Origin of the sequence: Priestia sp. TRN 1309 (assembly GCF_050846875.1) — a bacterium.
Lineage (GTDB): Bacteria > Bacillota > Bacilli > Bacillales > Bacillaceae_H > Priestia > Priestia zanthoxyli.
The window spans coordinates 461,371-519,041 of the sequence record NZ_JBOZGM010000003.1; the positions used below are offsets into that span (position 1 = coordinate 461,371).

Below are 57,671 nucleotides of genomic sequence, written 5' to 3' on the forward strand. Positions count from 1 at the left end.
ACGTTAATTATCGAAGAAAGTATGAAAATGGAGTTTCCACAGCTAGCACCTATGGATGGATATATCAGTTCTATTCATGTAAAACCCGGCGATGAAGTACAAGCTGGACAGCTGATTGCCGGTATAAAAGCCTTTGCTCCAATTACTCATTAAGGACGGTGGATACAATGAAAACAGTGAGCTTGCCTAAAACATTTTCGGTTCAATGGTTACGTGATATGTATATCAAAAAAGAATTAACTCCGGAAGATGTAGTACATCAAATTCTTACGCGTGTAGAAGCTGATAAAGACATGAATATTTGGATTACCCCTCCTACACTCGGTGAGTTAAAACCTTATCTCGATCGCTTAGCTACCCTAAGCCCTGAAGCGTTACCTTTATGGGGAATTCCATTCGCCGTTAAAGATAATATCGATGTAGCCCATGTACCGACGACAGCCGGATGTAAAGAATATACGTATATCCCTTCTGCACATGCTACGGTTGTTCAACGTCTTATTGATGCAGGTGCTATTCCTCTTGGAAAGACCAACTTGGACCAATTTGCTACAGGGCTGGTCGGTACACGAAGCCCTTACGGCGAAACGCACAATGCGTTAAAGTCTGAGCTCATTAGCGGCGGATCGAGCTCAGGGTCAGCTGTATCCGTAGCTCGCGGGCACGCTGCTTTTTCTTTAGGTACCGATACAGCAGGTTCAGGGCGCGTCCCAGCCGGTTTAAACCGTTTAATTGGCTATAAACCTTCTCTCGGAGCGTGGCCATCTGCAGGTGTAGTTCCGGCGTGTAAAAGCTTAGACTGCGTCACTGCTTTTGCTCATGAATGGAGTGACGTACTGCTTGTAGATTCTATTATTAGAGGAGTAGACGATCAAGATCCATGGTCACGCTCTGTTGTTCGGGCTTCTTCGGCTCTCCCTGAAAAAATTTGTATGGTAAAAGAACCGCTCTCATTTTACGGACCGTTTGCTGAGCAGTACGAGGAAGCTTGGAAGCAAGCAGTGAAAAAGATTGAAGGTTTATCTATTCCCATTGAATACATTGACGGCTCGTATTTAAGCGAAGCAGCTGCTTTATTGTATGACGGCCCATACGTAGCGGAGCGCTGGGCTGACTTAGGAGAATTTATTACTTCTCATGAAGAAACAGCATTTCCTGTAACCGAGCAAGTCCTTCGTTCAGGAGCTAAATCAGAATATGATGCTGCTGCTTTATTTCAAGCTTCACATAAGCTTCAATCCTTTAAACATAAAGCATATCATCAGCTTAAAAATGCTGTTCTTGTTATGCCGACAGCAGGCGGAACGTGGACGCGGGAACAAGTAAGAGAAAATCCAATTGAAACAAACAGTGACATGGGGCGTTTTACAAACCATTGTAACTTGCTCGACTTATGCGCTGTCTCTCTTCCATCTCAAGATGCAGATCTTGATTTACCGTTTGGCATTTCATTTTTCTCTACATTTGACGGCGAACAATTCATTTGCGGGCTTAGCGAAGTGTTTTTAAATGGTGAACGAACGGTTGATTCAAGAAAAGATACAACCTTAGTAGCTGTTTGCGGTTTGCATATGCGCGGGTTTCCACTTGAATTTCAAATGCGTGAACACGGAGCTTCATTCGTACGAAAAGACCAAACCGCTCCTTATTACCAGCTTTTTAAACTGCCTACTTCTCCAGCAAAACCGGGGCTGTTGCGAACACATCAACAAGGAGAAAAAATTGAAGTTGAACTTTGGGAAATGCCCTTATCACTACTCGGCTCTTTTGCCGATTCTATCCCTTCTCCTCTTGGACTAGGCAAAATCACTCTCGAAGACGGCAGTGAAGTAGCGGGTTTTCTTTGTGAAGCTCATGCGACAGAAGATGCGGAGGATATTACGTCTTATAGAAGCTGGCGGGCTGTTTATAGTTGAATAAAAGAGCTGCCTCTAAGTCAGGGTTTCGACTTAGAGGCGGCTCTTTTGAGTTATAAAAACCTTACTATAAAAGCGCTCTTATTTTAAGGAATCACTTATTTGGTCCGGTCTTTTTTATGTACTTTTTCTCTTTTTCATCCACCAGCCTGCACCAACTATCACTCCGATTATAAGAATAACAAATATTAAACGGTCTACATCATGCAAATATTTTTGGATTTTTTCAATATCTCCAAGTCCTCCTACATAGAGCAAAAAAACAAACCATGGAAAAATACCTAATGTGCTGTATAAAACAAAGTCCTTAGATTTAATTTTACTAAGGCCTGCCAAATAGGTTATATAGTTTGCGATACTGATGGGCCGAGAAATCGTAATACTCCATTTTCCATACTTATGAAACCACTTTTGGGCACGCTTTATATTTTTTTCACCAAACCAGCGCTTGGTAATAGATTCAAACCTGTATCCCATCACGAACGGAATATAGTTGAATGCGATATAAATAACGGTATTGACAGCTGAAACCATAAGGATTTTCCATATTGAGAGCTGCAGAACCGAGCCAATGAGCAAAATCGATAACGTACACGGAAAAGGAATTGCCGCAGCTTCGATTGCTGTAGCAATAAAGATGCCCACTATGCCTAAGTTTTGTACAAAATCAATAAACCCTTGCACCTTTTTTCTCCTTTCAATCATACAAATTTCACGTTCTTTCATCATAACTCAAACTATTCAAAATTTCACGATTTCAAAGCAATTTTACTAGTAAAAAAAGCTTATACGCACCCGTTTGCTATATTTGATTATCTTCTATCATATGCAGTTCATAAGTGAAGTAACGCAAAAAAAGAAAATAGCAGAAAAAAAACTCTTTTATTAGTTGTAATAAAAGAGTCTTTTCTGTCCTGCTATTTATTTAACTTTAGCAATAATTTTCCCTTTCACATGGCGTTTTGAAAGCTCTTCTAATGCACTTGGCACTTCTTTTAACGAGATGATGCGCTCAATCATCGGAGCTACTTTCTTCTCTGCTACTAATGCTAAAAGCTCATCTCCCATTTTTGCTAAATCCGCTTGCGCCATCATGTCATCAATGTGGTGTGCAGCATTTAAAGCTACTTCATGATAAGAAATCACCTTTGTAAAAGGCTTTACTTTTGTATAATCAGGTGCACCAGCAATATGTGCTAAATGTCCTCTATAGGCAATCATATCTAAAGAATCCGTTGCGTTCTTTGCGCTCACCGTATCAAGCACAGCATCTACGCCGCGACCATTTGTCAGCTCCAATACTTTTTCTACGACGTTTTCCTCGCGATAATCCATTACATAATCAGCTCCTAACGACTTCACATACTCATGATTATGTGCTGAAGCTGTTGAGAAAACGGTTTTTCCAGCGTTTTTAGCAAGCTGCACGCCAAAGCCCCCTACGCCTCCAGCTCCTCCGTGAATTAAGATGGTTTGAATATGGTTCATTGGAAGTTTACGAAATAGTGCTTCATACGCCGTGTAACCTGCCGTAGGCAATGCAGCAGCTTCTTCAAATGTAACAGCATCAGGAATGCGCGAAATTGAATGAGCAGTTGTGACCGCATACTCAGCATATCCGCCTTTTTTCATAAAGTCCCCGTGATAGACAACGCGGTCTCCTTTTTTCCAGTCAACTACTCCTTCTCCAACTTCATCAATTGTCCCAGCTACATCCAAACCTAGAATGTGAGGATATGTCCAATGAGGATTTCCATTAGTAGCCGTTTTATAATCCACTGGATTAAGTCCCACTGCGTGAACTTCAACTACTACTTCTCCTTTATTTGGAAGAGGTTTTTCTATTTCTTCTACTTTCATTTCTGTCCATTTATTTTTATCTTGCAATAATAATGCTTTCACAGTCTAACTCTCCTTTTTAAATCATTTGCTTAGCGTTACTTTTATTATTTTATCTAAAAATGATTTGCTTACTATTTTTATTTTAAAGAGAGCTTGTCTATAATACAAATTAGAAAATAAATAGATATCCATAAATAAATTTATAAGAAAGGATAGCATAAATGATTGATTTTGAATGGTATCGCAGCTTTATTAGCATTTACAAATATCGATCCGTTTCTGAAGCAGCCAGAGCGAGGATCTTAACGCAGCCGGCCATGAGTCAGCACTTAGCTGCTTTAGAAGCTGAAATAGGCGAAGGTTTATTTATCCGTGCACCAAGAAAGATGATTCCAACAGAAAAAGGTAAAGAACTGTACACGCGTATTGTCCCGTTAATTGAAAGTCTAGAAGCTGCTTCAATTGAATTAAAAATGACCGCTTCATCTCCCGACGCGCTGCCGGTCGTAAAAATTGGTTCTCCCGTAGAGTATTTTACCGAACAAGCTTTAGAAAGAATAAAAGATGCAGGTATCCGCTCCTACAGCCAGTTTGGTATTGCTTCTGTTTTACTTGAAAAGATACAAAGCGACGAAATTGATATTGCGATTACAACCCAAAGATTGCAAATACCAGGAGTCGAATATACGGTCATTGAAGAAGAAGAGTTTGTCTTAACCGTCCCTCCTTCTTTTGAAATGACACCCAATGAAGACATAGAGGATTTTTTATACAATCAGCGGTGGATTAGCTATGGCCTTGAACTTCCTATTATCAGGCGTTTTTGGCGACAGCATTTTAAAAAACGGCCTGAAATTCAGCCTCATCATGTGATTCCAAATCTTCAAACGGTGTTAAAAGCCATTCAGCATCACATGGGAATCAGCCTGCTTCCCCGCTATTTGATTCAAGAAGCGCTCCAAGAAAAAAAGGTGAAAATCGAACTTGAACATTTAGCGGTAAAAAATCAGATCTTTCTTGCTTATAAACTTAAGCATCGAGATCATCCAGTCATTCAAAAAACGATACACTCGTTAAAAAAAGAAACGAACCACTAATCAAACATCTTGATTAATGGTTCGTTTTTCACCTCGTCTAAAATCATTTTGTCCCAGTCTCTTCTTTTTTTGACAGTTGCTGTGCTGAATCTACTCCTACGAGATCTAAAAAGAAAATAAAAATAGGAATACCAAGAATCAGCCCCCATACGCCCAAGAAATGTTCACCAAATACTAAAATGATAAACGTAATGAATGTTGGCAAGTTTGTTTTAGATGACATAAGCTTTGGATTTAATACATAGCTTTCAAGTGCGTGAAGTACTACCACCATAATTAACACAGATAGTACTTTTACACCGCCTCCTAAACTGTAAGCGATTGTACAAAGCGGAATGAGTGAAACAAATACCCCAAGAACCGGCACTAGCCCTAGTAGAAAGACCATAACGCCAAGCGCAAGCAAATTAGGAAACCCTAACACCCACAGGGCAATAACGGATAAAATGCTGTTCACAAAAGCGATAATAAACTGAACTTCTATTACCTTGCCGAAGGAATTAACAAATTTTCTCCCCAAATAGCCAGCTTCTTTGAAAAACCAGCCCAGCCTAGATTGTTCCAGTTGGACAAATAATCGGTGAATCCGCGACTTTTCAAGTAAAAAGAATAGGCTTAACAAGAGTGCTAAGAAAACTTGTGCACTTACTTTTCCAATATTAGATAAATAGCTGTATACTAAATCAATATTCTGCTGAATATTTTCTGGTGATTTAAATCTCTTTAGATTATCGATAATATAGGTGACGAATGTATTATCAGGGGGGTGCTTGTAAAAATACATCAGCTTCTGTACAAGCTCAGTAACTTGCGTCATAATAACCGGGATATATACATATCCTACAATACCGAGAGCACCAATCAGTGCGATATAGATGACGATGAGTATAAGCGTTGAATTAAGCGGAAGCTTTCTTCTTAACGTTTGTTGAAGACGACCAATTAAAAAGGTAAAAATAAACGTAAATAACAGCAGCTGAAGCATACTTCTAATGCTGACAAGTAAAACTGTAATAATAATAAGCGTAATGATGCGAACAGTAAGTTTGTTGTGAAGCCAACTTCTTGCAATATTCATGAAACCTTCAATTCTCCTATCTCTCTTTTTCCCAAGTCATTTGTATACATATAAATAAAACGGATACGCTAGACGCTCATATCCGCTTTCGCTATATATAGTGTATCATTTAATATTCAAATTTTACTATATTTCGGTGCTTTTTAGTATGTCTTTATTTTCTCTCCGCTATTCTTTTTCATTTTCCCATACATTATGATAAATTAGCTTGTCTAAATCCCTTCTTTTTTCCCAGTTAGCTTGTTCTAAGATTGGTTTCTCAGGGTATTTATCTGTATAGCCAATTGACATGAGCGCTACAGGATCAATATGAGGAGGAATATGTAAAATGTCACGTACATCATTTTTTTTATAAAAACTTACCCATCCCATTGCCAGTCCTTCTGCATATGAAGCAAGCCACATATTTTGAATCGCACACGCAGTTGACATCATATCAGTTTCTGGAATTGAGTTTCTTCCGAGAACATGAGAGCCCCCTCTTGTTGGATCACACGTTACGCAAATAGTTAACGGCGCTTCTTTTAATCCTTGAATCTTTAGCTCTAAAAAATCTTCTTTCTTTTCACCTTCATAATGAATAGCCAGTGCTCTTCTCTCTTTATCTGCTGCCCAGGCAAGTTTATTTTTCACTTCTGTATCAGATACTAATATAAAATTCCAAGGCTGCATAAACCCGACGGAAGGTCCGCTGTGAGCAGCCTGTAGAATGTTATAAACCGTTTCATTCGGAATCTCATCAGACAAAAATGTGCGTACATCTCTTCTTCCGTAAATCGCTTTGTATACCGCTTGCTTTTCGTCGTTTGTAAACGAATTCATCTTTTTCAACCTCCATTAAACTCTTTTTTTAACTATTTTTCTAAAAAAACATTAAAAAAATGTGATCCAAACTTTATGTTTTCTCGTATTACTATATGAATCTATCATAAAGGAGGTTGCAAACATGTTCAACGACGTTTTAATGAACTTATTTAACGCGGTAAGCAGCATCATTAACACAATTGGATAATTTGATTGTACATATTGAGTAAGAGAGGAGGCATATTACATGCTAAACGAGGTACTTATGAACTTTTTTAACGCAGTAAGCAGCATCATCAACACAATCGGATAAAAAAAGCACAAAGAAAAGGGTAACTGCCATTACCACCGTCTTTATGCTTGACTAGTTCAAAATCATATATTTTACAATAAAAAGAACTCTTTGATTAGGAGTTCTTTTTACTTATCCTAACATGTTCCTTTTTATTTGTATATATGCCTTGCTATTTCAACAGATTCACTTATATGTTGCAAGCATACACGTAGGTCTGCAGCTCGTAGTGCAGTTCTTTTAAGTCTTCAGCTGCTTGAGTCAATAACTTCTTTCGCTGAGCTGTATACACATCTAGAATCGCTCTTTCTACTTTTACCTTTTCTTCATATAAAATATCTAACTTATCTTCATTTCCTTCAAGGGAAATAGGCTTTAACATAGCAAATTGATAAATGGGTTGTCCATAATCCAATTTTGTTAAAATAGAACCTACTAATACATCCTGCGAGCATTCATATACGAAGTTTAACAGCGTACTTAATTCTTCTAGACGAGAAATATCCAGCTCTGCATTTTCATTGATCACAGTCCCTATATATTGAAAGCACTCTTCTTCTAACTCATTGTAAATAGTTGTGATGCGGTGCAGTACTTCATTCAACTTCATAAAGTTCCCCCTTCACACACGCTTCTTGATACAACCATATGACAAAACTTGGTGTTTTATACTAACGAAAAAGCGAGGAATATAAACCTCGCTTTTCCTTTTTATCGATACATACTGGCAATGTCTTCAATAAACATAAGCGGTTCTTCTTCTGTTAGTTGTTTAATTGGAGAATAATCCTCTCCACCAAAACTTTGATCTATGTCTTCAATAAACGAAGAAACTTCTTCTGACTCTTCACGATTAGCCGGCACTTCGTATTTCTGTAATTCTGTACGGTGCACGACGGATAAAATATGGCGAGGAAATTGCTGCTTCGTTTTTCCAAAACAGTATACCGGCTTGTGTTTCAAAAAGCGTTCTACTTCCTCTTGCCGGTTATAAATGCTTCCATGATCACCCCAAGCTACCACAACTAGTTCAGCATCTTCCACAGCCTTTTGAATATATTCACCTGTTCTTGTTCCAACAGCTTCTTCTTTTGAAAGCATGCGTAAAAACGAAACATGATCGGTTTGATAGCTGAATAAATAAACGATTTCTAAAACTCCAAATCCCCACTTTTGCGCCAGGTCTATGCATTTGGATACAGCTGTATCATCGCTGTATTCATACGTATTTTCTGGAAAGGACAAGATAAACGTAAGTTTACGTTCGTTTACTTCACTCCATTTGCATAATAGAGAATATTTGTATGTGCCTGTTTCATCAAAAATAACTTCTTTTTTCACTGCTTCCATCCCCCTGCCTTCTTACAATCTTGTTACTTATCTATTGCAAATGAGCTAAGCAGTAATCGTAACCTTGACTGTTAAAAGTTTTATTTTATATGTATTTCAAAATCATGCCTTCATGACAACTTTTCTGCCATTTTTTCAAAAAGCATTTTTTTCTTCTATACATGCTTTTTACAGCTAGTGAACATTCACATATATATCTTTACTCTTTTCGGACCTCCAGTCAAAATAGATAAAATTAAAAGAATGGTCTATAATAAAGAAATAACCAATGAACTTTTCACTCATGTTTTTGACCGTTACGGATTTTTTCTCAGCAGGCATGTTCAAAACTAGTCCTCTGAGAAAATAGAAGATAAATTTGTGTAAAGAAAGGATTTTGTAAATGGCTACTACACACACATTTACAAGAGGAGAAGAAATTGCAAATGCGATTACACACGGCGTTGGAGCCGTACTCAGCATTGTGGGATTAACGCTTTTAATCGTACTTTCTTCGTTAGAAGGAACGCCTTGGCATGTTATCAGTTTTACTATTTACGGAGTAACCATGCTGCTTCTCTATGTCTCCTCTACGCTTGTCCATAGCTTTCCGGAAGGTAAGGTAAAAGATCTTTTTGAGATATTTGACCACTCTTCTATTTATTTGTTTATTGCCGGTACGTACACTCCATTTTTATTTATCGCAGTAAAAGGAACCACCGGCTGGACACTTTTTGGAATTGTATGGGGCATCGCTCTTGGAGGAATTGTATTCAAAGCTTTTTTTGTGAAGAAATTCCTTTTTATTTCCACCATTCTTTACGTATTTATGGGATGGATGATTGTGTTTGCGTGGGATTCGTTAACTCAAAACATTGCCCATCAAGGAATTGTCCTTCTTGTAGTTGGAGGCGTGTTGTATACAATCGGAGCCGTTTTTTACGTATGGCGAGGATTTCGTTTTCACCATATGATTTGGCATATGTTTGTTCTTGGCGGAACCGTACTTCACTTTTTAGCAATCATTTTATATGTATTGCCTATAACCAATTAAAAAAGGGCCAGAAGGCCCTTTTTTAATTGGTTATAGAATTTCTTACCACAGTTTTGCCATTTGAGTCACAAGCGTATAGACTCCTAGCACAGCCATAATAACGACCACAAAACTGCCAAAAACGGTAAGCCAAGTCGGATGCTTGTAATCCCCTACTACCTTCTTTTTATACGCCGCTATAAGCATTGTACCGAGTGTAATAGGTAAGATTAACCCATTTAACGCTCCAGCTAAAATGAGCAGCGTGACCGGCTGACCAATCGTTAAGAAAACCAGGGTTGAAATCGTAATAAATGCAATGATAATCCAGTTTTCATATTTCTCAATCTTTTTGCTGAAGGATTTAATAAAGGAAACCGATGTATATGCCGAACCAATAACTGAAGTGATAGCCGCTGCTGCCATGACGACACCGAATAATTTATAGCCAATATCCCCTGCGGCTAACTGAAAAACAGAGGCTGGTGGATTATCGGGATTCAGTTTTAACCCTTGACTCAACACACCTAATGTCGCCAAAAATAGAAAAATTCGAATGATCGAAGCGATCGTAATGCCGGATACTGCTCCTCTTGTTACTTCCGGAATCGCGGCTTTTCCCTTGATTCCTGCATCTAATAAACGGTGACCTCCTGCAAATGTAATATATCCTCCTACCGTTCCTCCTACAAGAGTAACAATCGCCATTACGTCAATGTGATCCGGCCAAAATGTTTTAGATACCGCTTCTCCTACTGGCGGAGCGGAAGAAACCGCAACATACACCATTAAAATAATTAATATTCCGCCCATTAATTGAGCAAAACGATCCATTAATTTTCCGGCTTCTTTGACTAAAAAGATGGCAATAGAAATAATGGCTGTAATGACTGCACCAACTTTAGGAGAAATACCAAATAGCGCATTGAAGCCAAGACCCGCTCCTCCTACATTTCCAATATTAAATGCTAAGCCTCCGATTACAATTAAAATAGCAATAAATAAACCGAGACCTGGGAAAACACTGTTAGCAATATCCTGTGCTCTTTTTTCTGAGACGGCAATAATACGCCATACGTTTAGCTGAACGCCAATGTCTAATAAAATCGACAGTAAAATGACAAAACCAAAACTTGCGGCGAGAGCTTGTGTAAAGACCGTTGTTTGAGTTAAAAAACCTGGACCCACTGCTGAAGTAGCCATTAAAAATGCTGCTCCGAGGAGCACGCTCCAGTTGCGTTCTTTTTTCATGATGTCACCTCATTGTGGTTGAATAATGATTTGTTCTTCTTTTAGCTTGTCACAAATAGCTTTGGCAAATTCAACAGCATGTGCACCGTCTCCATGAATACAGACGGTATCTGCCTGAATCGGAATCTCTTCATTTTGCACAGTGAATACTTTCTTTTCTTTGACCATTTTAATTACTTGAGAAATAGCTGCTTCCTCATCTTGAATCACGGCGTTTTCAACGTTTCTCGGCGTCAGCATGCCGTTCTGTTGATAGGTTCGATCTGCAAATACTTCCTGAGACGTAAGCAAGCCGATTTCGTTTCCAGCTTTAATCGATTCACTTCCAGCAAGACCATATAGAATAGCTTCCTCACTAACATTATAAACAGCTTCAGCAATAGCTTTAGCTATATCTCGATCCCCTGCAGCCATATTATATAAAGCGCCATGAGGTTTCACATGATGAAGGGCCCCTCCTTCTGCACGTATAAAAGCTGAAAGAGCCCCCATTTGATACACCATCAAATCATAAGCTTCTCGAGGCGTAATTTTCATATATCTACGTCCAAATCCAGCTAAATCTTGCAATCCGGGGTGCGCGCCGATCGCCACATTTTCACTCAAAGCCAGCTTTACTGTTTCTCTCATAACAGAAGGATCTCCGGCATGAAAGCCACAGGCAATGTTTGCTGACGTTACATAGCGTAAAATTTCTTTATCATTTCCTAAGCTATAGTTCCCAAAGCTCTCCCCTAAGTCACAGTTCAAATCAACGGTAGCCATTTTCTTCCCCCTTATATTTTCATTCGAAGTGCTCTTTTAATATGATTGATTTTCTTTTCCTGCTCCATATATAAATGCTGCGCTTCATCCAGTGAAACGAATTGAAAAGAAACCTTTTGCCCTGGAGAAACTTGTGCCAGCGCCGAAAAATCGGCAGTTGCTACCTGCCCGATTCTAGGGTATCCTCCTGTCGTTTGATGATCTGCTAATAAAACAATGGGCTGTCCTTCTTTTGGTACTTGAATTGTACCAAACGTCACAGCGCTAGAAAGCAGTTCCTTTTCCTGCTGAAGGACTAGTTTCTTCCCTTTTAGCCTATAGCCCATTCGGTCAGATTGCGGCGTAACGTCAAATTCTTGATTAAAGAAATGTTGTTGACTTTCTTTCGTAAACCAATCAAATTCCGCACCTTTCATTGTGCGGATAATAGGCGTCTCGTATGAAGGAAGAAGTTTAGGATGAATGGTCCAAAAAGCCTGCTGAAAAGAGCGGTCCGTTTGCTTTTTCACCAGTTTCTTTATAATTGCTTCCCCTATTTCTGTAGGAGGATGGCTTAATACTTCGTCTCCTGACTGTAATGCTTTACCGTGTAGCCCTCCTATCCGAGCGCGAAGCGAAGTAGATGTACTTCCCATAACTGCAGGAACGTTAAAGGCACCGGAAACCGATAAATAAGAACGGCAACCTAAAGTCGGAACACCAAACTGCAGCACGCTCCCTTTTTTCACATATAAAGGCCGCCACATCTTTACGGCTTCATCATTAACAGTTGGCGATAAATTCCCTCCTGTCAGGGCAATTAAAGCATCTTGCTGAAATTCAATTTTTGGTCCCATTAACGTAATTTCAATAACCGGCTGATTTTCTTGATTTCCTACTAATAAGTTGGCAATCCTTAAAGCAACTTTGTCCATTGCCCCGCTGACAATCATGCCGTCCTTTTGATATCCATGTCTGCCGATATCTTGAATCGTTGTTAATAAACCAGGACGCATCACTTTAATACTCATCTTCATCCACCTCCTTTTGTGCTTCATATTCCGTTTCAGAAATGGAAACAAATCGGATACGATCACCTGCTTGAAGTAAGCTTGGCGAGCCTTTTTCTGGGTTAAATAGTGTAAGAGGAGTACGCCCGATTAACTGCCATCCTCCAGGTGTTTCAATTGGGTACACGCCGGTTTGCATTCCTGCGATGCCAACTGACCCTTTTGGGATGCTGTTTCTCGGTGATTCTTTCCTTGGAGTCGCAATTTTTTCACTCATCCCTCCTAAATAAGGAAAACCAGGAGCAAAGCCTATCATATACACCAAATATTCTCCGTTTGTATGAATGGAGATAACTTCATCAGGCGTTAATGAATGAAAAGCAGCTACTCTCTCTAAGTCCGGGCCGTACTTTCCTCCGTAACACACCGGAATGTCAATTTGTCTAGCGACCGCTTCAGATTTTTCTTCCTGGTGGAAAAGCAGTTCTTCAATATATGTAGATATTGCTGTGTAAGGATTTCTTCTTCCTTTTTCACTCATTATCCAAGGATCATAATAGATTGTAACCGTCGTAAAAGCCGGCACATATTCAATCATTCCCTTACATAATGATTGCTCTAGCACTTCAGTAAATTGCTGAATACGTTTATGTATACCGAAATTAATTTCGTCTCCAAATGAAACGACAATGCCGCTATCACCAAGAGGATAAAGTCGATAATCGTTACTCATTCCGTCTCCTCCTTTTTACTTAGTATTGTTTGAGCAGCTCCCTTTAATGCTGTAGTTAGACAGTTTTATTAGAATTACTAATGAAGTTATCATTTTCAAATAACATTTTCTTATATATCTAATAAAAAAAAGATCAATAAATCTGTATACCGTATGAATAACATTATACAAATATAAAATAATCTTATGTTCTACTAAAACAAACTCTAAATAAAAATTCAACCTTTTTAGAATTTTATCGTCAAAAGGATCACGTTTTTTCAGTTTTCCCCATAAGAAAACTGCTTTGTTTTTTATACCAAAGCAGTTTTTTGTAAACATCTACAAAAAGGAAAAACTCATGGGCAGTGAACCATTATATACCTCTGCGAGCAAAATCCACAAAACGAAACTTATCAAGACGATGACGTGATTCCGTATACTGAAAAAGGCTTGCATCTTCTAGATACACATAGTTTCTTACTACCACAATATGTTCATAATCTTTCAAATCTAAGTAACATTTATCTTCGTCCGTCAGCTCGTCAACGGAAATTTCTTTTTTAGCAAAGCTGATTTTCAGCCCAAGATCTTTTTCTAAGTATTCATAAATAGAGCCTTTGCATATGTCTTTTGTGAGGTGAGGAACATATTTTTTATGAAAAAAATCTTTATCTAAAATAATTTTTTCTCCATCGATTTCACGTGCTCGAACTACTTTCCATATGAGATCTTTTTTCGTTGCGCCAAGCTGTGTGCACAAATCTTGATCAGCCTTGATTAATTCAAACTCTTTTACAATAGTAGTCGACGTATGTCCTAGCTTTTCCGCGACTTCTTTGAAGCTAACAAGTCCTGATACTGGAAAATCAAAGCGTGATACGTCTAATACAAAAGAACCTTTTCCTTTCATTTTTTGAATGTACCCATTTTGCGAGAGTAAATTTAACGCTTTCCGTATCGTTTCACGAGACGTTTGATACTGTTCAACAAGCTCATTTTCAGAAGGAAGTTTTGTATTAGGACGCCAGTCACCGCGTTTAATTTTATCGACTAACTGTTCGTAAATGCTGATAAATTTATTTTCTTTCAATTGCCATCACCTATTTTACTTTCTATATATACCCAATTGTATAAAAAGAACGATAGATTGTCACCCATCGTTCTTTTCACTTTTTCTCTATTTTTTTAAATGATACACGATTGATTCATACGGCCGAAGTAAGACTCGCTTGAATTCCTTTGGTGAATCTTCGTAGTTAGACAGCAATATTTCACTATGATATCCTTCAAAAGTTAGATTTTCTGGCAGTTCAAAGGCTGTTTCGCTGCCGTAGAAATTGTTTATCACGAGCAGCTTTTCATCTGCTCCATTTCGGATATAAGCGAAAATCTGCTCGTCTTCTCCAAGAATCAATTCATAGTTTCCATAGGTGATAATCTCGTACTGCTTGCGCAGTGCAATAAGCTTTTGATAAAAATAAAAGATTGAATCTTTATCCTCTAACGCTTTTTCTACATTAATTTTACGGTAGTTATCGGCCGGATGAATCCATGGCTTTCCTTTTGTAAAACCTGCATTCGGCTTATCGTTCCATTGCACCGGTGTACGGGAATTATCTCTTGATTTATGTTTTAAAATTTCCAAAATTTCATTTTCGTCCATTCCTTGTGCACGTTTTATTTCATACACATTTAATGACTCCACATCTCTATATTCATCAATAGAGGAAAACTTCGGGTTTGTCATACCTATTTCTTCGCCTTGATAGATATAAGGCGTTCCCTGCATCAAATGAATCGTTGTAGCGAGCATTTTAGCAGATTTATTATGATAGAGTTCGTCGTCTCCATAGCGTGAAACAACGCGAGGCTGATCATGGTTGCACCAAAATAATGCATTCCATCCCCCACCTTTATTCATTTCCGTTTGCCAAGTTGATAGAATCTCTTTTAATTTAATAAAATCAAAATCTGCTAGGGCCCACTTTTCTCCATTCGGGTAATCGACTTTCAAATGATGAAAATTAAACGTCATACTAAGCTCGCGTCGGTCCGGATGAGAGTACTGAATACAGTGGTCAACGGTTGTGGACGACATTTCTCCAACGGTCATACTATCATATTTTGAAAAAACTTCTTGATTCATTTCCCGCATATATTCGTGCACGCGAGGACCGTCGGTGTAGAATTTCCGGCCATCTCCTGGTGCAACGGAACCGTCATCATCTAAAAAACGCTGATCTTTTGAAATTAAATTAATAACGTCCAGACGAAATCCATCTACTCCTTTTTCAAACCAAAACGTCATCATATCATACACGCTGCGGCGCACACGCTCGTTTTCCCAGTTCAAATCCGCTTGCGTAACATCAAACAAATGCAGATACGATTGTTCTGTGAGGTTATCATGCTCCCACGCGGATCCCCCAAATTTTGAAACCCAATTCGTCGGAGCACTTCCATCTTCTTTTTGATCTTTCCAAATATAAAAATCTCGGTACGGGTTATCTTTCGATTTTTTAGCTTCTTGAAACCATTCATGTTCAGTTGATGTATGATTAACGACAATATCCATGATGACTTTAAGACCCCGCTTATGCGCTTCTGTTACTAAACGATCAAAATCCTCCATTGTTCCGTATTCTTCTTGAATAACAAAATAATCACTTATATCATATCCATTATCCCGCTGCGGTGATTTATAAATTGGCGTTAGCCACAGAACATCTACCCCGAGCTTTTTCAAATAATCTAGCTTTTCAATAATGCCAGCTATATCACCCACGCCGTTTCCAGTCGTATCATAAAAACTTTTTGGATAAATTTGATAAACAACCGATTTTTTCCACCAAGGTTCTTGCATCTTTAACACCACCATTTAATTCTTAGAATTATGTTGAAATGAGTCTGTACCCGCGACCGTTGATGTAACGGTTGATTTTTTCTGAAGCTTTCCGAGCGTTAACGTTAAAAGAAACGGCACAACGATTACGATGACCATTCCAATAATAAAAGGCGGCCAGCTCTGTGGAACAATTGATAACGGAGCTGGTATACCCCCAATTCCTACCGACGCTGCTTTCACTCCGGCTACAGATATGACAACACCGGCAATAGCTGAACCAATCACTGCAGAAATAAAAGCAAATCTAAAACGCAAATTCACACCAAACATTGCAGGTTCCGTAATGCCAAGCCACGCTGAAACCCCTGATGTTAAAGATAATCCTTTTAATTTCTCATCATCTTTTGAAAGAACCATTATCGCGAAAGCCGCAGAGCCCTGTGCAATATTCGATAATGCTACCATTGGCCATAAGAACGTACTCCCTACGCTTCCAATCAGCTGTAAATCTACGGCCAAAAATGTATGGTGCATCCCTGTAATAACAAGAGGAGCGTATAAACCTCCATATACAAGCCCTCCAATAAATGGAGCCGTTTTAAACAGCCATACAACTGCATCTGTAATAACATTTCCTATTGCAAATGTAATTGGACCAATTACAATAAAAGCGAGAAACCCTGTTACTAAAAGAGCTACAGGTGCTACAATCAAAAGTTGAAATCCATCCGGTATGCGTTTTCGTAAGAATAATTCGATTTTTGCCAAGACGAATGAAGCGACTAATACGGGTAAAACCTGTCCTTGATAGCCTACTTTCTCAACATGCAGGCCAAATAAATTCCACGTATCGATACTTCCTTTTTTTAATGCTTCTCCGTAAGACCAAGCATTTAGCAAGTCAGGATGTACAAGCATGAGCCCAAGGACAATTCCAAATAAAGGACTTCCTCCAAAACGCGTAACAGCTGACCACCCAATAAGAGCTGGCAAAAAGGCAAAAGCCGTATTCGCAATTAAATTAATCATGCTTGCGAAGTCTTTCCACTGTGTATGAACATCTACGATTGATTTATCATCGTAAAAAATTCCGGCTCCTGTTAGTACATTATTGATTCCCATCAATAAACCCGCGGTTACGATGGCCGGTAAAATAGGAATAAAAATGTCAGCTAATGTTTTTATTGCGCGCTGCAGCGGATTTAAGTTTTTAGCCGCTTCGTTTTTCACTTCTTCTTTTGATAGCTCGCCTATACCTGTAAGCGCCACCATTTCTTTATATACTTTATCCACCGTGCCTTGACCAATGACAACTTGAAACTGGCCGTTTGTAGAAAAAGATCCTTTTACTAATTCGTGCTCATCTAGCATACGTTGATTGACTTTACCTTCATCTTTTAAAACAAGTCGAAGGCGCGTTACACAGTGCGTTGCAGCAGAGATATTTTCTTTTCCGCCAACGGCTTCTACAATGCGTTCAACAGATTCTCGATTCATGTCTTTTCCCCCTTGTTTCCGCTTTCATTTCACTCCTGTATCTCCTATCCCCCATATAAATCTCACCACAAACCTGTATATACAAGTTTTATGTTTTTATTCTAACCTGTATATACAAGTTCGTCAACAAAAATAAAATTACTTCTTTTTCATTTCATGATATAGTCAAAAAGCAAAGTGTATGGAAGGAGACATTACAATGCTGCAAGTAAGATTAATGGGAACACAAGAAGAAATTAATGAAGTAATCAAACAATTTGAACAGAACTACCATATAGAACATCAGTCAAAAGAATATACGCGAAGCGCTAATCCAAAATATGAGCACAAAAAAGATACTCGGGTGTATCTTTCTATGCATCCTAAAAAATAATTTCTGCTTTATTTCAGAGAAGAATAGTAGCTTTTACAAACTAAAGGATTTATATTATAATTTCAGTATTTACTATAACATCCGATTTGTATTTAAAAATCAGAAAGAGGCTTAAAAATGGCATATAACGACATATCTCTTAGAGAGAAAAGTATTGTGTTTATCGGCTTTATGGGGGTAGGAAAAACAACTATTGGAGAAATGGTTGCCAAAAAATTGTATAGAGATTTTGTTGATATAGATCAAGAAATCGAAAAAGAATTTAATATGCCTACTTCTCAGATTTTTAAAGAGCACGGTGAAACTTTCTTCAGACAAAAAGAAAAAGAAGTAATAAGTCGACTTTCACAGCAGCGCTTAAAAATCATTTCTTTAGGGGGAGGCGCTTTTTTACAAGAAGAAATTCAAGAGATTTGTTTATCTAACTGCATCGTATTCTTTTTAGATTTGTCTTGGGATTCTTGGAAAGAACGCATTAGTTTGATCATTGATAGCCGTCCTGTTTTACAAGGAAGAAGCTTAGAAGATATTGAAAAGCTATTTTACGACCGTCAAGCTATCTACTCAAACCACCATTCAAAAGTTGAAACTGATAATTTGGATATCGAAGAAGTAGCTAACTATATCGTTGATTCATTAAAAACAGCTTGGGATATTTATCAACCTTAATGAAATAAAGGTTTGTTCCCTTAACAAGCCTTTACAAAAAAAGGCGTAGCTTAATGCTACGTCTTTTTTCATCCCTAATGGGAACTCATATAAAAATTGATAAAAAAGGCAATGGTGATTACATACATCATCCAATGAATTTCGCGATGGCGTCCTGTAAACAGTTTAATCGCTGTGTATGAAATGAAGCCGAATGCTAACCCTTCTGCAATGCTGTAGGTTAACGGCATCATGACAATTGTTAAGAAAGCGGGAACAACTTCAGTGAAATCGTCGAAGTTAACGTTTCGAATGTCACTTAGCATAAGCGAACCAATAATAATGAGTGCTGGAGCAGTAGCAACGCTTGGGATAAATTGAATAAGCGGTGCAAAAAACAAGGTAAATATAAATAAGATGGCAACCGTTAATGCCTTTAAGCCGGTACGCCCTCCTTCTGCAATACCTGTTGCATTTTCAATATACGTATTTAGCGCAGTGCTTCCAAAAATAGCACTCGCCATTGTACCAATTGAATCTGCTGCAAGCGCGCGATTTAAACCTGGAATTTTACCGTTTTTATCTACTAAGTTTGCTTTTTTAGATAGTCCAATCAATGTCGCTAGCGTATCAAATAATTCTACGATGGTGAAAGAAAATACAACTGAAAAAATGCCGTAGGCAACTGCACCCTTTAAATCCATTTGAAAGAATGTTTCTCCAACGCTTGGCGGCGTAGCTGAAAAGACGTCTTTCAGAGAATGGGGAACTGCTTGTACTCCTACAATCATTGCTAATATTGTCGTAGCAAAAATACTTATAATAAGAGCACCTTTTACATTTTTAGCCATCAGTACAGCTGCTAATATCAGCCCAAAAATAGCAAGTAACGGGCCTTTATCCATGACATTTCCAAGCCCTACAAAAGTAGACTCGTTTGCCACAACTAATCCAGCGTTTTTCAAACCGATAAACGCAACAAAAAGACCAATTCCAACTGCTATTGAAGACTTTAATACGTTCGGAATGGCATCAATAATCTTTCCGCGTATTCCTGTTACCGTTAAAACAAAAAATAAGACCCCGGATATAAAAACTGCTCCAAGTGCCGTTTGCCATGACAATCCTTGTCCTAATACTACTGAATACGTAAAAAACGCATTTAAACCCATCCCTGGACCGGTTACAATCGGGAAGTTTGCCCATAGAGCCATCAGTAACGTACTAAATACAATGGCATAAATGGTAGCTGCAAGAGCCGCTTCTCGAGGGATACCCGCGTCAGACATGATAATGGGATTGACGATTACCATATAACTGACCGTCATAAAAGTTGTAAGTCCTGCTAGTATTTCTTGTTTTGGTGTTGTGTTGCGCTCTGATAGTTTAAACAAGCGCTCTAATATTCCGTTACGCTCCAACACGCGCGCCTCCCTACTTCTAAAAAAAAATAAAAAATCCTACCTATTCAAATGTCCTAAAAAGGACACGATTTAGGAGGATTTTACGTTTCAAAGTAAAATCTTTTGTCCTATTATAGTCTTAATTTGTAGATATGCAAAGGTGGAAAACGCTATCATTATAAAAATTTTTATCTTCCGTTAGTTTGGAATTTTGAAAATTTATTTCTCTTATCTTTTTAGTCTGTTGCAAGAGTACTCTTTTTACTCATTTATACAAAAAAGAGATTGAGACATAACTAAATAAATCCATTCTAAAGACAAATAAATGGAATAACCGCAGAAGTCTACGCCTTGTCCTCCAATCAACAGCTAGAAGCAACTAAACAGATGAAACCTACGTTCACCTTGACAACAAAAAACTCGAATTATTAATCAATAACTCCGATTAATAATTCGAGTTTTACTTTTGTTAAAATACTTTTATCCCGGCCTCTTCTTCGTTTTACATCTTACGAAATTAAAAGTGGAATTCTTTTTAAAAGACGATCTATCGAATGATTTGCCTCTTTCAGCACAATTCCCTGGTCAATGGTTTTTAGCACGCGATTCTCCATCACAATTTCACCGTCAACCATTGTTAGTTCTACATCTCCTCGCGTTGCTGAATACACAACTCTGGAAATAGGGTCTACGCCGTAAGATGGAAAAGTATGAAGCTGATTTAAATTTAAAATGGCAAGATCTGCTTTTTTCCCAACCTCTAAACTTCCAATTTCTTTTTCAAGCCCAACTGCTTTCGCTCCGCCGATTGTAGCCATTTCGAGCACGTGTTTTGCATTCATGGCTGTTGGTCCGTAAGAGGGTTTATGAATCGTAGCGGCCAGCCTCATTTCGTTGAACATATCCAAATTATTATTACAAGGAGCACCATCAGCGCCAAGGCTTAAAAATACACCTTGCTCTAATAAACTGGGCACATCTGCGATTCCCGATGCAAGTTTTAAGTTTGAGCCTGGGCAATGACTGACTTTTACTCCTTGATTCTTAATAATTTGCTTTTCTTGATCGTTTAGCCACACACAGTGCGCTAAAATAAGGCGCTCATTGGCTAATCCTAAATGGTCTAAGTACATGATATTTCTCATACCCGTTTCAGCTTCTACAATGCGAATTTCTTCTTGATTCTCAGAAGCATGAGTATGGACATGAACATTATAGGCAGCTGATAAATGGCTCACTTCACGCAGCAAATCTTCCGTACACGACAGCACAAATCTTGGGGAGAATGCGTATCGAATACGACCGTTATTTGAATTATGCCATTTTTCAAGCAGCTCTACGCTTTCTTTAATCGAGTCAGCCGTTGTCTCCTGCAGAGCTTTTGGCAGATCGTCGCCTTTTTTATCCATCATTACTTTTCCTGCAAGAGCTCGGATTCCACTCTTAGATATAGCTTGAAAAGCAGAGTCCGTATGATGAACAGTTTCCATATCGACAATTGTTGTAGTCCCGCTTTGAATGAGTTCACCGATCCCTAACAGTGCTGAATAATAGATAGATTCTTCATCATGCGAAGCTTCAAGCGGCCATATTTTCTTCTTTAGCCAGTCTAGCAGCTCTAAATCATCTGCTTGCCCTCTAAAAAGCGTTTGACATAAATGAATATGAGTATGTATAAAGCCCGGCACAATCGTTTTATTTGCTGCGTCAATGACTTTATCTACCTTTTCCGGATGCAGATTTTTCCCGATGGCTGCAATACGATTTCCAACAATATAAAGGTCACCGTAAATAATATCATTCTTCTCATTCATCGTAATAATCTCTGCATTTTTAATTAATGTGTGCGTCATACCTTCTTTCCCCTCTTTCGTAACATCTATCTATTTCTAGCTCAAACCGAACACTAACATCTTCAAGCAATCTTTCTTACACTGGTCTTAAATATATATGGTGCATGCTCTGAGTTGAATAAGTGCAGGTAACCTCATGGGCGATAGAGACTTTGGGTAAAAAAAATTCCTAGCTGATTATACAGCTAGGAGGTTGGATTTATGATAAAATCCCAAGTCCCTTTTTCAAGAGGTTATACGAAATCGCAGGAGAATAATGTGATCTTGTATTTATAATATGGTGTTTTCAGTCTATATACCAGCTTTTTGTCAGAAGTTCTAACATTGTTTTTTTATTCTTTTTCACTATGTGACTTTTCTTGACACCCTTAATTTTCATGTTATGCAATTTATTCTCGTTTCTTCTATGTAATATTTACTAAAAATAAAGAATCTATCTTCTGTTTCTATACAAAACAGAAAAGTTATTTTATGATTTGTATGATTAAAAAACTACAAATCTATATTTTAGGGGTGATTAACTTGGAAAAAATAAATGTTGGCTGTCGTTTTACGCTTTCCGTTATGAGCGATAACTTCATCGATATTATTTTAAGCGCACTAAACGAAGTGGATATGTCTAAAGTTCAGCGAAAAACGGACCGTGTTAGTACGTTTATTGAAGGAACTGCCAAAGACGTATTTGAAGTTGTACAGGCCATTTATAAAAGTGCTGGAAAATCAGAAAAGCATATTGTGCTGAATGCCACGTTTTCAACAGGGCGTCACGAAGAATATTTCGAAGAAAGAAAAATAAACTCAAAAGAAAACATGCCTTTAAACCAACAGCTTTGTGCTTCGTTCCCTGTATCCACTCAATTTTCTTTGTATCCATTAGATACGCCGCATTATGTAGACATCATCAAAAGCGGAATTGGCGCAGTTAAACAACAGGGAGTATTTGCCGAAACCGTGCCTTTTGCAACAGCTTTAGAAGGAGATGTGGACAAAATATTCGCTTCTCTATACGAATGCTTTATGAAATCTGTACAGCAAGCTCGTGTCGTGATGACAGTTAATATGTCAGCACACAGCCCTTCTTCAAAACGATAAATTACTTCTTATCTATTTATAAAGATAGAGTACTAGAAAGGATTTATATGAATATGGCTACAAAAAGAACGTTTTTTTCTTTTTCCCTGATAGGTGCATTATTATGTCTATTAGTCGTACCAAACTCTGTTCAGGCTAGTGAAAAACCTGCTCATTTAACGGTTGCTTCTTACACGCAGTTCTTGAAAGGGCAAGGTGATAAAAGTTCACTGTATGAATTTTCAAAACTGTCGCGTCAACAAAAACAAAAAGTTGTACAATCACTAAGGGATCCATCTCTGTTCAAAATGGATATTGAAGAGAGCAGCGGCACGGTCGAAGCTGCAAGTACAGCAGCATACGGAGCAAAAACGGCTTCACCTTTATTCAAAACAGCAGCTTATACGGCTTCTTATAAAGCGGCTGGATTTACAACAACAAAACTAACGGTGTATGTAGATTATTACACAAAAAGCTCCTCAGTAACTTCAGTCAAAAGTGTACGAGGTGTGGTCACAAAAAACGTAAACCCCCTTGTGTCTATTTCAAAAAAGAGCTCAAAATCTTGGGTACAAAATAATCGAGCCTACGGGCGAATTGACTGGCAGTGGAAAGTTGCAGCTAAAAATGCTGGAATCAAAAGACAAACCGCTTATGGTACGGCTTCCGGCGCTTCTGGCGGATCTACAGCTACAGTCAATTGATAATGAGGAATAAACGATGAAAAAAACGATGTGGTGGATTATTGGTATTACGGCCGGGGTGCTTTTACTAGGAATTCTGGTAGGTTATTTATCATTTTACAGCATATAAAAACAGCAGGTAATTTCACCTGCTGTTTTTTATCTAAATGTTATATTCTTGTCATAAAATTAAAACCTCCACTTACAGTGTCTAAGTGCCTGTAAGAAGAGGTTGGGATCACAATTGTTAGTAAGCCTGGTCTCTTCTCATCTTTCAAGCACTGCTTGTGGGAGTTGGCACGGTTCTATAAAGTCCGTTGCCGAGGTTTCACAGGGCCTATCCCTCCGCCTCTCTTGATAAGAAGTTTGTCGAATTTTGTTGATAATTGTTGATAAGATAAATATTATGTTACATGCTGCACAAACAGATGTCAACTACTTTTCAGAAAATTGTTTTCCCTCTAAAACTATGATATCGCTACCATTACTATGACAACTAGGTTACAAATATATAAATTTTTTATATTTTTTTATTACGCTTTTACAGCTGACTTTTTCTCAAAAGAAGTAATAGCCTCATCTAGCATACGAATGCCGTCATCTATCTGTTCTTTTGTCACAGTAAGCGGAGGTACCATGCGAATAACTTCACTTGCATTTCCGCAAAAATAAAATAACACGCCTTTTTCTAAAGCTAAGTCCAAAATCTCGAATAAAGCGTCTCCATCTCCTTCTCCCGTATGCGGATTAACAATTTCAATTCCAATCATAAGTCCTAAACCACGGATATCTCCAATAACTGAATGTTTTTCCTTTAAAAGATGCAGCTTTTCTAACGCATAAGCGCCCATTTTTTTCGTGTTATCCAGCAGCTGTTCTTCTTTCATCACTTCAAGAGTTGCAAGAGCTGCTGAACATCCGATAGGATTCCCTCCAAATGTTGTACTATGTGTGCCAAGAGGCCACTGCTTCATTAATTCTTGAGAAGCGACCGTTGCGCTAAGCGGAATTCCAGAAGCAATTCCTTTTGCTATAGCCATAATATCTGGTACAACATCAAACGTTTGGCCAGCAAACCATTCACCGGTACGGCCAAACCCTGTTTGCACTTCATCGAAAATAAGTAATATTCCGTGACGATCACAAATCTCTCTTAACTTCTTCATCCAACTTTTCGGAGGGATAATATAGCCGCCTTCGCCTAATACTGGTTCCAAAATAACGGCCGCCACTTCTTCAGGCGTGACTTGGTGCTTAAACAGTATTTCAAAATCTTTTTCAAGCTTTTCAGTAAAGTATACATCGCTGTCTAGCTCCGCAGGGCACTCTTTTGGATTGGCATATGGAATTTGATATGTCAGTCCTGAAGGCTGCTGAAATTGTCTATATTTGCTTTTCGATGTTGTAACACTTAAAGCTCCCATCGAGCGGCCATGAAAACACCCTAAAAAAGAAATAACATACGGACGCTTTGTAACATGCCTCGCTAATTTCAAGGCTCCTTCAATTGCTTCGGTGCCACTATTTCCAAAGAAAAAGCAGTCTAAATTGCCCGGCGTTACTTTTCCTAACTCATCGGCTAACTTTAATATCGATTCGTACATAATGACACCTGAGGGACCGTGCAATAATTGATCTGCTCCGTCTTTGATTGCTTTTACTACTTTCGGATGTCTGTGTCCTACATTTGTCGTAGCGATTCCGGAAGTAAAATCGAGATATTCTTTACCATCCAATCCATAATAATAGCATCCTTCTTCTTTCACAACGGGCAAATTCGGATGATCTTTAGCCATTGTGGGTGCTAGCAATTCAGGCATTCTTTCAAATAAGTGACTCCAATCTTTAGACATACTACATCCTCCTTGAAATTATACAAATCAATTAATCTTATTCCGAAATATAGTTACTTATTAAACAATATTAGGAAATCCAGTTATACTAAACGCTTTAATAGAATAGTAATAAAACTTATTTTACTATGCATTTTTATTAAAATCAATTGTATAAATATTTATATATATAATTAATATGCGGAGTCTCATCCCTTCCGCTTTTCCCATAGGAGTCTTCGCCTTTCCCTCCAATCAACAGTCAGAAGTACTTACATATATGAAACCTGCGTTCACCATAACCATAAAAAAATCCGAACGATTAATCGTTCGGATCCTCCCTCAACTAAAATACTACTGTCACAGCCTCTTTAAGTATATTTATTCAAGATGTTTGGCATCATTGATTGTTTCAAGACGCCATTTTCCACTTTCATAAGCAAAAGTTGTAATCGATGTATTTTGTAAAATAGTAGTTCCTGTTCCTTGTTCTCCGCTTGTTACATGATGAATGAATGTATTAATTGCCGCCCCGTGACTAACAACTGCTACTTTCTTTCCAATAGACTCCTTCATGATTTCCGTTAAACGCCGAACCATCCGTTCTTGAGCGGCTTCGAGTGTTTCAATATTATATAAAGGTTCTTCTCCCCAATTTGTCGCATAGTTTGGCACAAGATCATGCAGAACTTCTACGTTCTTTGATTCTAATTCTCCAAAAGAGCGCTCGCGCAGCTGCTCACAAACCTCGACTTTCTCTACTTTAGCGACTGCGGCAATTTTCCCAGCCGTCTCCTGCGCACGAAGCAAATCGCTTGTGTAGACTACATCAATATGGATATCTTTAAAACGTTCCGCTACGCGTTTGGCTTGTTGCTTTCCTGTTTCGTTGAGCGGAATATCAGCATGCCCTTGAATAAGTTTGTTTTTATTCCAATCTGTTTGGCCGTGTCTAATTAAGTAAAGCATCGTAATCCCCCTTTAATCTCGTTTTAAAAATTGATAAACAGCTTTATCAACCTCTGAGCTTTCATGTAAATCCGAATGTGCTTCATGAAACGTTTGGAGATGAATGTGTTCGGTAAACTCTTGCAGTCCGTATGCACTTTCTACTGTTACCACTCCATCTGTCTTATCTCCCACATCTCCTGCTCCTGAAAAAACGTCGATCTCTTTTGAGAAATCTTGACGACTTTCGTATAGCTTGTTTAACGCTATAGAGTGAAAAGCTAAATCACGAGCCCCCATAGATTCAATATGATTGCGTGCATGAGGATACATCTCCATTAATTCCTGATAATCTAATCCTTGAATCGGCGATCCTAACGTAACTAACTTTTGAATATATTGAGGGTTAGCCAAACTAACTGCTGCTGCTGTTACTCCTCCCATACTATGTCCAACTAAATCAACAGAAGATGCTTTATATGTATCACGTACATCTTGCATAATAGCTTCAATCCATTTTTGCTGCTGTGCAATACTGGCATCTGGCTTTTTAAAGACGATATGAATAAGCGGGAGTTTTCCCTCTTTTGCTTTCATAATGTGCTTCCACTGAATAGCTCCATCTTTTTGAACGACGCAGTAAGCTACTTTAGTTCCCCATCCGTTTTGTTCAAATCGTTTAATCATTTTCCCTAAGCTTTTTTGACTGCCTAAATAGCCATGAATAAATAAAACCGGCACATTTTTCGATTGGGCGCCTCGTTTTATTTGTGGGGCAAAAATATAAAAACAAAGCGAAATAAATAATATGATACTAATCAATAAAATTAACAGCCGCAAGTTCTCACCCTCCGATCGTCTCGTCTATTACACTCATTAATAAAAAAATTTGGAGTAAATTTTATTCTGATACGTCCTGTAAGCTGCAGAACTTGTCATCTTTTTCTTGTCAACGAGCTGCTCAAAGCGCAAACGCTTTTCCGTAAGCATCTCTGTTAGCCTTTGTTCTTCATTAGCATCCGTGCATATAGAAATCAATTCTTCTATTGTAGCCATATCTCGTTTTAGCTCTTGTTCATCACTTATCATATTTGCATTTTTTAACATCCTATACGCTTGGCGCAGTTCTTCAGGTATATGTGATAAATCTTCTAACTTTAATGGTTTTCCTTCCCCAGGCAGCTTATCAAAGTCACCGTCTTTTATTGCTTGTCTAATTCTTTCTTCAGCAATTATATACGCAATATCCAAGGAAAGACCTCCTTTAAGAAAATATAAAATTCAATCTTACCTTCTATATAAAAGATGTATAAAAAACACAGCTTTTATAACCGTATTTTTTATTATACTATGATTATAAAAATTGAACTACCTTCACTTCTTGGAGAGACTATCCTCCCTTTGTGAAATCGTTTCTAGAGCTTCACTCCTTTCACTATCAAACTTTCTTGAGCAGTTTGTTAACGAGCTGAAAGTCAATAAACGATTCTGCATGAGGTTTTGTTATCTTATCTTACTATATTTATACAAAAAAGCCTCCTTACGCATGTAAGGAGGTGGAAAAAGGTAATTCTAAGGTCATCATGTTATGCCTACTTTCTATAAAACCACATTTTGATAGCGTTTTCAATGTTTTTTTATTACTTTACTAATTTTCTTTTCGTTTAATGAGACTCCGTACATATAACGAAGCCTCACCAAATTTCTACTCTTCTTTATCTGATGGAATCATAATTTCTCCTTCATGCTCTTGTTTTTTCAAAAGCAGCTGGAGAATCGTTTTAGATAATTTACTAGGCTGATAGGGTTTAATCAGAAACTCACACACTCCAAGCTCTAATCCTTTGCTTCTTTCGTCTAGAGCAGATGAGATTAAGATAGGAATTTTTGCTGTCTCTGTATTTTCTTTGAGATGCCTTAAAACATCCCAGCCGTCTAACTTATTTTCTCCTAGCATGATATCTAGAACAACCACTTCAGGCTTTTGCTGATGAATAGAGTTTAATGCGTCTTCTCCGTTATTAAAATACCGAACGTGAAAGCCGCTTTCTTTTAATTCTACCTGTAAAAGCGTCGCTAAACTTTTATCATCTTCTACAATCACTACGCTTTTACGGTTATCATTCGCACTTATCATCATTTCTTCATCGTACTGAACTTCATGTAGAAGCGGGAGAACAACCGTGAATGTTGTTCCTTTTTTCCATTCTGATTGTACAGTAATGTCTCCACCATGAGCTTTTACAATTTCTTTTACAATTGCTAACCCTAGACCCGTTCCGCCAATTTTGCGCATATCGGAGTTATCTACTCTGTAGAATTTGGTAAACAAATGTCCTAGCGCTTCACTTGGTATACCAATTCCTTCATCTTGAATATCAATATAAACAGCGTGTTCCTTTTGATACACTTTAACTGTAACGTTCCCTCCATCGGGCGAATATTTTACTGCATTGCTAATTACATTATTAAACAATTGAAGAAGCTTATCTTTATCTCCCATTACTGTAAAATGCTCTTGATCGGAAATCATATCAAATTCATGCTTACTTGTTTGTATGTTCTGGACCTCAATCACCTGCTTAATAAGTGGCAGAATGTCTTGATACTTTTTATCGTAGGTTTGTTTCCCCGCTTCCATTCTTTGGACATCCAAAAAATCGTTGATTAAAGAAGTTAACCGCTGTGCTTCCTGATAAATAGTAGTTAAATACTTCTTCTGTCTTTCTTCTTTTAATGTTTTGTTTAGCATAAGCTCAGTGAACCCTAATACACTTGCTAAAGGTGTGCGCAGCTCGTGACTCACAGTGCTTACAAATTCCGACTTCATCTGATCAACTTCAAATTCTTTCGTAATATCACGATGAACGAACAATACGCCAAACATCTGACGGTTTCGATATACGTATTCGCTATAAACTTTTATAACTTTTCGCTTACCTTCCGTATGCAGATAATAAACAAAAGACTTTTCTACTTGCTCTCCCTTACAAATGGCTTTAACGTATTGTCTTAGCTCCTCTATATTTTCGACTTTTTGAGAGAGAGCATCTAGCCATTGATCACGAGAAAGCTGAAGAAGCCCGCTTTGATGCTCATATTGAAACAATTCGCTAGTCTTCGTATTTACTTGTAGAATCGTACCGCTTGTATCTACAAGCTGCATTCCTTCTTGAATCGAATTTAAAATATCTTGAGATAGCAGTCTGTCATGCTCAGACTCTTCGTAAATATAAATTTTTTCAAGAGCAATCGTAATTTGTTTGGCCAATATTTCAAATGTCTGTAATTCATGTTCTGTGTATTCATCCGCGTAGCGGCTGTAAAACATATAGGCTAGCATATCTCCCTGTGAAGACAGCACCGGTACGATAACATCATACAAATAAAACGTTTGCTGATGATATAGGCGCTCATGTTCTCTACACTCTCTTTTTACTACCATGCATTTTTTCGTCTTTTGCACATGATCAACATAATTATTATGAAGATTTGCCACCATCTGTTTAACACTTGATGAAGATAGACCAAATGAAGCATGTGTCTTTTTATCGGTTAGCATAATAAAACCGTGATCAGCTTTCATTACTCGGCTCATGTTTGTGACAGCACTCGTGAGAACTTCTTGCTTGTGAAGAGAATTTGTTAGTCCATGCACAAATAAATTGCGCAATTCTAACTCTCCTTCTCGTTCCTTTGTCAATTCCAATGCGTGCTGAAGTTCATCTTGCTGACTGTGCAACTCATCTTGCTGTGCAATCAGCTCTTCATTTTGAGCCGTTAACTCCTGTTCGTTATTTTGCAAAGTCGATACCATTTTGTAAAAGGCCTGAGATAGCATACCGATTTCATCTCTTCTATGTTCATCAAATGTCATAGGCATTTCTTTTCCCGCAGCAATTTCGCTTGCCGTATATGCTAGCTGACTCAGCGGCTTTACAAACTTATTTAGCAATACCCGTGTAAGCAATAATAAAATGACCACTGTAAACGCTAAAAATAAAATAAAGAACGTTTGACTTTTCTGCATGTCACTCGACGTGTCATCGTACTGTGTATTTAAGTCTTTAGTTAATTCATTTTGGTAGTCATCAAGTTCTTTTTGCATTTGTTCTATTGATTTAGAAGCAGCCTTCCGCTCAGTACTAGAGCGGACTCCTTCAATGCCTTTTTTGTCGTAAATATCTTTAAAATAAGGAAGCGTTTGATTAAAATACGTGTTTAGCATCACCGTCGCTTCATTTACAAACGTACGTTCACGTCTATCTGCCGCTAGACCTGCAAGTCGATCAAGATTTTCTTCGATACTTTTTTGCTGACTTGCAGCCTCGTTATACATATCCTCTGAATCAAATGCAATAAACCCACGAGCCTGCAAAAAAGCTCTGTTCATTGATTTATCAATTGTAGATAGCAGCTGTGCCTTTTCCCGTACTTGTGCCCTGTACTGGGCATAATCAGCTGTAATTTCTTTTTGCCGTACAACAAGTACAGTTGAACCCGCCGCAAAAGCAAGTAAAAGGATACTTGCTAAGAAGATGAACTGGGTTGAGATACTTTTTCGTTTTAGTTTATTGTTCATCTAAAATTTCCTCAACACGTTCGGCTAGCAATAGGGGACTAAACGGTTTAGACATAAAATACGCAGCCCCTGCTTCTAACACTCGGCTTTGATCAGCAGCTTGATTCTTAGCTGAAAGCATCAATACTTTTGTATGGCGCTTATCTTTCATTTCTTTTAGCTGCTGAATGACTTCAAGCCCGGTGAACACGGGCATCATATAATCCAAAATAATTAAGTCAAAATCACGTTCTTTAATAAACTCCAACGCTTCTTCGCCGTTTTCTGCTTCCGTCACTTCATGTCCTTCATCTTCAAGCGTATCTACCACTAACATACGAAGCACTTCTTCATCTTCCGCTAATAAAATTTTTGCCATTGTTATTCCTCCGCTTGTAGTCGTCCATACGTTTTTTGCAATATGAAGTAGGACGGCTTTATTCGTTCGTGAAAAGTTGGATACTCCCAATTTTTCCACTTGTATAAGTAAAAATCTTTTAATAAAAGTTCTCCTTTTTTCTGAGTCGGAAACGTATCTTCCACGTCATTGCTCTTCTTATTAACAGCTACGACTCCCACTTGAATTCCTTTCATTTTCTCGCTGGATTCTAATCCTTTTTTGGACCAAATATCTCCCATTATTTCTTTTTGACTCGGGTCTTTTACATTTAAAAGCGCCCAAGGAATGCGAAGTTCAGCAATTCCATTTGATTCATTCACTTTAAAATCTGCCAGCGAATCAAATGAAGAAGAGTTAGGATCGCTGTTTCCTTCTTGGAGCTTCCCAGTTTCATAGGCGTCAAAAGGAATGGTTCTCTTGTTTTTCCCCTCTCCAATCGCTAACTCTTTGTTAAGGGCGAGCCTGATTGGATTAAACATGCCGTTATCTTTTGTATCGGTTCCTTTTACAGATGGAATCATTTGAAGCTGATGGGCATACGAAAAATAATACGTATCGTAATAGCTGTCTATCCACAAGTGACTGTCTTCTTTCCCGTTTAATTCTGCTACAAAATCAATTCCTTTTGTTTTTAAAGAAGGAATTTGAGGAATCTTTGACTGTCCCTGATTGTTAATTGTGTTAAACAAGAAATAAAGCTTTTGATCTTCCAGCTCTTTTGCACTCACGTGTAGATATAGATAACCTTCATCACTTGTAATGTTCAATGCTTTTAACTTCTTAGACGGCTTATATACCGACTTGCTGTTCAGCTTTTTCCAATCATCTGATTTGCCGTCTACTTTGACTTTCAGCTTTGTTCCTGGATCAAAACTCAACAGGCCAAAATGCTGTTCTCCCGTTTGCAAATTCGTCCAAAATGGCCTGCGGTTCGGATTGTCGTACTCCATCGTATTCCACGTTCGCTTAAACCATTCATCTTGCCATGTAAAGACCATACCGCCAGCCATTTTTTCTTCAACAATATCTTCGTACAAGCGTGACAGAATCTTTCCTTGTTCTTGTTCCGTATGAAAGCCTTGATCCCATCCGTATACGTTTCTATGGGTGAGTCCTCGCGAAGCTGGAATGCCAAATTCAGCAACAAGCACGGGCATATGATGAACTTCTTTCATATTTTGCAAATAACCTGCGTAGTTATTTTTCTCTCCTCGATGATCGCGATAAGCGAGATAACGAGGTTCATAGTTTAAGAAATCAGGATAGTAAGGATAAATATGATAAGAAGCAAATAATCCCGGCTCAAATTTTTTAGTTGTGTGAATTAAATTAGGATTAACAGACACTTTATCTTCGTCTTCAGAAGGCTCATATGGATGAGTCAATAAATCCGTCGTCACCCAGTTCGTAAAGCTCATAGGCCGCTGCCAATCATATTTATCCTGCTCATAGGAAATTGTTTTTTCCATAAGCTGCGCAAGCCAAATTTCAAAGGGATTGCCTTTTTCAGTATAGATGTACTTCCCTTTAAAATCTTTCATTCCTTTATGTTTTTCATTTGTCGAAAGGGCTACCGTGGGATCCCATTCAACTCCTATAATCCAGCCTAAAACATAAGGAGACACGTCTGCTGTATACGTTCCGCTTGCATGTCCCGTCCGTTTTGGCAGTGTTGCATTTCCATGAATAACGTTTACAATCCTTTTCATTTCAGCTTCAAATTCTTTTGTATTTTCCTTTGCAAAAGCATCTTGTGAATCATAGAAAACTTCTTCATTCACCCATACTCCATGAAAAAGATAAATGGGTTCTTTGGCTTTTTGGTTATACTCAGCAAGCGCTTCATAAAAGCCGGGAGGGTGAATGGTGTATACGCGGATTGAGTTTGCATTCATCTTGCCAATTTCTTTAAACCAGCGCAAATATTCTTCTTTCGAAATAGCGGTCTCACCAGGGAAATGGCCTGGCTTACTAATGCCCATATTTACTCCTTTAATCAGCAAATCTTTCCACTTGCCGTTTTGATAAACTTGCAAATAATCTTTTCCTACTTTCCCTGCTACTTTACGGTCAGCATCTTCATAGATTTCCATATTTTCATTAAAAGTAACAGAAGCAGGCTGCGATGCATTTTGCTGTTGATCTATAATCTTATTCATAAGAGGCAGATAAACAGTCCAGTAAAAAGAAGACTCATCTTCTTTTCCGATTTTCTCTGTCCATTTCTTCCACACCGGGTAAAAAGAGGTTTGATAAATGGAAGGTACTTCTCCTTGATCTGCAAAATCTCCTGCAAAGTAATAAGTATCATATCGCTCTTTATTATGATGAACGACTGCTGGTATGGACAAAGGAATACCATTTTCCTTTAGCTTGTTTTTTCCTTCAGAATCCAAGTGAAAGACAAACTGAGCCTGCACATCACTTTTTTGCTGAGGTGTAATTACGTCAAACCAATATTGATAAGCAGATTCATCCTGTAAATTCAATGTTTTTTTTCCTTGTTTTGTATATTGAAACCATACTGGATTTTCTTTTAATTCTTTTTCCGTTATAATAACGAGCTTATTGGATTCATTAACAAACAGTAAGCCTCTGCCCGTAAGGTTCCACTCTTTGTTGTACTGCTTTTTGTAAGCACTTTTCACCCAAGCAGGAACTTCTTCACTGCCGAATTCATCAAAATAGCGACCAATCCAGCCGGACCACGTAACATTGTACAATTCATACAGTTCTTTGCGAACGTCTAGAGAAGTAGGACTTCCAAATGTATTAAACTCTCCAATCAGCGTTTTTGTACGTCCATTCAGTGCTTTCTTAACGTAGCTCACGTCTTCAGAAGTCATGCCGCCATACACCAGCTGAGAACGATCTCCTCTTTTAGCTTTTACGCCTAAATCTTCTTTGTATACGCCATACGTGTCCGTGATATAAATCATATCTGCAGAGTTTGTTTTTGGCAGAGATTTAATGCTGTATGTTTTATCTCCATTCGGATAAAACCCTGCATAATCTTTTGAGATTTCATAATGCTTCCCGTCTTTGCGTACTTTCGCTTGATTCAGCATCCACATTAAGCCCTGATGCTCTCGAAACGTTTGATCTGGCACTGTTTTATCAATGACAAGCATATTCAAATCAGTTGGTTTCTGTAGCTGCCAAATAAGAAATGGCGAAGCCGTTACTGCCATAACCAAAATAATGCCGCCGATTAATAACCATTTTTTCATTGTGAAACTCCTTTTCGCTGCATGTCTCCCCAGCCTTTTTTATTGCGAATAACGTCCAACAATCCATGACAGCGCCATATAACAGTTAGAGGGCGATACCAAAAGGATTCAGTCAGGGAAAAGACAAACAGCTTAGCGATATCAGATACTTTTGGATATTTGCGAAGGCTCCACTCTTCTAGCAAAACAGCCGCCATCGAATAAAGAGAACCATATACAACCATTAAGAGAAAAAGCAAATACGCAAATTCTACATAAATCCCGCCTACAACTAGAGAAATAACAATAAACAAATAGCCTAACATTTCCATGACCGGCCCGATTAGTTCAATAAACACAAAATAAGGCATAGAAATCATTCCGATACTTCCGTATTTCGGATTAAACAGCATCTCTTTATGCTTCCAAAGACTATCAAATAAACCGCGGTGCCAGCGGTTTCGCTGTCTTCGCAAATATTTGATTTCATCAGGTGCCTCTGTCCAGCATACAGGATCTGGAATATAAACAATTTGATTGTTGGCTTTTTTCTGTTTAATCAGTCGGTGGAGGCGAACAACAAGCTCCATGTCTTCGCCGACTGTATGAGAATAACCCCCAGCTTCAATCACCCAGCGTTTAGAAAATACGCCAAATGCTCCTGACACAATAAGTAATAAATTATGGCGACTGAGACCAATGCGCCCCATAAGAAAGGCACGTAAATATTCAATAATCTGCATCACAACAAGCGGCTGCGTATCAAGTCCAATCGATACGACCGCACCGTTTTCGATTTTACATCCGTTTGCAATTCGAATACTTCCTCCTGAAGCAATTACTTCTCCGTCTGAATCAATAATTGGCTTCATAACTTTTAAAAAAGCGTCTCTTTCCAACACTGAATCACCATCGATCGAACAAAAATAAGGATAGTTGGATAAATTAATTCCTGCATTTAATGCATCTGACTTTCCTCCATTTTGTTTATCGACTACATATAAATAATCGTATAATTTAGAACGATATACAGCTTTTACTTCTTTCGTCTCCACTTGCTTTCTCACAACTCGATTCATTTTCACAAGAGAAAACTCTTCGATGAGCTTTTCTAACGTATCATCTGAAGATCCATCATTTACTACAATTACTTCATATTCCGGATATTCAATTCCAAGCAGCGAACGCACGCTTCCAATAATCCCCACAGATTCGTTATAAGCGGGAACTAATATAGATAACGGCGTTGTATAGCTAACCGCAAGCAAATCTTCATAAGGTTCTTCATCATTTAATTGATATTGCTTTCGCAGTTGAAAAGCAGAGATGATAAACATCATAAAATAAAAACAAAGCACAAAAATCATATAAGCAAATACAGCCCATCCGCAAACGGACAAAAAAAGATGCCAAACACTATTCCACAACCGTAATTCCTCCCTTTTCAAGCCATTCTGCTGCCATATCTTTCGAAAACTTGTCATCAGTCGTTTCATATACATGAACTAAGTATTCTGTACCCGTTGGGATTTTCATCATTGACTGAGCAGCATTCGAACGCACAAGAAAATGAGAATCTTTCAGCGACTGCTCGAGAAGTGACAATCCCTTCTCATCTCTCGTTTTGCCTACTAGTTTGGTAGCCATCATTCTCTCTTGCCACATATCTGATTGAAGATGTTTCGTGAGCTCCTCTACTTTTAATGGAAAAGATAAAGCGTTAAGTGATTTCAACGAACGAATTCGCAGTTCTTCTGATGAACTTTTCATGTGCATTTTTAAGAAATCGATATACTCTAACTTATGATTGATACCGATCATATCGATAAGTGGCAGCTGAATTTCTTCTTGCAGGTCTTCAAATTTATTAATAAATTGCTGAAACTGCTCACTGTTCATAGTTCCAAACAAAGAGCGGTACATAAATTCAGACAGCGGTTTAGAGGCATTCGTCATGTATATAACAAACTCAGGACGGTTTAGCTTAACTAAAATCTTTAAAATTTGATTTTTTTCAGCCGCTGTACTATTTTTTTTCTCATACATTTCTACTAATTGGTCTGTTAGCGTAGTAAGACCAAAATCTTCAATAGCATAAAGGGCATTCATTCTGACACTCCACCTAGAATGATGCAGCTCTTTTTTATATTTGGGTGTAAAAACCTTCTCCGCATAGAGCGTGATGTTATTTCGAATGTCATCACCTTGCACAGCTGCAGAAAAACCGCTCAATAGTTCCTCTACACCCGCCAGCTCTATTTTATTTTTAGGCTCTATCCGATGTTCTTCATCTTTTCTGTATAAATAAATAAAAAGAGATTCTTTTATACTATTTTTATAGGATTCTACTTTTGCCCGGAAAGCGTTTAAACGCGCTTTTTGAATAAGTAAATAACTTAGAAAACAAACCAACAGCAATAGCAATCCGCCAAATAAGGCATATACCACTTGAATTGACATCCCCATTTATTTCACCTTCTTCATTAAATGACGTACGCGCGCTTCAAGCTCCATTAACTTAAATGGCTTTGTCATGTAATCGTCTGCCCCAAGTTCTAATGCTCTTTGAATATCTTGTTCGCTGTTTCGTGATGTAAGCATAATAACCGTGTACTGATCGTGACGTTTCTGCTGCCTTAATTTTTGCAGCACTTCTAAGCCATCCATCTTAGGCATCATTCCATCTAAAATAACAAAGTAGTGATCGCTAGAGTGAATCCATTGGGACTCAAAAAACTCGATGCCGTCTTTAAACACTTCTATTTTCACTTCATAACGATCTCCTACATCAATCTTACTTAAAAGCTCTTTCAGCATCGTTCGAATGATAGAATCATCATCAATAATAGCCATACGAAGCGTTCGCTTTTTAACCAGCTTGCTTTGAGAAGAAGCTACAATTTTTTGACGTCCTGATTCCTTCGCTATATATAATGCTTCATCAGCTTGATGAAGCGCTTTTTCTAACGGCCATTCATTGTTATGAACTTCTACAACTCCGCCGGAAAAGCTGCAATAAAACGAATTGCTTTGATGTGTGAACACTTTTTTCACAAAGGAATTCAACAGTCTATTTAATACTGTTTCTGCCTCTTTTATATTGGTTTTTGGCAGTAAAAGAATAAATTCTTCGCCTCCATATCTAAAAATGTGATCTGTTGGACGAATTTCATGCTTCATATACTCTACAAATGCTTGCAGCACGCGGTCTCCCATAAGATGTCCATACTGATCATTTATTCTTTTAAAGAAATCTAAATCTAAAATCGCTAAACAAAAAGGATCTTTTAAGCGGTCGTAGCTGGATAGCTGCTGACTGTAGATTTCTTTTAAATACGTTCGGTTATAGGCTCCTGTTAATTCATCAAACATTAAATAGGAGTTAAACATTTGCTTTCGTTCAATATGGTGACCAATTCGAAGTAGACTTTCTTCCAAATCGAAAGGTTTAACAAGAAAGTCATCGGCCCCTAATTTAAAAGCCTTCAAACGCGTCTCTTTTTGATTATCAACGCTCATCATGACAATCGGGACGAACAGTTGCTTTGTTTTATCACGTAAAAATGAAAGAATGTCAAAGCCTGTACAGTCTTTCATATGTACATCAACAACAAAACAATCCGGCTTTAATTCGTAAAAAGCCGTAATGGCTTTTTCTTTAGATGCAGTTGCTAATACGTACCATCCCTGCTTTTCAAACTGTTCTTTTAAATACATCAGCATTGAAAGATCGTCGTCCACAAGTAAAATGCTAGCTGTTTGTTCACTGATTTCTATCGGTTTATTTATATCTTCTGCGGATTGAATTTCATCTTGATAACAAATTTTAATAATATCTAATAAAAAAGTATTCAACTCCGCGTAATCCCAGATTTTTTTCTGTTTTTTTTCAACAGCTTCCATTAACGCGCGGGAACGATCTCCTAAATAATGCAGTCCAATAGTCGCAGACGTTCCAGAAATTGAATGCAAAAAGCGGTACACCTCTTCATGAGGTATTTCTTTATTTTGATCAGTCCACTCTTGCAGCTGCTTACGCACATTAGCTAATAATGCAATTTGATATTTATCCATCTTATACACCCTTTGTTCGATATAGTTAACACTTACCCCATATTACTCCATCCATTTTTCTATAATATTTTGTAAGTAAATGAAATATTTTCTTACTTTTATTTTAAGTATGTTTTTTCCAAATGAAAAGCAATTCCTTTTTAACCATACTTTTCCTCTAATGATTTTACTTTAAAATGATTCTTTTTTCACTCATTATTTTTCTTTCCAGATAAGTAAAATGTCCTGTTATCTTCTTTACAAATAGACCTGCAACCTTATTGACAAAATTAATGAGTCTTTGTTACCCTTATACACGTTGTAAAAAATTTAAAAGTGAATGTTAAGGAAAGCAGCCGTTTTGATGAACGATCAATCAAATCAGGTTCTTTCCTTTTTATATTTTTACTAAGGCAGATACTTTGCTAAATAAAGTTTCGCTTTATACACCGTGTCCTCTTTGTCATAGGCGCACTTAGACCGAAAACAGACGGAAAGGAGTATAAAATGTTTACTCAGCTTACAGAAAAAAACCAGAATGCAGAAGAACTAAAAGAAACACTTGATGATTTAGAGTTTCAGCTATTTCGCATGCAGGATAATTTAAAAGAAATTGCTAAAAAGTACGAAGTTATCGGTGTCGATCAACCTGAAGATAATCAGTTAGTTATTGTATCGGCACAAAATGACGGAAACGCATGTAAAATTATGCTAAATGAATGCACAAAAGCCTATAGAGGGGCTTGGGATTTTGCCATCGATGGCGTATATGAAGATAATCACACGATTTTTATTGGTGATATTAAAGGTCCCGCTAATAAGGGATATGGCTCTGTATGTATGAATTATTTAAAAGAAGTAGCGGTTGATCAAAATGTTCATGTCATTAAAGGAGATATCGCTGAGCGCGACTGGGATCATCTCGAAAGATTAATTCATTTTTATGAAAAACATAACTTTGAAGTAAATATTGATTATACGAATAAGTGCGGAGAAATTGAATGGACTCCAGCTTATCAATAAAAAACGAACAGACAGCGTCTGTTCGTTTTTTTTATTTGATATATGCTAAGCTTTTTTTAATACTGCTAAGAGGACTTTCTATGCACTGATCTTGTTCAACGATCCACCATTTTACGCCTGCTTTATTGCCTTCTTTCATGACAGCCTTTACATTTACCCCTCCGGTACCAAGAGGAGCAAAGAATTGCTCGCCGTCTGTTGTCATATCTTTTAAATGGATAAAAGGCGTACGATTTCGATAGTGCTTCATCCACTCAACTGGATCTTCGCCTGCTTTAGTGAGCCAATAAATGTCCAGCTCTACATTTACCCCAGTTTCTTCTAGAATCGTTTGGAGAGCTGACTTTCCAGTTGACAATTTTTTTAGCTCAAAATCATGATGGTGATAGCTAAACGACATGCCTTCTTTTTTACAATAAGCATCAATGTAATTTAAAGAATCAATAAGTTCGAAATATCCTTTTTCAGTTTGTCGTTCAGGCATTAAATAAGGACAAACAATATGTGAATTTCCAACTTGCTGCTCAAAGTGAATCACTTGCTCTAAATTTGCTTCTAATTGTTCAAGCGGCACGTGACTAGAAGCTGCCTTCAGCTGTAAATCCGTTAACCATGCTCTTACTTCTTGCGCTGTATATCCTTCGTACCCTGCAAACTCTACCCCTTGATATCCTAAAGCAGCTACTTTTTGAAGAGTTCCTTTAAAGTCTTTTTTCGTTTCTTCACGCAGCGTATAAAGCTGTACTCCTACAGGTATCTCTCCCATCTTCTCTCCCCCTGTTCATTAAGAAAGTGATTGAACTATGGCTAAATCAACCCAATCTAAAGACGAACAAATTGAACTAGTATGAATTACTTGTTACACAGCTGTTGATTTCCGTGCAAGACTTCGCTTTCCGCGGGCGGCCGATGAGCCTCCTCGTCGCTTACGCTCCTGCAGGGTCTCACCTGTTCCGCTTTTCCCGCAGGAGTCTTCGTCTTGCCCTCCAATCAACACCTAGAAGCAATTAACTACAATTAAATCTACGTTCATCCTAGAAAGGAAAAAATCCGAACGAATTTGATTCTCGATCAACAATCAGATTCTTTCGGATCCTTCTTTAACTACATACTTTTTTCTCAACACCTGCTGCTTTTTATTTTACTGCACTTCCAAGCATTCCTGAAATAAAATGACGCTGAAGTGCTAGGAAGAAGACAATGATTGGAATGGTTGCAATCGTTACCCCCATCATTACTTGACCGTAATCAATAATCGATAATCCAATTAAGCTTGAAAGAGCAACTGGCAATGTAGCCATTTCGTTTGATGTAGTCGCAACTAAAGGCCACATAAAGTTATTCCACTGTGTCATAAATAAGAAAATAGCTGCTGCAGCCATCGCAGGCTTCATAGAAGGAAGCACAATGGTTAAAAAGATTCTCATCTCTCCAGCACCGTCCAAACGTGCTGCTTCAATCAGTTCCGTTGGAAAAGCTAAAAAGTTCTGACGTAATAAAAAGATAGCGAACGGAAAGCACAGCTGCGGAACAATAAGAGCAAAATACGTATCAAGCAAATTAAAATTCGACATCAGCTGAAAAAGCGGAATGAGCGTTGCTTGATATGGAATCATCATGGACAATAAAAGCGTCGTAAAAATTGCGTTTCGGCCTTTAAATTCAAATTTAGATAGCGCATATGCAGCTGTAGAACAAACCATTAAAGCTACAATCACATACACTACTGAAACAAATACTGAGTTAAAAAAGACCCGCCCTAAATCAATTGAAGCATTTAAATTTTGTAGATTTGTCATAAATTGATCGCCAGGCTTCAGCGTTGGAGGGTTTGTAAACATTTTTCCCGATTCATTCGTAGCGCCGATAATCATCCAGTAAAACGGAAAAATAGAGATAATCGTGAACAGCCCAAGCATGCTGTATAATCCTATTTTACGCATGATGTTGCTTTTCTTTTTAACCTTAGGCACGGTAGCTACTGCGGTTGCTTCTACTCTCTCTAATACACTCATGATTTATCACCCGTAAATTTAAATTGGAAGAACGTTAAAATACCGACTAATAATACAACAACGTACGCAATGGCTGAAGCATATCCAAAATCAAAATATTTAAAGCCATTTTGATAAATATATAAGCCTAGCGTCATCGTGGAATCAGCAGGGCCGCCTTTTGTTAAGTTAAAAGGTTCGTCAAACAATTGAAGCGTGCCAATTGTTGATAAAATAGTAGCAAACAAGATAACGGGTTTTAATTGTGGAACCGTTACGTGGAAAAACTTTTGAATACGATTTGCCCCGTCTAAATCAGCTGCTTCGTAAACTTCATGAGATAAACTTTGAAGAGCTGCTAGAAAAATAACCATATTATAACCTGTCCATCTCCAAGTCATCGCCACGATGATTGAGACTTTAGCCCAGAAAGGATCTCCCAGCCACTGAATGGCATCGATACCGAAAAACCCTAAAATAGTATTCATAATTCCTTCATCTTGAAGAATGATTGAAAACAAAATAGAATAGGCAACTAGCGACGTTACTGCGGGCAAGAAAAATGAAACTCGGAAAAAACCTTTTAGTCTTAAAAGCTGACTGTTTAACGCGTTAGCTAGTACAAGCGCTAATAAAATCATGACGGGTACTTGAACGATTAAAATAATCCCCGTATTTCCAAGCGCTTTCCAGAAAATATCATCTCCGAGCAAACGTGTATAGTTTGATAAACCGGTAAATACATACTTTCCGCCTTCCATACTCTGAAAGCTTAGAATAAACGATGAAAAAATAGGATAGATGGTAAACAGCGCGAACAGCAAAAGTGCTGGAGCAATAAATAAGTAAGGCAATGATTTATTTGTCTTCATGATGACCTCCTAGTACCGCAAGAAGAAGAGATAGAAGGCAATTTTCTAGAAATCACCTTCTATGCTTCTTGATTATTTTTGAATTCGATTTTCTAAGCGTTTTTGAGCTGCTTCAAGCGAGTCTGTAACACCCTTACCATTTGTTACCTCTGACACAGCTTTGACTGCTTCACTGTTTGCAACTGAGTAATTGCCTGTAAAATTAACCGGCTTAATATCTGTCATTTCATCTGCGAATGTTTTCCAAATCGTCTGATTGTTAAAGTACTCATCTTTTGCAGTGAATAATTTTGAAGAATATACGGTATTTAATGATGGGAATAATCCGCCCTTCATCGCTTCTTCTTGAACTTTATCCGTTGTTGAGAAATATTCCATAAATTTGTACGCTTCATCTGCTTTTTGGCTATTTGCTGAAATCACATAGTTGCTTCCGCCTAAGTTAGAAGCACGGTTGCCTCCTTCTTCAAACGAAGGTAATAAAAATACTCCCCATTTTCCTTTTAAATCTGGAGCCTGCTGCGTAATAGAACCAGATAGCCAAGCACCAGATGGTGAACTTGCTACTTTACCTTCTGCTAAAGCACTGATTGAAGCATCCCAGCCCACTGTATTTTTAACAATGCCTGCTTCTTTTAACTTCTTATTTAATTCCATTGCTTTTTTCGCTTCTTTAGAAGTTAAATTGAGCTTACCTTTGTTATTAAAATAGAACGTACCTTGCTGCGTTAGTGCCATTCGGAATAAGCCATCGTCATTATTAAAATCTAAACCTAGTAAATCAACGCCAACTTTTTCTTTAATTTTCTTACCAGCCGCAATATAATCATCCCATGTTTTGATACTGTTTGGATCTACGCCTGCTTTTTCAAAGTAATCTGTGCGGTAGAAAACGCCTGTCGGACCTGCATCAAACGGGAAGCCGTACATGTCCCCATCCTTTGATAAAAGAGCTTTCTTAAACTCTGGAAATTTATCTTCTTGCTTATCGAACCCTTTTTTAGATAGGTTTAAAAATGCTTTTGGAAATGCATCCAAATATCCTTGGAAACGATCGTCTTCTACTAATACAATATCAGGAAGACCTTTTCCGCCAGCCTGCAATCCTGTTGTTAGTTTTGAATAAACGTCTTCACGTCCCATATCCACTACTTTTAATTTAAATCCTGGATTCTCTTTTTGATATTCTGCTGCTGCTTTCTTTAATACCGGTACGTTAATATTCCAAGCCCATGCAACAACTTCTTTTCCACCGCTACCACTTGTTTCATTAGCGGACTTTCCTCCGCATCCTGCAAGTACTAGGGTTAAAATGAGTGCAAAACTGATTAAACTAAACCAACGTTTCAATGAATACCCCTCCTATGATCTCGTCTCCTAGTGTGGCAAGTTTTTTTGCAAACGCTCACGTCTCTTTCTAGATAGAATTATTGAAAAATAATTCTGTATATTGAAAGCGTATACAATTTACTTAATCTAAATTATATGAATGAATACCCTTTTCCTCAATGGTAAATATAAAAGGCAAAAACCTTACATTTTTGCCTTTTTGTAAATTGATTTTGTTATTATGGTTTCTATTAACTTTTTCGTTCATAAAAAAAAGCGAATGTACTGTTATTGTTGAAACAGAACACAATCGCTTATTTAAAAAAATCCAATGTATACTATTTTTTTGCTACATAAGTAACACTTTCTTGCTTATTTGGGACGTTCTAAGGAAAATAATTGCCCCAATTTACTATAGTTAGAACCCGCAAGCCGGCTGACTGGCTTCACACGTTCTGCAGAAACGCGATCGTTTTCTATTACTTTTTCACTAATATGAAACATCACAACTTCACCGATAAACAAATCTGAGCTGTATGCCTCATCCGTTCCTAATGGAACAATTTGGTGAAGTTTACATTCCATTCGAATGCTGGCTTCTTGAATTCCGGGAACCTGCACTTTTTTGCTCGGTGCTAGTGTTAACCCTGTTTCCTCGACTTCACTCACGGAAGAAGGGTAAGAAGATGCCGCTTGATTCACCTGTTCCACTAAGTTTTCGTCTACAAGATGAACTACAAATTCTTTAGATGCACTAATATTTTTGGCCGTATCTTTCGTCATTTGACCTTCACTTCTCGAAACCGAAACGGCAATCAGCGGAGGCTCTGCCGCAACTACATTAAAAAAACTAAACGGCGCGGCATTCACTACACCGTCATCATTTTGACTTGTAATAAACGCAATTGGCCGGGGAATGACGACACCTGTTAGCAAATGATAATTATCTTTTGCATTTTGTACCGCTGGATCAACTACCTTCATTTTACCCACTCCTTTTCTTCCATTTACTTTATTGTATGGTAACGAAAAGAGCATAGATTAGCTAGCAACTTGCTCACCAAACATGCAAAGAAGAGGCTGAGACATAGCTGCATCCATCTCATCTGAAAACCAACAAAATGAAAAAATCCGAACGATAAATCGTTCGGATCTTCTCTTTAGTTTAGCACCGTTACTTTCACTGTACGACGTCCGAATGCTTTTGCAGCTGACTCAGAAGGTACTAATACGTCAATTCGATATCCTTTAATCGCACCGCCCGTATCACCTGCTGTTGCCACTCCGTATCCTTCTACATATACTTTCGAACCTAATGGAATAACGGATGGATCTACCGCAATAATTTTATGAGTGCCTGAACTTACATTTTGTCCAGTGGCTGTTACGCCGCTGCAGCCTGCACAATTAGCTGTATAAGCTGTTGCTTCTACATACATTTCTTTTCCAGAATGCTTTTGTGTGCTTTCTTCTTTTTTCGTTTCTTTTGCTTCTGAAGAAACGGCTGCTTTCTTCTCTGTAGCCGCAGCTGTTTTTACTTCTTGTTTCGGCTCTGTTTTTACTTCTTTTTTAGCTGTTGCTAATTCAGCTTGACGCTTTGCTTCTGCATCAGCCTCAGCCTTTTCAGCCGCCTGCTGTTTTGCCACTTGCTCAGCTTGCTTTTGAGCTGCTTCTTTTTCTTTTGCAATCTTATCTTGAATGCCTGTTAGTTCAGACTGAAGATTTGCTTTTTCTGAAGAAGCTGCATCAATTTCATTTACGACCGTACTGTATTTTTCTTGCATAGTTGTTAACGTTGCTGATTGTTTCGCAACGTTTTTATCTAATTCAGCTTGTTTAGCCGCTAGGCTACTTTTTGCTGCTTCTAATACTTTTTCTTGCTTATCAATTTCTTTTTTATCTTTTTCAATTTGATCTAAGTCATTTTGATGCTGCTTTAAAATATCATTATCTGCTGACAATAAAGTTGTGACCGCACCCATACGTGCAACAAAATCTCCAAAGTTATCAGCATTCATTAATGTATCAATAACAACGCTTGTTTTATCGTCCTGCTGTAAAGCAACTAATCGATTTTCAATAATATCTTTACGACTTAACACTTTTTCCTGAAGCAAAACGATCTCTTTTTTCTTTTTCTCAATCATTTTGTTCGCTTCTGAAATCTGCTTTTCAGTCGATGCTAACTCTTTTTTATTGCTAGAGATTACTGTATGTAATGAATTTAATTGTGACTGTATGTTTTGAACATCTGAATTGATAGACTGTTTCTCTTTCTCTTTTTGTTGAACAGCCTTTTCTGTTTCTTTAATTTTATTTTCAGTAGTCTGGAGCGCTTCTTCATTCGATTGGGCGTGAGTCTCTGTAATGCCGGTCATGAAGAAAATTCCTGTGACTGCTGCAAGAGTCATACGCTTAAAAATTTTCATAAAGTAATAGTCCCCTTTCCTCATAGACATAGTTATACCATAAAAAACTAGCTGTTTATGTTACAATACAGTTAAAAGTTTCCCATAATCTGTATAACCAAGAATCTCTTTCTGGGAATTTACCACCAAAATCCCTTGATAGAGAGGTTTACTGTTTATTAAAAAAGATATATTTTTGTCACAAAGGGGGCAAAATTACTCTTTAAAAATCAAAATAAACGCTTATTATTACAGCTATATTACAAATTTTTCACAGAAAATTATGTGTTTTACCGCCTTTTTTCTGTGTTTTTTACTTTTTATTACATAAATTCCACCTACATAATTCCTACACTATTTATAAAGTTGTGACTTTTTCACTTCTTTTTTACACTTTATATATATATAAAGACGCCCATAAATCAAATGAGCGTCTTTTTTCTTCACACGTATAAAGCCATTATTTTTCAGAGGTTACTAGTTTTAAAGGCACTGGAATTTGCTTATCTACTTTTTTGCCTTGAAGAACATTTTTAGCAGACTTTACGGCAAGTTTACCAATTAAAACAGGCTGCTGGGCTACAGTTGCTCCTAGTTTTCCTTCTTTTACTGCTTTAATTGCATCGTCGTTTCCATCAAACCCTACTACTAATACATCTTTTCCTGAGCTGTTAATCGCTTGAATAGCTCCTAATGCCATTTCATCATTGTGAGCAAATACGGCTTTGATACCAGGGTTTCCTTGAAGAACGTTCTCCATAACGTTTAAGCCTTTTGTACGGTCAAAATCAGCTGACTGTTTAGCCGTAATATCTAGCTTTTGATCTGCAACGTTGTGGAACCCTTTTCCTCGTTCACGAGTTGCTGAAGCTCCGGGCACGCCTTCAAGTTCTGCTACCTGAGCTTTTTCACCTACTTTTTTTACAATGTAATCAGCAGCCATTTGACCACCTTTTACATTATCTGAAGCTACCAGTGTTTCCACTTTTCCTTTTTCTGCTGAACGATCTAGCGTAATAACTGGAATCCCTACATTATTAGCCGATTGTACAGCTGTTGAAATAGCGGCTGAATCCGTTGGGTTAATAAGCAGAATGTTAACACCTTGCTGCATTAAATCTTCTACATCGTTAATTTGTTTTGCTGAATCATTTTGAGCATCTACTACAACTACTTCCATGCCCAGTTTTTTTGCTTCTTTTTGTACTCCTTCTTTTAGGGAAACAAAGAACGGATTGTTTAATGTAGAAACAGATAAACCAATTTTAATATCTTTTAAATTTTTACTTTCAGATGGTTTCGCCCACTCAGGAGGCTGAAGTGAACAAGCCCCTAACAGTAATAATGAAAATGATAATAGCACGAGCCAAATTTTCTTCATGTTTTTCCCTCCTAAGCTGACTTTTTGCGATCAATTAATACCGCAATTAAAATAACAATTCCTTTTACGACCATTTGGTAAAACGACGAAACGCCGAGTAAGTTCAAACCGTTGTTTAATGTTCCGATAATCAGCGCACCAATTAACGTTCCAACAATGCGTCCACGTCCTCCAGAAAGGCTTGTGCCACCCAGTACTACTGCGGCGATAGCATCTAACTCGTAAGACGTACCTGCCGTTGGCTGAGCAGAATTCAAGCGAGAAGTCAAAATCGCTCCTGATAGCGCTGCCAATAATCCTGCTAGTGAGTAAATCATAACCTTAACTTTCGGAACTTTGATTCCTGAAATAAATGCTGCTTTTTCATTTCCACCGATTGCATATGTTCTACGGCCAAACGGTGTTTTATGCAAAATCACCCATAGGACAGCAAACGCTAATACCATCGTAATCGCTGGAACAGGAATACCTAGGAAATAGCCTCGGCCAAATAACTGGAAGTAATAGTTTTCGCCTAAGCCCGTAATCGGATTTCCATCTGTATAAACAAGCGTTAATCCTCTAAAAATTGTCATCGTCGCTAGCGTCGCAATAAACGGCGCCATTTTTCCTTTTGTAATAAGTAAGCCGTTAACCATACCCATTACAGCTCCTAACACACATCCTATTAAAATAGCTAAAATAGGATCTACACCTGACACAATCATACCTGCCATTAACGCACTTGATAGAGCAAGTATAGAGCCCACGGATAAATCAATTCCCCCTGTTAAAATAACAAATGTCATACCGAATGCAATTAAGGCATTAATGGCTACTTGACGCAGCAAGTTTAAAATATTTAAAGGTTCTAAAAAGCTTGGATTTAAAATCGATACAATGACAATAAGAATAAATAAACCTAGTAACGGACCTAGCTTTTGCATCACGTTATCAACGCGATTTTCTTTTATCGCTGTGTTTGCTTTCATTTTACTGACCTCCTGTTGCAAATGTCATAATTTTTTCTTGAGTTGCTTCTTCACTTGTCAGTTCACCTGTTATCTTTCCTTCATGCACAACCAAAATGCGATCGCTCATGCCGAGTACTTCCGGAAGCTCTGAAGACACCATGATAATAGCCACGCCTCTGTCTGTCAGTTCATTCATAAGCTGATAAATTTCACGCTTCGCCCCGACGTCAACTCCTCGAGTTGGTTCATCTAAAATTAGCACTTTTGGTCTAATGCCAATCCACTTGGCAATAACTACTTTTTGCTGATTTCCTCCCGATAAGTTAGCCGCACTCGTCTCAGACGACTCGGTTTTGATCGTTAAACGTTTAATAAGCAAATCTACAAATTGCTGCTCGCTTTTTTGTTCAATAAAGCCTTTTGGCGAAAAGCTGAATAGACTTGGAAGTGCAATATTTTCTCGAATAGAAAAATCCAGAACGAGCCCTTCTGTTTTACGATCTTCTGTAATGAACCCGAGACCTAATTTAATGGCTTGGTCTGGCTTTGTGATACTGACCCGTTTGCCATTTAAGATAATTTCGCCTTTTTCTAACGGATCAAGCCCGAAGATAGCGCGCATAATTTCGGTTCTGCCAGCTCCCATTAGCCCCGCAACGCCGACAATTTCTCCTGATCGCACTGAAAAATGAACGTCTTGAAATACACCTTTTCTCTCCAAGCCTTTTGCTTCAAAAACAACGTCTCCCTTGGGAGATGTCCTAGCAGGAAATCGATCCGTTAGCTCTCTTCCTACCATTTTGCGAACAACATCATCGAAGCTGGTTTCTGGAATCGGCTTTTTGTCTACCGTCTGTCCATCACGCATGACCGTAATGGAATCACAAATAGCGAAAATCTCTTCCATACGATGTGAAATATAGACAATCGATACACCTTGTTTTCGCAGCGCATTAATTACGTCAAATAACTTTTGAATTTCTCTTTCAGTAAGCGCTGCGGTCGGCTCATCCATGATAATCACTTTTGCATTCGTCATCAGCGCTTTGGCTATCTCAATCATTTGCTGCTGTCCGACAGAACAAAGTCCTGCTTCTTGATCAAGAGGAATGGTGACAGCTAATTTTTCAAACTGCTTCTTTGCTAACGCTTTCATTTCTTTTGTTTTTAAAAAACCTAAAGGTGTTTTTAATTCTTTGCCGATAAATAAGTTTTCAAGCACCGTCATTTCAGGCCAAACGTTCAGCTCTTGATGAATAAAGGTAATTCCGTTTTGTTCTGCTTCTTTTGGGTTTTGAAAATATGTCTCTTTGCCATCAATCAGAATTTGTCCTTCATCTTTTTTATGAAGTCCGGTCAAAATATTCATCAGCGTAGATTTCCCCGCTCCATTTTCCCCCATTAGTGCGTGAACTTCACCTTCATGTAATCCAAAATCCACGCCTCTTAGTACACGGTTTGCTCCAAAGGCTTTATGAATCCCTCTCATTGCAATATGCATGTTGTTCACCTCTTTTAAAAAATAACTCCCGCTTGTAAAATACAGTTTGCATAAGGAGTTGCTTCTCCTGTACGAATCACAACTTTCGCTTTGCTTGTCAACATTTTCAATTGTTCATGCGATACTTCTTCTACTAAGATGTTTTGCTTTTCCATCAACTCGTAAGCCTTTTGATTTCTTTCTTTCATTTCAGAAGCAATCACTATTTTTTCTGTAGCCATATCTTCTAACACAGCTACTACTACATCTTCAAAGCTAGGCACTCCTAGCTTTAAAGATAAATCAATTTTAGGCACGTCACGCGGAACAGGTAACCCTGCATCTGCAATGACAATAGTGTCTGTATGACCTAGATCTGTTAGTATTTTCGTAATATGACTGTTAATCATTCCGTGACGTTTCATTTACAGACTCTCCTCCACTTCTTTTCGAGTCGGCATGCCGCCTTGCGCACCAAATTTAGTGACGGATAGCGAAGCTGCGCGATTAGCAAACTGAATTCCTTTTTCAAAACCCATTCCTTCGGCAAGTGCCACAGCAAGCGCTGCGTTAAACGTATCTCCTGCTCCTGTTGTATCAATCGTTTCTACTTGATAAGAAGGAACCAATACTTCTTTCTCGCCGTTAAAATAGCGTACACCTTGTTTTCCTTCTGTAATAAACAATTTATTTGGATACTGTTTTAATACTTCTTCTTTTTCTTTTCCTTCAAATAAAAGCGCTGCTTCATGTTCATTTGGAGTGATGTAAGAAACTTGTTCAATCACTTCTGCTTTTAATGGTCTTGCAGGCGCTGGATTTAATAAAAGCGGTACTTTAAGTTCCTGACAAAGCTGAGCAACATATTCAACCGTTTCTTCTGGAATTTCTTGCTGAATAAGTACGATATCAGCTTCTTTAATTTTTTCTTTTGCTTTTTCTACGTAGTCTGGAGTAATATAATCGTTTGCTCCTTTAACAACTACAATGCTGTTGTCTCCTTCAGCGAGTATAATGTGAGCTGTTCCGCTATCTGAATCTGTAACCGGTTTCACATTTCCCACAGATACACCGTTTGATTTGAAATTCTCCAGGATTGCTTTTCCGTAATGATCTTCGCCCACACATCCAATCATACTCACATCCGCTCCAAGCCGGGCTGCTGCAACAGCTTGGTTCGCTCCTTTTCCTCCCGGAACGGTTTTAAATGATTCTCCTAACACTGTTTCTCCAGCTCCAGGACGAATATTTGATGTTACTACTAAATCCATTGATGAACTTCCAATCACAGTTACTTTAGCCATGTTCCTCAACCTTTCGTGTCGTATTTCGTTCAATAAACGTAACGGGTAGTTGTACTTGCTTTTGAATTAAAGGTTCTTTCTTAATGCATTTCATTAACAGACCTGCTGCTTGCTTGCCCATTTCATAAGCAGGCTGACGAATTGTAGACAGCGCTGGAAACGAAAAGCGGCTTTGCGGAATATCATCAAAACCAATCACTTGAAGATCATCAGGCACGCTTTTCTCTAATCGAAACGCCTCATGTAAAACAGCTGTGGCTACAATGTCATTACTTGCGATAATCCCGTCTGTTTCAGGGTACTTTTGAAAGATTTCCTTTGCCCATTTCTGCGCATCGTCAAATGCTAGAGAATTTGTATTTAATACGTAAAAGTCTGCATCAGACTGACTCAAGACAGAAAGAGAGCCTTGAAAACGTTCCTGAGCAGGCTTTACATTTACTGGACCTTTGATAAGAGTAATTCTTTTACTTCCTCTTTTGATTATTTCTTCTGCAGCGATTTTCCCGCCTTCAAAACCATCAGCATAAACGGATGGATACTGATCAGAACTTCTATCTAAAAACACGACGGGAAATGTAAGACCTTCATATAGTTTCTGAGCTAAACTTGTTGTTGCCGTAATCATTCCTACTACATGATTTTGCGTAAACGTTTGGAGATATGTCAATTCTTTCTCTAACTGCTCATCACTATTGCCAAGAATTAAACGAAATCCATGGCTATGTACTTCATCTTCTATTCCTCGTGCGAGCTGAGGGAAAAAAGGGTTTGTGATGTCTGGAAGCAATAGACCAATCAAACGTGATTCACGTGTATAAAGCGAACGGGCTACTTCGTTAGGGCTGTAGTTTAATCTTTGAATTGTATTCATTACTCGCACACGCGTGTCTTCTTTTACATACCCTGTACTGTTTAAAACACGCGAAACGGTCGCAACGGACACGCCTGCTTCTTTTGCTACATCACGAATTGTTACCACTTTATTTCCCTCCCTCCATATATGTAACCGTTTACACAAATAATATCATGGAAAAGTGAAGTTGACAATCTTTTTATCAAAAAAAAAAAAAAATCACTCCATTAAGAAGTGATGTTTCTTTCATTAGATATTAGCGTCTAGTTTCTTAAATAATTTCAAAAATTGCTCTTGATCTTTCGGCTCATAGCAAGAAAAGAAATGAGCAATCATCTTTTGCACAATTTCATTTGCTTCTTCAATCACTTGTTCACCTTTAGCAGTTAACTCAATGTTTACCTTACGGCGATCCTCTTTAGAGTGATAGCGTGAAACTAACTCTAAGTCTATTAAACGAGTAATAACAGGAGTGATCGCACTAGGCTTTACACGCATCTCCTCTGCCAGCTTGGTTACTCCAATATGACTGCATTTACCGATAATTAATAAGATATGATATTGAAAAGGCGTAATCCCTTGTGAAAGTAACCTTTCTTTTATCTCTGTCATTACCTTTTTGTTAAGGGATATCGAAATTCTCTGGACCTCTTCAATAAATGTGAGCTGTTCCATGTTTTGACGTCCCCTTTCTTATAATCAGGGAGTCGATGTTAACATGTCAGCCCCCTGCTGCACTCCAAGCGAAACCTAACCTGGGGAGAGCGGCTGGTTTCGCGGAATGCTTATGACCTATTTTCTATCTGTTTTATTCCGTACTATTATAATAGAAGAAACTCATTCATTATCGTTTTTCTTAAACGATCTTAAAGCTTTACGAAAAGCGTCATCATTCATAACGTCACGTTCTTCTTTTGTAAAAACCGTGTCGTCTTTTTCGCCTTCTCTAAACTTTTGCAGCACTTGACGATACATATCATCGTTCATGACATCTTTTTCTCTCTTATGTCTAGATGTTCTTGTTTCCGTCTTCGCCTGCGGCTCTTTTGGCTCTTCTTTTGGTGTTTCTTTTGGTGCTGCAGGTTTTTCTTCTGCTACTTTTTTCTCTTCTACTTTTGGCTCTTTAGGAGCATTTGAAGCAGCCGCTTCTTTTTTAGGTGGAACTGTACGCTGGCGCTTAGAAGATGATGCTTTAGCATTCATTGTAATAATTAGGACAACCAGAATCACAGCTACAACGATCAGTAAAATACCTAACATACCGTCACCTACTGTCCTTGTGTCATTCGTTTAGTCACTTGAACAACACGTTCTCCTAACGCTTTACCTAGCGCTTGGTCGTTCTCTGTTAATAATTCGTCACCTTCGATTGGACAAGTAATTCCCACACCGTAATAAGTACCGTACAGCGCATTTTCTGGAATGTTACCTGGTAAGCCAGCGATAACCATTCCTTGATGAAGCATCGGTGTAATTAAATTTAAAAGCGTTGCTTCTAAGCCACCGTGCGTTGTAGCTGTTGTACAGAACACCGCACCTACTTTATCAATTAATTTACCTTCTGCCCATAAATAACCTAATTTATCAATCCACGTTTTTAACCCTGAACTGATTGTTCCAAAATGCCCTGGGCAGCCCCAAATAATAGCATCCATTTCAGGCAGTTCACGTACATCTGCTTCTTCGACATGCTTTACATATACAGTTGCTTCTCCAGACAGCTCAGCGCCAGAAGCAATCGCTTTGGCTAATGCCTCTGTATGTCCGCCTTCACTATCATATACGATACAAATTTTCATCCTTTATCCCTCCGTTGCTTATGAGTTCATATCTTTTGGTGCCGGTAACATACGAATATCGTCTGTTGTTTCTTTTTCTGCCTCTTCTACTTCTACCACTGGATCTTTACGAACATCACGTAGGAAGAAACTTAAAATCAATCCAATAATGGCAATGATAACTGTCCAGTAAAACGCGTCGTTAATTCCTTGTACAGTTGCTTGCGCTTGAACTTTTCCAGCTAATGTTGTTAAAGCTTGTTTTTGCGCTTCTGTTTGAGAAAGGTGAAGCGTTTGAGCAATCTTTTGCACAAATACCTGGAAGTTATTCATAAAGAATGGATCAGATGTAGTCATTGAACTGCTCATTTCATTCACATGATATGTTGTGCGATTTGTAAAGATTGTAGTCATTAAACTGATACCGATTGAACCACTCACCTGACGAAGCGTGTTCGACATAGATGTACCGTGGCTGCTTAATTTTGCCGGCAGCTGATTTAAACCAGCTGTCATAATTGGCATCATTAATAATGACATACCGAATGCACGGATCATATAAATAATAACAATATGACTAAACGGTGTTTCAAGCGTTAATTTTGTAAATTCAAATGTTGTCACAACCGTAATCAACATCCCGACAATCCCTAGTGGACGCGGTCCTAATTTATCAAACAGCGTACCAGAAATCGGTGACATGACTAGCATAACAAGTGCACCAGGCAAGATTAATAAGCCTGAGTCAAACGCTGAATAGCCACGGATGTTTTGCAAATAAATCGGCAATAAGAACATACCAGCATACATGCTGATTGTAATGGCAATACTGATGATATTAGATAATGAGAAAATATTGTATTTAAATACTCTCACATCAAGTAATGGACTTTTAAGTCGAAGCTGCTGTACAACAAAGATGATTAATAAGACAATACCGCCGATCATCGTTGATAATACAACTGAATCCGTCCAGCCATCGTTTCCAGCTTCACTGAAGCCGTATAGAAGTAAAGCCATACCTGCAAGAGATGTAAACACAGAAATTAGATCTACTTTTACATTTTGAGGCGGTTTAATATCTTTTAATTTAAAAGCTGCAATAATAAGTACGAGTGCACCTAGTGGCACCATTCCCGTAAATAAAATGTGCCAGTCATAGTTTTGAATAACCCATCCTGAAAGCGTCGGTCCAATTGCCGGAGCGAACATCATCGCTAAACCAAAGATACCCATTCCTTTTCCGCGCATATGAGGAGGGAAAATAAATACGATAATGGTCATAACTAGAGGTGCTAGCACTCCGCCCCCGACTGCTTGAACCAGACGTCCAATTAGCATAATTGAGAAAGTCGGCGCGATTCCGCAGACAAGCGCTCCAATTGTAAAGCAGGCCATCGCAAATAAGAATAAGCGACGAACGCCAAAACGTTCAATTAAATAGGCTGATAATGGAATAAGTGCACCATTTACGAGCATATATCCTGTAAGCAACCACTGTGCGGTATTAGCCGTAACGCCAAACTCTGTAATCAGATGCGGAATCGCAACATTTAGCAGCGTTTGGTTTAAAATTGCTAAGAACAATCCAAGCATAAGTACGACTAGTAGCGGGATATGCTTTTTAACTGAGCTTTCCTCTGGTTGTATCGTGTTTGCTGACATCAGTTCCTTCCTCCTTTCTTCTCTTCTTAATCATGTACGTTCTTAGTTTTTAGAGATTTTAACTTCTGCGTTCATACCTGGCAGTACGTTTTCAGAGTAGTTAGAAATAGAGATTTTAACAGGAACTGTTTGTGATACTTTCGTATAGTTGCCGTCTGAATTAGAGCTTGGCATTAATGAGAAAATTGAGTTTGTTGCATAACCGATTTCTTCTACTTTTCCATCGATTGTTGTTTTAGTATCTCCGTCAACTGTTACATCAACGTCATCGCCAGCTTCAATATCTTTTAATTTGTCTTCTTTAATGTTTGCAATGATGAATAAGTTATTCATATCTACTTCGCTAGCAATTTGTTGACCAGCTTGAACCATTTGATTTTCTTTTACCTGTGTTTTGATGATTTTACCATCCTCTGGTACTGTAACTGTTTTTTCTCCATCTTCTGATTGGATTTTAGCTACCTCATCGTCTTTTGAAACATCTTTACCTTCTTCAATATTCCAGCTTGCTACTTTACCTGCCGCTGGCGCTACTACTGTATAAAGATCGCCCGACACTTTTGCATTGTCTGTGGATACATAATTAGATTTTTGAATATAATAGTATCCCCCACCAATAATTAAAGCTAATACTACAATAATTCCGATAAAGTTCATTAAAATTAAACGCCCTCTTGACATTTATTTTACCTCCTTAATATTTCATTCAGTTAAGTATTACGCTAGATAACTTTATCACAAAGATATTTAGTTGTAAATAACTTTGATTTTAATTTATTTTTAAAACTAAACATTTATGTTTCATAAAGTTTTCCCGACTGAATACTTTACTACATCTTTAACTGAAATACAACTTAAAAGTTTTGGTTTCTTTACAAGTACTTTACTTTACTTTAAAGTTAGATATATAAGCATAGGGTTATACATAAAAACAGCTCCTTTTTTTGGAACAAACTCCCTATATACATAAACCACAATAGGTAACTAGCAGCAATTGTTTAACACCTATAATGATAAAGAAAAGGTGATTATGATGGATCAGCAGTTAATAGATAAACTAGAAAAACTTGACCAAGTTAAAACCTCATTATTTGAACTCAAGCGAAAGCTCTTGGAAGATAAAATCAGTGAGCAGCCCTATAATTTGACCATTACAAAATTTTTAATTCTAAAATTCATTGGAATCAGCTCTAAACGTATGGTAGCCGAAATTTCTTCAAATCTAAAGCTAACCTCCGGGGCTACTACCATTTTATTAAATCAATTAGAAGATGATGCACTCATTAAGCGCGTACGTGACCAAAAAGACCGCCGAATTGTATGGATATCCTTAACAGAAGCTGGCGAAACATTAGTGAACTATGTAATTGAGCAGCGAAATTTATTTTGGCAAGACATGCTTTTTGCTCTAACTCCTGAAGAACAGGATGAGTACCTCCGCATGCTTGAGAAAATGGAAAAACGAATTAGACAAACCGTGGATCGTTAATGATAAAAAGCGTGTGTCCATTTATTTTATGGACACACGCTTTTTATGACCCGCTACCATTGAAGGCTTTAGAAACCTTTTTGCTTTCTGCCTTTAAAATTCAGGATTGTTCTTTAAAAATCCCCTCCAAGCCTGTGCTGTAGCTTTCTCAATTTCTTCTTTAGAAGCATGAAGCCTTTTAGCGCTGTCTCCATAGCCAATTTCGATTTTGCCTTTTTTCAGTTCTTCAAATATTGAATCAGCAAAGTCATCAAGCGGTGCTCCAAAGGTATGAAGTCCCGGTCCTCCTAAATCCGTGTTCACGGCTGGAGGAAGAATTTCTATCACTTCGGTATTTGTTTCTTCTACTTGATGTCTTAAACTAATCGTAAACGACCTTAACGCCGCTTTTGTTGCGCTGTAAATTGGCACCCATGCTCCAGGTGTTAAAGACAGCCCCGACGTTACGTTAATAACCACAGCACGTTCTTGTTGAACGAAATGAGGAATCAATAGCGAAGTTAAATGAATAGGAGCACTTACATTACTCATTAGTTCTTTTTCGTAATACTGCCACTCTTCGTGCATGTGTAAAAGATTTACGCGTTGCTGAATGCCTGCATTATTCACAATAACATTTAATTTTGGGAACCTTTCAGTCGCCCACTTTACC

At 38.0% G+C, this 57,671-nt stretch carries 54 protein-coding genes and 1 riboswitch (2 of these 55 only partly in view); of the genes, 10 read left to right on the forward strand and 44 right to left on the reverse strand.

The window, feature by feature from the left end; translation table 11 throughout:
* Together uca and atzF are read left to right on the forward strand one after the other, a co-directional pair.
* Positions 1-153, forward strand: the 3' portion of a protein-coding gene (uca, locus tag ACRPLQ_RS14535; protein WP_367077522.1) for an urea carboxylase. The gene continues 3,459 nt to the left of window position 1, outside the view; the window shows 153 of its 3,612 coding nt (coding positions 3,460-3,612); its start codon lies off the left edge, out of view; its stop codon occupies positions 151-153.
* A 14-nt stretch (positions 154-167) separates the two neighbouring features.
* Positions 168-1,916, forward strand: coding sequence for an allophanate hydrolase (gene atzF, locus ACRPLQ_RS14540; RefSeq protein ID WP_155008425.1), 1,749 nt, complete (start codon positions 168-170; stop codon positions 1,914-1,916).
* A gap of 117 nt (positions 1,917-2,033) precedes the next feature.
* On the opposite strand, the gene ACRPLQ_RS14545 is transcribed toward atzF, so the two are convergent.
* Entirely contained in the window at positions 2,034-2,600 is a 567-nt protein-coding gene (locus ACRPLQ_RS14545; protein ID WP_223546326.1) for a DedA family protein, read from the reverse strand.
* 237 nt (positions 2,601-2,837) lie between these two features.
* Entirely contained in the window at positions 2,838-3,818 is a 981-nt protein-coding gene (locus ACRPLQ_RS14550) for a zinc-binding dehydrogenase (protein WP_154989500.1), read from the reverse strand.
* Between the two features lie 161 nt (positions 3,819-3,979).
* Here ACRPLQ_RS14550 and ACRPLQ_RS14555 point away from each other — a divergent pair, with 161 nt between their 5' ends.
* Complete coding sequence (locus ACRPLQ_RS14555; RefSeq protein ID WP_367077523.1) at positions 3,980-4,855, forward strand: LysR family transcriptional regulator; 876 nt, start codon at positions 3,980-3,982, stop codon at positions 4,853-4,855.
* A 43-nt stretch (positions 4,856-4,898) separates the two neighbouring features.
* Here the strand turns inward: ACRPLQ_RS14555 and ACRPLQ_RS14560 are convergent, their stop codons facing one another.
* The 4 genes from ACRPLQ_RS14560 to ACRPLQ_RS14575 all read right to left on the reverse strand — a co-directional run bounded on the left by ACRPLQ_RS14560 (position 4,899) and on the right by ACRPLQ_RS14575 (position 8,379).
* Positions 4,899-5,933 carry an AI-2E family transporter gene (locus tag ACRPLQ_RS14560; RefSeq protein WP_028412216.1) on the reverse strand — a complete coding sequence of 345 codons (1,035 nt, stop codon included), beginning with the start codon at positions 5,931-5,933 and terminating at the stop codon, positions 4,899-4,901.
* A 168-nt stretch (positions 5,934-6,101) separates the two neighbouring features.
* On the reverse strand, positions 6,102-6,755 hold the full coding sequence (gene bluB, locus ACRPLQ_RS14565) for a 5,6-dimethylbenzimidazole synthase (protein ID WP_013055676.1): 654 nt from the start codon (positions 6,753-6,755) through the stop codon (positions 6,102-6,104).
* 464 nt (positions 6,756-7,219) lie between these two features.
* A complete protein-coding gene (locus ACRPLQ_RS14570; RefSeq protein WP_016763238.1) occupies positions 7,220-7,639 on the reverse strand; it encodes a hypothetical protein in 420 nt (139 codons plus the stop codon).
* A gap of 101 nt (positions 7,640-7,740) precedes the next feature.
* On the reverse strand, positions 7,741-8,379 hold the full coding sequence (locus ACRPLQ_RS14575) for a DUF1643 domain-containing protein (RefSeq protein ID WP_205689676.1): 639 nt from the start codon (positions 8,377-8,379) through the stop codon (positions 7,741-7,743).
* A gap of 382 nt (positions 8,380-8,761) precedes the next feature.
* Here ACRPLQ_RS14575 and trhA point away from each other — a divergent pair, with 382 nt between their 5' ends.
* On the forward strand, positions 8,762-9,412 hold the full coding sequence (gene trhA / locus ACRPLQ_RS14580; RefSeq protein WP_165635525.1) for a PAQR family membrane homeostasis protein TrhA: 651 nt from the start codon (positions 8,762-8,764) through the stop codon (positions 9,410-9,412).
* A 42-nt stretch (positions 9,413-9,454) separates the two neighbouring features.
* On the opposite strand, the gene ACRPLQ_RS14585 is transcribed toward trhA, so the two are convergent.
* The 7 genes from ACRPLQ_RS14585 to treP form a co-directional block, all read right to left on the reverse strand.
* A complete protein-coding gene (locus tag ACRPLQ_RS14585) occupies positions 9,455-10,642 on the reverse strand; it encodes an NRAMP family divalent metal transporter (protein ID WP_165635524.1) in 1,188 nt (395 codons plus the stop codon).
* 9 nt (positions 10,643-10,651) lie between these two features.
* Positions 10,652-11,407, reverse strand: coding sequence for a LamB/YcsF family protein (locus tag ACRPLQ_RS14590; RefSeq protein WP_108674418.1), 756 nt, complete (start codon positions 11,405-11,407; stop codon positions 10,652-10,654).
* An 11-nt stretch (positions 11,408-11,418) separates the two neighbouring features.
* Positions 11,419-12,417 (reverse strand): biotin-dependent carboxyltransferase family protein, encoded by a 999-nt coding sequence (locus ACRPLQ_RS14595; RefSeq protein ID WP_108674417.1) that lies wholly within the window; start codon positions 12,415-12,417, stop codon positions 11,419-11,421.
* Positions 12,407-13,129 (reverse strand): 5-oxoprolinase subunit PxpB, encoded by a 723-nt coding sequence (gene pxpB, locus ACRPLQ_RS14600; protein ID WP_108674416.1) that lies wholly within the window; start codon positions 13,127-13,129, stop codon positions 12,407-12,409. Before pxpB ends, ACRPLQ_RS14595 begins: the two co-directional genes overlap by 11 nt.
* 355 nt (positions 13,130-13,484) lie before the next feature.
* Positions 13,485-14,201, reverse strand: a complete 717-nt coding sequence (treR, locus tag ACRPLQ_RS14605; protein WP_028412210.1) for a trehalose operon repressor — start codon at positions 14,199-14,201, stop codon at positions 13,485-13,487.
* 87 nt (positions 14,202-14,288) lie between these two features.
* A complete protein-coding gene (treC, locus tag ACRPLQ_RS14610) occupies positions 14,289-15,974 on the reverse strand; it encodes an alpha,alpha-phosphotrehalase (RefSeq protein ID WP_367077525.1) in 1,686 nt (561 codons plus the stop codon).
* 15 nt (positions 15,975-15,989) lie between these two features.
* On the reverse strand, positions 15,990-17,453 hold the full coding sequence (gene treP / locus ACRPLQ_RS14615; protein ID WP_034269744.1) for a PTS system trehalose-specific EIIBC component: 1,464 nt from the start codon (positions 17,451-17,453) through the stop codon (positions 15,990-15,992).
* A 199-nt stretch (positions 17,454-17,652) separates the two neighbouring features.
* Here treP and ACRPLQ_RS14620 point away from each other — a divergent pair, with 199 nt between their 5' ends.
* Complete coding sequence (locus ACRPLQ_RS14620; protein WP_080963424.1) at positions 17,653-17,826, forward strand: YvzF family protein; 174 nt, start codon at positions 17,653-17,655, stop codon at positions 17,824-17,826.
* Between the two features lie 117 nt (positions 17,827-17,943).
* Positions 17,944-18,495 carry a shikimate kinase gene (locus ACRPLQ_RS14625; RefSeq protein ID WP_033578182.1) on the forward strand — a complete coding sequence of 184 codons (552 nt, stop codon included), beginning with the start codon at positions 17,944-17,946 and terminating at the stop codon, positions 18,493-18,495.
* Positions 18,496-18,569: 74 nt separating this feature from the next.
* On the opposite strand, the gene ACRPLQ_RS14630 is transcribed toward ACRPLQ_RS14625, so the two are convergent.
* Both ACRPLQ_RS14630 and ACRPLQ_RS14635 read right to left on the reverse strand, forming a co-directional pair.
* Entirely contained in the window at positions 18,570-19,895 is a 1,326-nt protein-coding gene (locus ACRPLQ_RS14630) for an NCS2 family permease (protein WP_016763224.1), read from the reverse strand.
* A 491-nt stretch (positions 19,896-20,386) separates the two neighbouring features.
* Complete coding sequence (locus ACRPLQ_RS14635; protein WP_034269732.1) at positions 20,387-21,730, reverse strand: 5'-deoxyadenosine deaminase; 1,344 nt, start codon at positions 21,728-21,730, stop codon at positions 20,387-20,389.
* A 513-nt stretch (positions 21,731-22,243) separates the two neighbouring features.
* On the opposite strand from ACRPLQ_RS14635, the gene ACRPLQ_RS14640 reads away from it, so the two are divergent.
* Both ACRPLQ_RS14640 and ACRPLQ_RS14645 read left to right on the forward strand, forming a co-directional pair.
* On the forward strand, positions 22,244-22,822 hold the full coding sequence (locus ACRPLQ_RS14640; RefSeq protein WP_367077550.1) for a YkoF family thiamine/hydroxymethylpyrimidine-binding protein: 579 nt from the start codon (positions 22,244-22,246) through the stop codon (positions 22,820-22,822).
* A gap of 53 nt (positions 22,823-22,875) precedes the next feature.
* Positions 22,876-23,505 (forward strand): hypothetical protein, encoded by a 630-nt coding sequence (locus tag ACRPLQ_RS14645; protein ID WP_154989504.1) that lies wholly within the window; start codon positions 22,876-22,878, stop codon positions 23,503-23,505.
* Positions 23,506-23,748: 243 nt separating this feature from the next.
* A riboswitch (SAM riboswitch) is annotated at positions 23,749-23,848 on the reverse strand.
* A gap of 169 nt (positions 23,849-24,017) precedes the next feature.
* Here the strand turns inward: ACRPLQ_RS14645 and ACRPLQ_RS14650 are convergent.
* The 10 genes from ACRPLQ_RS14650 to ACRPLQ_RS14695 all read right to left on the reverse strand — a co-directional run bounded on the left by ACRPLQ_RS14650 (position 24,018) and on the right by ACRPLQ_RS14695 (position 38,508).
* Positions 24,018-25,337: an aspartate aminotransferase family protein gene (locus ACRPLQ_RS14650; protein WP_028412199.1), complete on the reverse strand. Its 1,320-nt coding sequence runs from the start codon at positions 25,335-25,337 to the stop codon at positions 24,018-24,020.
* A 360-nt stretch (positions 25,338-25,697) separates the two neighbouring features.
* Positions 25,698-26,285: a histidine phosphatase family protein gene (locus tag ACRPLQ_RS14655; protein ID WP_033578177.1), complete on the reverse strand. Its 588-nt coding sequence runs from the start codon at positions 26,283-26,285 to the stop codon at positions 25,698-25,700.
* 12 nt (positions 26,286-26,297) lie between these two features.
* Positions 26,298-27,104: an alpha/beta fold hydrolase gene (locus ACRPLQ_RS14660; protein ID WP_033578176.1), complete on the reverse strand. Its 807-nt coding sequence runs from the start codon at positions 27,102-27,104 to the stop codon at positions 26,298-26,300.
* Between the two features lie 36 nt (positions 27,105-27,140).
* The gene (locus ACRPLQ_RS14665) at positions 27,141-27,515 is read right to left on the reverse strand and encodes a DUF1992 domain-containing protein (protein WP_014461362.1); all 375 of its coding nucleotides are present in this window, start codon (positions 27,513-27,515) and stop codon (positions 27,141-27,143) included.
* A 454-nt stretch (positions 27,516-27,969) separates the two neighbouring features.
* Positions 27,970-30,846: an ATP-binding protein gene (locus tag ACRPLQ_RS14670; protein WP_432236136.1), complete on the reverse strand. Its 2,877-nt coding sequence runs from the start codon at positions 30,844-30,846 to the stop codon at positions 27,970-27,972.
* The gene (locus tag ACRPLQ_RS14675; RefSeq protein ID WP_028412195.1) at positions 30,836-31,204 is read right to left on the reverse strand and encodes a response regulator transcription factor; all 369 of its coding nucleotides are present in this window, start codon (positions 31,202-31,204) and stop codon (positions 30,836-30,838) included. Before ACRPLQ_RS14675 ends, ACRPLQ_RS14670 begins: the two co-directional genes overlap by 11 nt.
* Before the next feature lie 2 nt (positions 31,205-31,206).
* Positions 31,207-34,455 (reverse strand): hypothetical protein, encoded by a 3,249-nt coding sequence (locus tag ACRPLQ_RS14680; RefSeq protein ID WP_432236137.1) that lies wholly within the window; start codon positions 34,453-34,455, stop codon positions 31,207-31,209.
* Positions 34,452-35,861: a glycosyltransferase family 2 protein gene (locus ACRPLQ_RS14685; protein WP_033578173.1), complete on the reverse strand. Its 1,410-nt coding sequence runs from the start codon at positions 35,859-35,861 to the stop codon at positions 34,452-34,454. The genes ACRPLQ_RS14680 and ACRPLQ_RS14685 overlap by 4 nt, the downstream gene beginning before the upstream one ends.
* Positions 35,851-36,900: a HEAT repeat domain-containing protein gene (locus tag ACRPLQ_RS14690; protein ID WP_432236138.1), complete on the reverse strand. Its 1,050-nt coding sequence runs from the start codon at positions 36,898-36,900 to the stop codon at positions 35,851-35,853. Before ACRPLQ_RS14690 ends, ACRPLQ_RS14685 begins: the two co-directional genes overlap by 11 nt.
* The gene (locus ACRPLQ_RS14695) at positions 36,901-38,508 is read right to left on the reverse strand and encodes a GGDEF domain-containing response regulator (protein WP_432236139.1); all 1,608 of its coding nucleotides are present in this window, start codon (positions 38,506-38,508) and stop codon (positions 36,901-36,903) included.
* A 486-nt stretch (positions 38,509-38,994) separates the two neighbouring features.
* Between ACRPLQ_RS14695 and ACRPLQ_RS14700 the strand changes: the two genes are divergently transcribed.
* Positions 38,995-39,510, forward strand: a complete 516-nt coding sequence (locus ACRPLQ_RS14700) for an N-acetyltransferase (protein WP_013055642.1) — start codon at positions 38,995-38,997, stop codon at positions 39,508-39,510.
* 31 nt (positions 39,511-39,541) lie between these two features.
* On the opposite strand, the gene ACRPLQ_RS14705 is transcribed toward ACRPLQ_RS14700, so the two are convergent.
* From ACRPLQ_RS14705 to ACRPLQ_RS14790, 18 genes are all read right to left on the reverse strand, one after another.
* Positions 39,542-40,276, reverse strand: a complete 735-nt coding sequence (locus tag ACRPLQ_RS14705; protein ID WP_049163048.1) for a sugar phosphate isomerase/epimerase family protein — start codon at positions 40,274-40,276, stop codon at positions 39,542-39,544.
* A 93-nt stretch (positions 40,277-40,369) separates the two neighbouring features.
* On the reverse strand, positions 40,370-40,504 hold the full coding sequence (locus tag ACRPLQ_RS14710; protein ID WP_432236169.1) for a hypothetical protein: 135 nt from the start codon (positions 40,502-40,504) through the stop codon (positions 40,370-40,372).
* Between the two features lie 142 nt (positions 40,505-40,646).
* Entirely contained in the window at positions 40,647-41,453 is an 807-nt protein-coding gene (locus ACRPLQ_RS14715; RefSeq protein WP_013055640.1) for a carbohydrate ABC transporter permease, read from the reverse strand.
* 68 nt (positions 41,454-41,521) lie between these two features.
* Positions 41,522-42,376 (reverse strand): carbohydrate ABC transporter permease, encoded by an 855-nt coding sequence (locus ACRPLQ_RS14720; RefSeq protein WP_014461372.1) that lies wholly within the window; start codon positions 42,374-42,376, stop codon positions 41,522-41,524.
* Between the two features lie 72 nt (positions 42,377-42,448).
* Positions 42,449-43,726, reverse strand: a complete 1,278-nt coding sequence (locus ACRPLQ_RS14725) for an ABC transporter substrate-binding protein (RefSeq protein ID WP_432236140.1) — start codon at positions 43,724-43,726, stop codon at positions 42,449-42,451.
* 351 nt (positions 43,727-44,077) lie between these two features.
* Positions 44,078-44,689, reverse strand: coding sequence for a flavin reductase family protein (locus tag ACRPLQ_RS14730; protein WP_028412188.1), 612 nt, complete (start codon positions 44,687-44,689; stop codon positions 44,078-44,080).
* A 176-nt stretch (positions 44,690-44,865) separates the two neighbouring features.
* Positions 44,866-46,134: a 3D domain-containing protein gene (locus ACRPLQ_RS14735; RefSeq protein WP_028412187.1), complete on the reverse strand. Its 1,269-nt coding sequence runs from the start codon at positions 46,132-46,134 to the stop codon at positions 44,866-44,868.
* Positions 46,135-46,573: 439 nt separating this feature from the next.
* Positions 46,574-47,494: a ribose ABC transporter substrate-binding protein RbsB gene (gene rbsB / locus ACRPLQ_RS14740; protein ID WP_014461376.1), complete on the reverse strand. Its 921-nt coding sequence runs from the start codon at positions 47,492-47,494 to the stop codon at positions 46,574-46,576.
* An 11-nt stretch (positions 47,495-47,505) separates the two neighbouring features.
* Positions 47,506-48,465: a ribose ABC transporter permease RbsC gene (gene rbsC / locus ACRPLQ_RS14745; RefSeq protein ID WP_033578167.1), complete on the reverse strand. Its 960-nt coding sequence runs from the start codon at positions 48,463-48,465 to the stop codon at positions 47,506-47,508.
* A gap of 1 nt (position 48,466) precedes the next feature.
* Entirely contained in the window at positions 48,467-49,948 is a 1,482-nt protein-coding gene (locus tag ACRPLQ_RS14750) for a sugar ABC transporter ATP-binding protein (RefSeq protein WP_432236141.1), read from the reverse strand.
* 14 nt (positions 49,949-49,962) lie between these two features.
* Complete coding sequence (rbsD, locus tag ACRPLQ_RS14755; RefSeq protein ID WP_034269677.1) at positions 49,963-50,352, reverse strand: D-ribose pyranase; 390 nt, start codon at positions 50,350-50,352, stop codon at positions 49,963-49,965.
* Positions 50,353-51,231, reverse strand: a complete 879-nt coding sequence (gene rbsK / locus ACRPLQ_RS14760) for a ribokinase (RefSeq protein ID WP_432236142.1) — start codon at positions 51,229-51,231, stop codon at positions 50,353-50,355.
* A complete protein-coding gene (locus ACRPLQ_RS14765) occupies positions 51,224-52,213 on the reverse strand; it encodes a LacI family DNA-binding transcriptional regulator (RefSeq protein ID WP_028412183.1) in 990 nt (329 codons plus the stop codon). The genes rbsK and ACRPLQ_RS14765 overlap by 8 nt, the downstream gene beginning before the upstream one ends.
* Positions 52,214-52,336: 123 nt before the next feature.
* Positions 52,337-52,762: a MarR family winged helix-turn-helix transcriptional regulator gene (locus ACRPLQ_RS14770; RefSeq protein WP_028412182.1), complete on the reverse strand. Its 426-nt coding sequence runs from the start codon at positions 52,760-52,762 to the stop codon at positions 52,337-52,339.
* A 162-nt stretch (positions 52,763-52,924) separates the two neighbouring features.
* Complete coding sequence (locus tag ACRPLQ_RS14775; protein ID WP_071276653.1) at positions 52,925-53,347, reverse strand: hypothetical protein; 423 nt, start codon at positions 53,345-53,347, stop codon at positions 52,925-52,927.
* An 8-nt stretch (positions 53,348-53,355) separates the two neighbouring features.
* Positions 53,356-53,886, reverse strand: a complete 531-nt coding sequence (locus tag ACRPLQ_RS14780; protein ID WP_014461382.1) for an NAD(P)H-dependent oxidoreductase — start codon at positions 53,884-53,886, stop codon at positions 53,356-53,358.
* An 18-nt stretch (positions 53,887-53,904) separates the two neighbouring features.
* Positions 53,905-55,530 carry a DHA2 family efflux MFS transporter permease subunit gene (locus ACRPLQ_RS14785; protein ID WP_034269668.1) on the reverse strand — a complete coding sequence of 542 codons (1,626 nt, stop codon included), beginning with the start codon at positions 55,528-55,530 and terminating at the stop codon, positions 53,905-53,907.
* 42 nt (positions 55,531-55,572) lie between these two features.
* Positions 55,573-56,211, reverse strand: coding sequence for an HlyD family efflux transporter periplasmic adaptor subunit (locus ACRPLQ_RS14790; RefSeq protein WP_028412179.1), 639 nt, complete (start codon positions 56,209-56,211; stop codon positions 55,573-55,575).
* 352 nt (positions 56,212-56,563) lie between these two features.
* Between ACRPLQ_RS14790 and ACRPLQ_RS14795 the strand changes: the two genes are divergently transcribed.
* The gene (locus ACRPLQ_RS14795) at positions 56,564-57,019 is read left to right on the forward strand and encodes a MarR family winged helix-turn-helix transcriptional regulator (RefSeq protein WP_025749716.1); all 456 of its coding nucleotides are present in this window, start codon (positions 56,564-56,566) and stop codon (positions 57,017-57,019) included.
* 93 nt (positions 57,020-57,112) lie between these two features.
* Here ACRPLQ_RS14795 and ACRPLQ_RS14800 read toward each other — a convergent pair whose 3' ends face one another.
* Positions 57,113-57,671: the 3' portion of an SDR family oxidoreductase gene (locus ACRPLQ_RS14800; protein WP_034269659.1), read on the reverse strand. It continues 203 nt past the right edge of the window; the window shows 559 of its 762 coding nt (coding positions 204-762); the start codon falls outside the window, past its right edge; the stop codon is at positions 57,113-57,115.

What these genes read in the sequence shown, in the direction of transcription:
- atzF (WP_155008425.1), top strand. Translation starts at nt 168, where the DNA reads ATGAAAACAGTGAGCTTGCCTAAAACATTTTCGGTTCAATGGTTACGT.
- ACRPLQ_RS14555 (WP_367077523.1), top strand. Translation starts at nt 3,980, where the DNA reads ATGATTGATTTTGAATGGTATCGCAGCTTTATTAGCATTTACAAATAT.
- ACRPLQ_RS14560 (WP_028412216.1), bottom strand. Translation starts at nt 5,933, where the DNA reads ATGAATATTGCAAGAAGTTGGCTTCACAACAAACTTACTGTTCGCATC.
- bluB (WP_013055676.1), bottom strand. Translation starts at nt 6,755, where the DNA reads ATGAATTCGTTTACAAACGACGAAAAGCAAGCGGTATACAAAGCGATT.
- ACRPLQ_RS14570 (WP_016763238.1), bottom strand. Translation starts at nt 7,639, where the DNA reads ATGAAGTTGAATGAAGTACTGCACCGCATCACAACTATTTACAATGAG.
- ACRPLQ_RS14575 (WP_205689676.1), bottom strand. Translation starts at nt 8,379, where the DNA reads ATGGAAGCAGTGAAAAAAGAAGTTATTTTTGATGAAACAGGCACATAC.
- trhA (WP_165635525.1), top strand. Translation starts at nt 8,762, where the DNA reads ATGGCTACTACACACACATTTACAAGAGGAGAAGAAATTGCAAATGCG.
- ACRPLQ_RS14585 (WP_165635524.1), bottom strand. Translation starts at nt 10,642, where the DNA reads ATGAAAAAAGAACGCAACTGGAGCGTGCTCCTCGGAGCAGCATTTTTA.
- ACRPLQ_RS14590 (WP_108674418.1), bottom strand. Translation starts at nt 11,407, where the DNA reads ATGGCTACCGTTGATTTGAACTGTGACTTAGGGGAGAGCTTTGGGAAC.
- ACRPLQ_RS14595 (WP_108674417.1), bottom strand. Translation starts at nt 12,417, where the DNA reads ATGAGTATTAAAGTGATGCGTCCTGGTTTATTAACAACGATTCAAGAT.
- pxpB (WP_108674416.1), bottom strand. Translation starts at nt 13,129, where the DNA reads ATGAGTAACGATTATCGACTTTATCCTCTTGGTGATAGCGGCATTGTC.
- treC (WP_367077525.1), bottom strand. Translation starts at nt 15,974, where the DNA reads ATGCAAGAACCTTGGTGGAAAAAATCGGTTGTTTATCAAATTTATCCA.
- treP (WP_034269744.1), bottom strand. Translation starts at nt 17,453, where the DNA reads ATGAATCGAGAATCTGTTGAACGCATTGTAGAAGCCGTTGGCGGAAAA.
- ACRPLQ_RS14620 (WP_080963424.1), top strand. Translation starts at nt 17,653, where the DNA reads ATGCTGCAAGTAAGATTAATGGGAACACAAGAAGAAATTAATGAAGTA.
- ACRPLQ_RS14625 (WP_033578182.1), top strand. Translation starts at nt 17,944, where the DNA reads ATGGCATATAACGACATATCTCTTAGAGAGAAAAGTATTGTGTTTATC.
- ACRPLQ_RS14635 (WP_034269732.1), bottom strand. Translation starts at nt 21,730, where the DNA reads ATGACGCACACATTAATTAAAAATGCAGAGATTATTACGATGAATGAG.
- ACRPLQ_RS14645 (WP_154989504.1), top strand. Translation starts at nt 22,876, where the DNA reads ATGGCTACAAAAAGAACGTTTTTTTCTTTTTCCCTGATAGGTGCATTA.
- ACRPLQ_RS14650 (WP_028412199.1), bottom strand. Translation starts at nt 25,337, where the DNA reads ATGTCTAAAGATTGGAGTCACTTATTTGAAAGAATGCCTGAATTGCTA.
- ACRPLQ_RS14655 (WP_033578177.1), bottom strand. Translation starts at nt 26,285, where the DNA reads ATGCTTTACTTAATTAGACACGGCCAAACAGATTGGAATAAAAACAAA.
- ACRPLQ_RS14670 (WP_432236136.1), bottom strand. Translation starts at nt 30,846, where the DNA reads ATGAACAATAAACTAAAACGAAAAAGTATCTCAACCCAGTTCATCTTC.
- ACRPLQ_RS14675 (WP_028412195.1), bottom strand. Translation starts at nt 31,204, where the DNA reads ATGGCAAAAATTTTATTAGCGGAAGATGAAGAAGTGCTTCGTATGTTA.
- ACRPLQ_RS14680 (WP_432236137.1), bottom strand. Translation starts at nt 34,455, where the DNA reads ATGAAAAAATGGTTATTAATCGGCGGCATTATTTTGGTTATGGCAGTA.
- ACRPLQ_RS14690 (WP_432236138.1), bottom strand. Translation starts at nt 36,900, where the DNA reads ATGGGGATGTCAATTCAAGTGGTATATGCCTTATTTGGCGGATTGCTA.
- ACRPLQ_RS14695 (WP_432236139.1), bottom strand. Translation starts at nt 38,508, where the DNA reads ATGGATAAATATCAAATTGCATTATTAGCTAATGTGCGTAAGCAGCTG.
- ACRPLQ_RS14700 (WP_013055642.1), top strand. Translation starts at nt 38,995, where the DNA reads ATGTTTACTCAGCTTACAGAAAAAAACCAGAATGCAGAAGAACTAAAA.
- ACRPLQ_RS14705 (WP_049163048.1), bottom strand. Translation starts at nt 40,276, where the DNA reads ATGGGAGAGATACCTGTAGGAGTACAGCTTTATACGCTGCGTGAAGAA.
- ACRPLQ_RS14715 (WP_013055640.1), bottom strand. Translation starts at nt 41,453, where the DNA reads ATGCGTAAAATAGGATTATACAGCATGCTTGGGCTGTTCACGATTATC.
- ACRPLQ_RS14720 (WP_014461372.1), bottom strand. Translation starts at nt 42,376, where the DNA reads ATGAAGACAAATAAATCATTGCCTTACTTATTTATTGCTCCAGCACTT.
- ACRPLQ_RS14730 (WP_028412188.1), bottom strand. Translation starts at nt 44,689, where the DNA reads ATGAAGGTAGTTGATCCAGCGGTACAAAATGCAAAAGATAATTATCAT.
- ACRPLQ_RS14735 (WP_028412187.1), bottom strand. Translation starts at nt 46,134, where the DNA reads ATGAAAATTTTTAAGCGTATGACTCTTGCAGCAGTCACAGGAATTTTC.
- rbsB (WP_014461376.1), bottom strand. Translation starts at nt 47,494, where the DNA reads ATGAAGAAAATTTGGCTCGTGCTATTATCATTTTCATTATTACTGTTA.
- rbsC (WP_033578167.1), bottom strand. Translation starts at nt 48,465, where the DNA reads ATGAAAGCAAACACAGCGATAAAAGAAAATCGCGTTGATAACGTGATG.
- ACRPLQ_RS14750 (WP_432236141.1), bottom strand. Translation starts at nt 49,948, where the DNA reads ATGCATATTGCAATGAGAGGGATTCATAAAGCCTTTGGAGCAAACCGT.
- rbsD (WP_034269677.1), bottom strand. Translation starts at nt 50,352, where the DNA reads ATGAAACGTCACGGAATGATTAACAGTCATATTACGAAAATACTAACA.
- rbsK (WP_432236142.1), bottom strand. Translation starts at nt 51,231, where the DNA reads ATGGCTAAAGTAACTGTGATTGGAAGTTCATCAATGGATTTAGTAGTA.
- ACRPLQ_RS14770 (WP_028412182.1), bottom strand. Translation starts at nt 52,762, where the DNA reads ATGGAACAGCTCACATTTATTGAAGAGGTCCAGAGAATTTCGATATCC.
- ACRPLQ_RS14775 (WP_071276653.1), bottom strand. Translation starts at nt 53,347, where the DNA reads ATGTTAGGTATTTTACTGATCGTTGTAGCTGTGATTCTGGTTGTCCTA.
- ACRPLQ_RS14780 (WP_014461382.1), bottom strand. Translation starts at nt 53,886, where the DNA reads ATGAAAATTTGTATCGTATATGATAGTGAAGGCGGACATACAGAGGCA.
- ACRPLQ_RS14785 (WP_034269668.1), bottom strand. Translation starts at nt 55,530, where the DNA reads ATGTCAGCAAACACGATACAACCAGAGGAAAGCTCAGTTAAAAAGCAT.
- ACRPLQ_RS14790 (WP_028412179.1), bottom strand. Translation starts at nt 56,211, where the DNA reads ATGTCAAGAGGGCGTTTAATTTTAATGAACTTTATCGGAATTATTGTA.
- ACRPLQ_RS14795 (WP_025749716.1), top strand. Translation starts at nt 56,564, where the DNA reads ATGGATCAGCAGTTAATAGATAAACTAGAAAAACTTGACCAAGTTAAA.